The following is a 57,671-nucleotide window of genomic DNA, read 5'->3' as shown; positions in this document are numbered from 1 at the left end:
TGCTGACGGTGTACATCCTTATGCTGCTGCTGTTTCAGCCCATTCTTCACGATATTTACTCGACGAGGGCCAATGCGGTGGAGATGGTGCTCGACAGTGCGATTCAAAAAGCGTCCAATGCCGATAACGGGCGATTCACGCCCGAAATTATCGATGAGATGCGAGGGACGCTGGTGCATACGTTTCTGCTGGACGAATCGGATATCCGCTTCAGCGGGACGACGGCGCTTACGCCGAGAGGCGAATACATTGAAGGCAAGCTATCTGTGAAAAGCACGCCGAGGTGGCTGTTCCGCAGCATGTTCGGAAGCGTCGACCGCGATCCTCCGGAAATCGTGCGTTATGCCAAGCAGATGAGCGAAGCGCTGGTCAGGTGACGGCTTATGAACCGCGCGCTGCTGCTCATGTTCGTCATCTTGATGTTCTTATACACAACCGGATTTCAAGCCGACCGGTTTGTGACAAGCACGACGCATAACCGCTTAAAATTCGCCCTTAATCACGGAGCGCACGATGCCGCTTTGCAGGTAGTCAAATCCAGGCTTGCAGAAGGGCAAATCGTGTTTGAACGGGGACTTGCGAGAAAGGCGTTCGAAGCCGGCTTGAAGGCCAATCTTCAGTTGAACGAGGATGGAACTCCTTACGCCCGGACGCTGCTTCAAGCGGCGCCCGTCATCGTATTCGAGGATTACGTGGACGACGATATGCCGGAGGTCACATTTCCTTATAACTATGTCCGAACGGACCAGCGCATATCCAAAACGTTGAAGGGACCGGCCGTCATCTTCAAGGTTAAAGTCAAGCTGCCGAGAACGAACGGTTTTTCCTATGAAGGCGATGTGTACAAAACCGTTATTTATGAATATCCGCTTGATTAAAGCGGCTGCGGACGGTTCGTCCGACATTGATGGAGGTGGGAAACGGAGTGTCAGCGAAATTTCAATTAAGGGGCAAGGGCAAGCTGATCCCTTTGCTTATAGGAGGAGCTATATTATTGCAAATTCCCGACGGCACGGCATGGGCTGCGGCCTCTGTGCCTCCGGCGCCGAGCTTGATCCGTGTAGACAACCGCGTTACCGGGACCAGCGATTCGGTTACTGTGAACGGTCTGTCGCCGGGAGATATGGTCAAAGTGTACCGCGATGCGGGGGCGGCTTCGCCGCTCGGCAGCGCTACGGTCGGCAGCGGCTCGACCAGCGCGGTAGTAACGATCGGGCAGCTCGGCGTAGAAAGCGGCCATGTGTATGTGACGGTAACCCAGCCGTCTTATTCGGAGAGCAAGCGGATCGTCAAATCGTATGCGGAAGAGCCATTGTCCGCTTCGCCGGCGGCTACGTCGATTCGCGTCACGAACCGTTCGGGAACCTCGTCGGACAAGGTGACGGTAAGGGGATTAGCGGTAGGCGACGTCGTCAGAATTTATGCCGATTCCTCCAAAACGAAGCTGCTCGGCTCGAATACGGTGGCGGCGTCGACGACGGACGGAACGGTCGTCTCGGTAGGCTCTCTGGGGGCTGAGGCGGGAGTGCTCTACGTTGCGGTAACGGAACCGGGACGAAGGGAGAGCCGGGCTACGGAAAAGGCGTATGAGGCCGAACCGGTAACGGAGAAGCTGCGGCTGGAGCAAATCCGCATCGTCAACGAGCTGGGCGGCGCTAACGACCGCGTCACCGTTTCCGGCATCAAGCCCGGTGATACCGTCAAGCTGTACGCCTCCGACAAGGCGGCCGCACCTTTCGCGCAGGCGACGGCGGCATCCGGGCAGAGCGAAGTGACGATCTCCGCCTCTCTGCCGTCGTCAGGCGGGGACGACAGTATCTATGTCTCGGTGACGACGCCTCCGCTGCGGGAAAGCGTCCGCGTATCCAAGCGGTATCGAGAGGAACCCAAGACGCCGCCGATCAATCCGGGCATGATCACGGTGACGAACGAGCAGGAAGGGACTCAGGATCATATTGAATTGATCGGGCTGTCCGCCGGTGACGTCGTTAAGGTTTATTCCAGCGAAACGGCAACGACTACGATAGCCACGGCGACGGTGGGCGCGGATTCGTCCAGAGCCGTGATTAAAATCGCTCAGCTCGGCAAAGGCGCGGGATACGTCTATATTACGCTAACTTCCCCATCCAAGGGAGAGAGCAGCCGAACGGTGAAAGCTTATGCCGCGGAGCAGTCGAGCGTTCCCGCCGACAGGGCCGATATTCAAATCCGCAATATTGCCGGGCCGGACGATACGGTGACCGTGACCGGGCTTAAGCCGGGCGATATGGTGAAGGTGTATGCGGAAGAGGCGGCCGCGGAACCGATCGGCAAAGCCTCGGTCGGCAGCGGTGCCGTAACGGCTGAAGTGAAGACGACTTTGCCCGGCACCGGTTACGGGATCGTATATGTGACGGTGACGCGGGCAGACGGAGAAGAGAGCCCGCGCACGCCCAAGATTTATCCGGCCGAGCCGCTGACGCTGCCTATTGCGGCGAGCTATATACAAGTCGACAATAACACGGAGGCCGGCGGCAGAGACGAGGTGACCGTCACAGGGCTTAAAGCGGGAGACCGGGTTCGTCTCTATGATGACGCTCTGTCGAGCACGCCTATGCAGACGGCGCTGGGCCAACAGGCTGACGCTGTCGTAGCGGAAGGCTCCACCGTCGTTACGCTCGACCGTCTGGAGTTGAAGCCTGACGGAGGCAAGCTTTACGTAACCGTAACCTCCAAGGACCGGCGCGAAAGCAGCCGGACGATGAAGGCATACGAAGCGGAATGACGCTAATTCATAATAAAGAAAGAGGGGATTGTCATGTCCTTACGAAGACAACGCAATAAATTCAAGCTTATGTTCGCAGCCGCATCCATCGTCATTCTTAAGCGCACGGCGTATGTGCTGGCGCTCGTAAGCTTACCGTTCAGCCTATTCGCACCAGGGCATTCCACCGCTGTCGCCGCTGAAGACGCACCATTCCACGATTTGGAAGGGCATTGGGCGGAAGAGCCTGTGAAGGAGGCTGTGGCCGAAGGAATCGTATCGGGCTATGCCGACGGCACGTTCCGTCCCGATCAAACGGTGAGCCGCGGAGAGTTCGTCGTCATGCTGTCGCACGGATTGCATATTCCTCCTTCGGCGGACGCGGAGGATGGAAGCGAACGAGACGCTTATTTGAAGTCGCTCCTCGATGTCGGAATTGTCGGCGGCGGCGACTTTTCGGCAGATGCGCTGGACCAGGAGCTGCAGCGGTCGGAAATGATCCGGCTCGCGCTGCGCTCGCTTGATCCGGAAGGCGCTGCGGACGATGCGGACAAGCAGTGGGAGCAGGCGGTGTCGGCCGGGCTCCTCGACGGGGAGCAGGATGCCCGGAGCCTGTCGCAGCAGACGGCGACGCGCGCCGAGGCCGTAGTCGTTCTGCAGCGGCTGCAGCATGCGTTTCATTTGAAGGAGCAATAGGATCAGTGATATAAAAGCAGGTGAACGATTAACGAGCCTCGAAATCCGCGTTTGTGCGCGATTCGGGGCTTTTGGGCATCCTTGGAGTAACGGGTTGAAAGCGGAAGAAAGATGAAGTACGCTAACAGTATCTCATGGAATTCCGTACATAGTGGAAGTGGCCGGAGGCGCGTGGGGACATTTGCTCCTATGCTTGCCTTGCCGCCGTATTGGACGAGAAGAAGCCGGCATGTGAAGGGTGTAACATGTGGTTTCGTCCAGAGGCGGCTGCCGATCAGATATATAGGAGGAGACACGGATGAAGGAATATGCGAAGCGTATAGAGAGACTGCAGGAGCGGCTGCAGCAGCAAGCGCTTGACGGCTGTATGATTACGCAAAATGTCGATTTGTATTATTTTACCGGTTCGATGCAAACCGGGTATTTGTTCGTACCGAGCGGAGGGGAGGCCGTGTTTTTCGTGCGGCGCAGCGTGGTAAGGGCACAGGGCGAATCCGCGGTGGCCGTCGAGCCGCTGGGGTCGTTTCGCGCCTTCGGGCAGCGTCTCGCTGAAGTATTCGCGCCGTTGTTCGGGCAGGCTAGCTCCCGCAAGCTGAGGGTCGCAGCCGAGTTCGACGTGCTCCCGGTGCAGCAGCTGCAGCGGCTTGAAGCCGTTCTGCCGGACGTGGAGTGGGCGGACGGCTCGACGATGATCCGCGAGCTGCGGATGATCAAGTCGGCGGCGGAGCTTGCCCTCATACGGGAGTCGGCGAGAGTGATCGATTTGGCGTTCCAAGAGGCTTTCGGCACGCTGCGGGCGGGAATGACCGAGCTGGAGCTGATCAGCGGCTTCGAGCTGTTCATCCGCCGTCAAGGCCATATTGGCTTGATGCGCATGCGCGGCTACAACCAGGAGGTGATCACCGGTATGGTGGGAGCCGGGGAGGCCGCCGCGATGCCGTCGTACTTCGACGGCCCCGCGGGAGGCCAAGGGCTTAGCGCGGCAAGCCCGCAGAGCGCGAGCCGCCGGGTCATTCAGCCGGGTGAGCCGATCCTGCTTGATGTCGGCTGCTGCATCGACGGCTACGTCATCGACCAGACGCGTACGGCCGTTATCGGCTCGCTGCCTGAGGATCTGGTTCAGGCGTACGACACGTCGGAGCGCATTATTCGCAGCGTGGAGGAGATGCTGAAGCCGGGAACCGTCTGCGAGAAGCTGTACATGCATTCGCTGCTTATGGCTCATGATGCAGGCCTGAGCGACCATTATATGGGCTACGGCGCCGATCAGGTGAAGTTTCTCGGCCATGGCATCGGCCTCGAAATCGATGAGCTGCCGGTGCTGGCCAAAGGCTTCAGCTACCCGCTGCAGCCGGGCATGGTCATCGCCATCGAGCCGAAGTTTACGTTTCCGCAGCGCGGCGTCGTCGGGATCGAGAACAGCTACGCGATTACGGATACCGGCTTCGAGAAGCTGACCGTCACCCGCGAAGGGCTGGTCAAGCTGTGATACGGCAAGGTACCTATACGAGAAGCCTGCAAGCATGGTGAAAAAGCAGATGGTGCGAGCTAGATCAAGCTGGAGAAGCGCAGCGCTCGCCTTTAATCAAAAAATCCGGGGCGGGCAGCGATCGGTGGGGAAAATCCGTCTACAAAGGTGACCGCTTACGCTGTTCCAACTTTCTATCCGCTTTCCGGCTACTTTTTCACCACGCTCCTGCTAGATGTGATTAATAAACGAAAGACCTCACTCCCGTTACAAGCGGAAATGAGGTCTTTCTTGCTAAGAGGCGCTGCGTTCCACGATCCGGTCGATCAAGCCGTATTCTTTGGCTTCGGCCGGGGTCATAAAATAGTCGCGGTCCGAATCTTTCTCGACTTTATCGAACGGCTGGCCGGACGTCTCGGAGATGATGCCGTACAGCACTTTGCGCGTCTTCATAATATGCGTGGCACGAATTTGAATGTCCGACGCCTGCCCTTGCGTCCCGCCCCATGGCTGATGGATCATAATTTCCGAATTCGGCAGGGCGAACCGTTTGCCCTTGGCTCCGCCTGTCAGCAGAATAGCGCCCATCGATGCGGCGAAGCCGACGCAAATCGTCGATACGTCAGGCTGAATGAACTGCATCGTATCGTAGATCGCCAATCCGGCCGTAGTTGAGCCTCCGGGCGAGTTGATGTACAGATGAATATCTTTATGGGGATCGGCCGCCGCCAGGAAGAGCAGTTGGGCGATAATGCTGTTCGCGACCTGATCGTTAACCTCCGATCCCAAGAATACGATGCGGTCCTTCAGCAACCGCGAGTAAATATCGTAGGACCGCTCCGAACGGCCGTCCTGCTCAATAACGTAAGGAACATGATTCATCGAATTTCCCTCCTCGAATGGTGGATGATCCGGCAATGCCGAATGGAAAACTTAGACTATCCGCTTCATTAAGCGGCTAGGCATTGAACGTCGGAGCTGCGGGCAGGGCTGCGCTTCATCGAACCGAAGCCGGATGAGACCATAATGAGCTTCACGAGCGGTCCCGTGCCGCCGGGATTCAGGTTCCATTCCTGCACAAGCGCTTCTTCAACGGTTTGAGTGCTTGGCGCCGAACGGAACGTATCCAGATCGATCACGTTGCTTCGTACTTCATCGGGTAAGCTTTCCTTTACTGGACGGTTCGTCACGCTCCTTGTCACCAGAATGGGGACAGGTGTCTGCTTCTCCTGTCCCTTGCCGGAAGCTTGCTCACCGGCGCTGTTCTCACTGCGGTTGTCGTTGCCGTTCATTACCGCTCACTCTCCTTTGTCCGTTTTCGGATAAATAGCCAGCATTACCTGGTACATTGCCGCCGCCTTACCGTCCTGCTCAAGCGCGCCCGCGTACTTGCACGTCAACGCCTTCATCATCTCGACGTAATCCTCGATGAACGCCTGCCGCGCATTTTGATCTTGCAGCGGAATCAGCAGCTGCATCGTCGCGCTCGGAATGTCCTCGCCCTTCTCGGCATGCTCCATCAAATGCACGGCATCCTTCTTCATCTGCTCTGCGGTCGTAATAAGCTGAGCCAGCGAGCCGTGTTCCTTCAGCCGTTCGATCGTCTCCTCCGACAGGCTGAGCGATTCGGCCAGCACGAAGGTTTTGGCGATCGATTGGTACAGCACCTCGACCAGATTGCGCACCTGTCTTGTTCCGACCCGGCGGATCAGCCCGGTCTTCTCCAGCGCCTTCAGGTGATAATTCATCCGCTGAGGCGTCTCTTGAAGCTGCCTCGCCAGCTCGGCGGCCGAAGCCGGCTCCGCCAGACGCGAGACGATATCCGCCCGCAGCGGATTGAGCAGAGCCATTGCCTGTTCCGGCGATTGGATCAGACAGCTTTCGAGAATGTCCTGTTGCAACTGTGAACAACCTCCATACGATATTATCTTTACGTAAAAATATTTTATTACGTTATTGAGAATTTGTCAAAGGGTGAAGAAGCCTATACTGTTGGGTGACAAATATGTTTTGAAATGACAAACATATTTGATCGTCCAAGGTGAAAGGTTCTTCATGGAGGAAGTAAACCTTGACGGCTCTTCAAGGGCTTAGCAAGTTTGAACCGGATGTCTATTACGGATATGCCGTAGAATTCATTACCGTCCACCGGGAAAACGGCCAATTCGAACATTGCCGCCTGGATGCAGATGCTTCCGGCAGGCTTTCATTCCAAGGCTCATCGGCATACCAGCTGTTCGATGTACCAGGTGTTTAAAGGTTCCGGCTGCTCCATTATTAATGGAATTCGTTTCGACTGGTCTCAAGGGGACTTTTTCGTTGTACCGAACTGGGAGCCAATTTTCAAAAGGCGGCAAGGGATGGATATTTGAGGGAGCTTAAGAGCGACGATCCTTTGTTGAAAAACGTAGATCCAATTTACTTGGAACGCTTAATGCATATGGTCTTTTTTATAACACAGATATGTTCAAGGAACTCAACCTGGATAGAATGCAGGGCGGTTTTTTTCCTGAGGAAAACGAATATCCATCAACTATTAAAGGAGTCAAATAACGCTTGCCCGCCTGAAAAGTTTTCTACATCAAATGTTGATCTTTTATAAAGGAAACAAACGCATGAATGGAGGGGATTTCAAGCGATTCCTTCCTGTAGATCATCCAGGAATTTCGCAATATGGGCTCACCATGTTTAGTCCGCAGCTGAATACGAAAGAGGTCCTCATTATCCTTTAATACAATGGCGGGCATGATGGCATAGCCAAATCCGCTTAGAACCATTTCCTTACAGGTTTCCATATTATCCACTTCCATGGTTATAGTTGCGGGTTTGGAGTAAGTGTCTTTCCACCAATTTTCAACTAGATTGTCTAAAGATAAATCTGTTTTATAAATAATTCTCGGCAGAGTGGGGAGTTCTGTTAAACTTACCTCTTTCTTGGATACGATCCAGACATTTTCTGTCATGATGAGATGCTTCTCCTCTGACCAATGATAGTCGCCGCGTACAAAGCCTATGTGCACATCTTGCTTATAGACAGAGTTAGGAATATCCGAGCTGCGATTGGAAGTTACTTTAAACTCCACATCCGGATAATTAGAATGAAATTGTTTTAAAATAACGGGCAGTTTATATCGGGCCAGACTGCTAGCCGTGCATATTTTTAATACGCCTGATATTTTGTTGTCCATGCTTAATAGATGCTCTTTAGTTTGTTGCAGTTGAAGCAGCATGTCCTTGGCATATTTGGTTAAGTACTCGCCCTGAGGGGTGAATTCAATACCCCTTCTGCCTCTATGCATAATGGTAACCCCGAATTCTTTTTCAAGCTGCTGAATTCGGTAACTGAGAGATGGTTGCGAGACATAGAGAATCTCTGCCACCTTAGTGATATTCTGTTGTTCATACAATGTTTTTAATAAAATCCAATCTTTTTCTTCCATATGAACGACTCCCGTATTCTGATAGTTGTGTTATAAGACATGATATTAAAAAATAGGATTAATAACAATATGATTAGTTGGAAAATAAAAGGAGGCTGTCGGTCGACAACCTCCCGTAATTGTCAGTTTGCTTTTAAAGCTGTTACAGGTATATAGGCAAACCCTTCCATAAGTCTTCTAGCGGTTCGGCCGTTTGCTGCTCGGGCTACAAACCAACCATCATCTACTTTTTCAACGAGTGATTCAACGTAGAGGACCCCGGCAGGATGCCCAATCCTTAAGCCTGGGCCTGTAGATGCGGTTAACAAATTAGGGATGGTACCGGGGATTTGGCAAGCCGTCGCCAAGGATAATGCCCCACTGACTGCATGGGTTCGATGGAGTACTCCCATAGAGATATAACGTGACAGGATATCAATCTCATGGTCCTCTACAGATTTGCCTGTATTTGTTATATATGATTTTTTTGAAGAAACCATGCAAATTTTAGGCAATGCGTGCGAGGTAGGTGTGATTGTCTCATTTGGGCTAATAAGCCCAATCATGTTTCCAGTCGCTACCCTGATCTTTTCTAACGTTTCTAACAGCGGTAGATTTTGGTTTATATCTTCCTGAAGCTCTGTGCCCAATAGACCAAGCTCCTCGGATTGAATGAACACGACAGTATTGGTGCAGTCAACTATGGAAACGTCAAACTCACTGCCTTCCTTTAGCTTTACCCGATCGACAACATTACCTGTTGGAAGAGTTTTTCCGGTAAAGGTTCCACCTGAATTGAGAAAATTCAACATAATTCTTGCAGATTGTCCGGGCACCCCATCGATAGAAAAGTCACCGTCATATACAATTTGGCCATTCGAAACCGGAATTTCAGCAATTACGATTTTATCGATGTTTGTGTTGTAAATATGCACTTTGGTGATGGGTTCTGTTAACGGAACATAGCCTTCTTCCGCAGCATATAACCCGACAGCGGTGATCAGGTTCCCGCAGGTCACGTTATAATCGATATAACTTTTATCGAGACTCACCTGGCCGAAGGTGTAATCAATGTGGGCGCCATTCCGGGAGGGGGGGCCAACCAAGGCAAGCTTGCTAGTAAGGCTAGTTCCGCCGCCCAAGCCGTCGATTTGGCTGCTGTCAGGACTTCCGAACATCCTTAATATTAGCTGGTCTCTTAATACCGCATTCGCGGGCAGGTCATATTTTCTTAGGATAAGGCCTTTGCTTGTACCCCCCCGCATTATAACGGTTGGTATCTTAAGTACTTGACCAAAGTCATACATCATTAATCCGCTCCTTGTTCGTCTTGCAACATGTTTGATTTACATATATAACTCTAATTTATTCTCATTAATAAATGAAATATTATAATTTTATTGTATTCCATAGAAAACATTTATTTTAAAATTCGCATCCTATCCTTTAGTCGGTTGGAAATATGAGTCTAATTTAAAACATTTGCGATAATTATGACGAAACTATTGTTTTTTTTAGGATCAGTTTATTTTATTAAATAGAAATTTTTTATTATATTTAATAAAAAATACGTATTTTTTTTATGGTTTCTCAAATGATAAACTCTTAATTAAGAAAGCGCTTCAATAAAAGTTTGAATTTGAAAGGGGATTCCTTCATGAGACAAAGACGAAAATTAATGGGCGTTATGACCGGTCTTCTTGCATTATCTATTATAACCACTGCTTGTAGCGGCGGTGGGGTAGAAAATAAGGAAACCGCAAATAAACCGGCGGGGAAAACCACACTTAGCTGGATGGTTTGGAGCACGGCTGATATTCCAAAGCAACTTTCCGAGCAGGTGTTTAATGCTTTTCCTGAGATGAAAGAAAAGCTGGAGGTTCAACCATTGTTGGCTGGGCCTGGAGACGGAGACGTCATTCAAAAGTTCAGGTTAATGTTAGCTTCAAATGAAGAAATGCCGGACATTGTCATGCTTAGTTATTCCCAATTAGCCGAGTTTGCCGATGATGGTGTACTCGAAGATCTGACCAAAGTAATTACGCCATATATAGATAAAATGACAAAAGGTGCTGTAGAACTCGCAAGCTATAAAGGAAAATTTATCGATTTCCCTTATCAGATTAAACCGAAAGTATGGATTTACCGCAAGGATTTGTTTGAAGGCGCCGGCATTGATCCAAGTCAGGTAAAAACTACTGACGACTTTATTGCCGCAGGCAAGAAGCTGCATGAAAAATATCCGAATAGCTATATTTGGAACATTGGTAGACCTGTGCAAGGAAATTTGTTGGATATGATTTTAAGCGGTAATGGAGGACGGTTTACCGACGATAAAGGCAATTATATCCTTGATACGGACCCCGGTGTTCGTAAAGCGTTTGAAACGATTAAAAGGATTAAAGAGTCCGGGGTTGTTGCTAACGTTCAGGAAGGTACTCCGGATTATGAAAAATCATTTGCAAATAGTACGTTTGCTTCCTATTTGACCGGTTCGTGGATTAAGAACAGTATGGAAAAATATGCTCCCGATCAAGCAGGTAAATGGGGAGTTGCGGAGTGGCCGAATATCGCGGATTCAATCGGAGGCAGCGATACCGGCGGATCCGTATGGGTGGTGCCTGCAAAAGCCAAACATAAAGAAGAAGCTATTGAGTTTTTAACCAAGTTGGTGCTCACCAAAGAAGGCGGAATTGGCGCCTACAAAGCACGCGGCATATTCCCATCTATGAGGGAAGCAGGCGTGGAAGCACAAAAAATACCACATCCCTTCTTAGGCGCAGACCTTCCCAATACAGAGGCAAAATCGGTTGAGAACGTAAAGGTTTCTCAATTCACCAAAGCAGCTTCTTTGGAGTTTAAGATTGTGAATGCTTACCTTGATAAATATGTTTACGGGGAAATGAATCTGGATGCTGCTTTAAAGCAAGCGAAAGCGGATTTACTCAATCAAGTAGGTAATCCGAACAAAAAATAGTTCACTCAATGGGAAATTTCAAGGAGGGGCGAAATGCAAGTGGAAAGCGGCGCAAGAATCCAACCTCAGGTTAGAAGAAGAGTCTCCTCAAAATGGCGTGATCGTACCGTACCTTATATATTTATAACTCCATTCATTCTTTCTTTTTTTGTATTCTTCTTATTTCCGGCGGTTTATGCTTTGGTTTTAAGCTTCTATAAATACAAGGGATATGGAACTGCAAGTTTTGTGGGTGTCGACAATTACGTCAGCTTATTAACTTATGGCACCTTTTGGTTGTCCGTAAAAAATACGTTATTTTATTTAGTCGGACATTTGGTGCCGGTGATGGTAATTTCTTTTTTGCTGGCAGTCGCTATTCATTCCAAGCTAGTAAAATGGAAAGCTGTATTTAAGCCGCTAATCTTTTTGCCGCAAATCATGGCTAGTGTGGCAGCCGCTCTAATCTGGAAAGTAATTTTCAGTACGCACTCCGGGGTCATCAACAACTTACTTGGCACACAGTATGGATTTCTTGAAGATCCGTCATTGATGAAATGGTCGGTAGTCGTATTGATAATTTGGCGTGCAGTAGGATGGTTCATGGTTATTTTCTTGGCGGGTCTTACTACGGTTGGCGAGGAAGTTCAAGAAGCGGCAACGATCGACGGAGCAAACGGATGGCAGCGTATGGTATATATTACCGTTCCATTAATGAAGCCTATCTTTCTATTTGCTTTCCTCATGAACACGATACATTCCTTAAAGATATATAACGAGCCCAATCTGTTGGTCGGTGGCGGATTGACATCCGTGCCCGCTGTTGCGCCAATTATGAACATACTAACTGACAATATACGCAGCGGGAACTTTGGAATGGCATCCGCCGTGGGTTGGATTCTTTTCGTCATGATTTATATTGTATCCATTATTCAATATAAACTGCTGGGGGGGAACAAGACAGAATGATGGCAAGAAGATTCCAGAGCCTCATCCTTCATATTTTTTTAATCATCGCAGCCATTATCTCCATTTACCCTTTTTTCATTATGATTTTTGGCTCTTTAAAAAGTGCTGCTGAGCTGTCCGCTAACCCTGCAGGGTGGCCCATCCACCTAACGTTTGATAATTATATCCGCCTGCTCGGTTACAGCGGCGGTGTTATAATCCGTTCGTTCCTTAATGGGATCTATGTTTCCGCGGTTCATACCGTATTGACGGTGTTCATCTCCGCAATGGCGGCTTACGCTTTCGCAAAATATGAATTTAAAGGGCGTAATTGGATGTTTATTATTCTCCTATCCACGATTATGGTACCGGGAGAGTTGAAAATCCCCGCTTTATACGTATTTTTTAGTAAAATTGGTTGGCTGAACAGCTACTCTGTCCAAATTGTCCCCGGGATTGCCAGTGTATTTGCGATGTTCATGACTCGTCAATTCATGCTCAGTATTTCAAATTCATTAATTGAGGCAGTAAAGATGGATGGTGCCGGCCATTGGCGAACATTTCTCAGCTTAATAATGCCCATATGTTCGCCAGTTCTCGGTGCATTATCCATCCTGGTTTTCCTAGGAAAATGGAACGATTATTTATGGCCCTCTATTATGATAAGCAAGCAGCAGTTTTTGCCAATTATTGTTTTACTTCCAACGATTAATGCCAACGAAGATGCGACGGTTCCCTGGGAGCTAATTTTGACCGGTTGCGTACTCGTGACGATTCCGCTGATCCTTGTCTTTTTACGTTATCAAGAAAAGTTCATGTCAAGTATGACTATCGGCGCGGTAAAAGGGTAAGGGAAGAAAATGAAAATGATAGAGAAGGCGGGATTAACTATGAAACGATTGATCTGTTTGTCTGCAGCTAGCGCGTTGGTTATTACATCCGTGGGATGTGCGTCCAGCACGGATGGTTCTAATGGAAAAACGAATGACAGCAAAAGTGACGCAGTTAAACTGGAGTTTTTATTCAATAGGCCCAGCGACGTTGACGTTATGAAGAAAGTTGCGGAAAAGTTCCAAACTGAGAACCCGAATATAACGGTTGAGTTAAATGCTCCGCCTGATATGCATCATGTAGTAGACCTGCGATTAGCTAACAACCAACCACCGGAGATGTTTCAGATTTACCCTACAGGTACTACATATCTGAATGTTGTTGAAGCGGGGTATGTGCAAGATCTTACAAGTGACAATTCCTTATTCGAAAATATAAATTCAGGGTCCATTCCGATCAATTTAATTAAAGATAAGCATTATGACGTCCCGTATGGTTTAGAGGGCTGGGGAGTTATTTACAACGTAGATATCTTTAAAAAGTTTAACCTAGAGGTTCCGAAAACCTATGCAGAGCTGATCCAAATTGCTGCTAAATTGCAGGCCGAAGGGCTGACCCCATTTGTGTTTTCCGATAAGGATTTTACAAACATAAGAATGACGTCCACAACAGTCATGGCTGTGGATGACCCAGACATTCAAAATTTCTTTCTAGATGTGCAGGCCGGAAAAAAACATGTCACAGATGGCCAACAAGTTCGAAAAGTAGCGGAAAAATTTCTTGAGTTAAGGAAATACGGACAAAAGGACGCTTTCGGTACAGACGGTGTTGCTGCTGATCGAGAATTTGCTGCAGGCAAAGCTGCAATGTATTTTCAAAACCTAGCCAACCTTAAAACGATTAAAGCCGCTGCTCCAGATGTAAATGTTTCGATGTTTCCATTTCCGGCAGAAAATGCCAACGATACGAAGATGCCTCTTCAAGTTGCGATGGCGATTTCAATACCAACGAATTCCAAGACAGCAGCCGAAGCGAAAAAATTTATGACTTTCTTTCAAAAAACTGAAATCTCTCAAATGTATATCGAAGGCTCCTGGTTAGTTCCAACCATAAAAGGCGTAGCTAACCCTCACAAGGAGCTTAAATTGATTACAGATTATGCGAATGAAGGCAAAGTTAATCGTAAAGCGGATGCAACTTGGCTTACGAAGGACATGCAGGACGATTTCGGAAAAGCTCTCCAAACGTTTCTGTCCGATAAAAATATGGATGGATTCTTGAAGAAAGCAGACGGTATTCTATATGGAAAAGCCAAGCAAAAATAAATATCCAAATGGTGACTGTTGGGTCATTCCTGCAATTGCCGCCCATTTCACTGATAGGAGTTAATAAGATGGAATTGGCAACCGGTTCTGTACGAAGTCGAACGAAAAAAGAACGTTCGTTATCAAGAAAGAGCATGGTAATTTACTTTTTATTGACGTTACCGGCATTACTGCTTTTTTTATGGTTTTTTTGCTACCCTGTATTCATGGGCGTATTATACAGCTTCACGAACTGGGACGGCATTTCTAAAGCATACAAATTTATTGGGTTTTCGAACTATACCGATATCTTTCGTGAAAGCAGATTCATAGGCGCCTCCCTATTTACTGTCAAATACACGATTATAGCTGTTTTTTTAAAGACATCGATATCCACTATTGTTTCACTTCTTCTATTCAATGTCACAAGGTTTCGCGGTTTCCTAAGGTCAGTCTATTTTCTTCCCGGAGTGCTTAGCTTATTAACCATTAGTTTAGTCTTTAACGAAATTTTTCGGGAAATCGTTCCTCACTTTGGTCAATTTTTTGGAATCGAGCTATTGTCGAGAAACATTTTGGGGTATGCGGAAACTGCCCTATTTGGTATCGTCATTGTCAATGTGTGGCACGGAATTGCTGTCCCCATTGTTATTTTATTAGCTGGGTTGACCAGTGTGCCTAAGGATTTGCTTGAGGCAGCTAAAATAGACGGGGCAAATCGAGTGCAAAGCTTCTTTGCAATAACGCTGCCTTTTCTAATTCCCATGTTGACCGTTGTCATTGTTCTCGCTTTTAAATCAGGGTTTTCCGTGTTTGATTCCATAATGGCGTTAACCGGCGGTGGTCCCGGAACCTCTACCGAATCAATTGCCTTTTTGATTTATAAGCACGGCTTAAATGAATACAAATTCGGGAGGGCTTCAGCAGAATCTTTGGTTTTATTTCTAATTATTGCGGCAGTCTCATTTATACAAATTAAATGGTTAAACCGGAAGGAGGTTGGGCAACAGTGAGGGCAACATCCCTTAGACAATCCCTTCTGCAATATATCTTGCTATTACCGGGAATTACAGTGATTATATTCCCCATGTACATTACGATAACCTTGGCTCTAAAAACGCCTGCTGAATCTGCGAGAAGTTTTTTCGCACTTCCCTCGAGTCTATATTTGGGCAACTTTGCCAAGGTTTTGGAGGGGGAATTTTGGGTCTATGCAACTAATTCTCTGATCATCACAGGAGTATCTGTGTTCTTGGTGGTGATGATTGTCCCAGCGGTCTCTTTTGCAGTATCCCGCAATTTCAATAAACGGTACTTTAAATACTTATATTACTTAATGTTAACCGGTATCTTTATCCCATTCCAAGTAATCATGCTGCCTGTTCTTAAACATTTATCAAGTATGCACTTACAGAATAAAGTCGGAATCATCATTATGTATATTGTCTTGTCATTTAGTCAGGGTTTATTCCTGTGTGTAGGCTTTCTGAAAAATGTTCCCATGGAGTTGGATGAAGCGTCAAGAATCGACGGATGCGGCATTCTTCGAACGTTCATCCGAGTGATTTATCCGTTAATGACGCCGATTATTGTAACCCTAGTTACGTTGCAGAGTCTGTGGATCTGGAATGACTTTGCTCTTCCCTTAGTTTTATTGAACTCCAGTCCCAATTATTGGACGCTGCCGATGTTTATTTATAATTTTAGCAACGAATACAGTTTCGATTATAATCTTGCATTTGCGGCTTTCTTGTTGTCTATGCTGCCGATACTTGCGGTCTACGGGTTTCTGCAGAAACGAATCATTGCAGGCTTAACGGAAGGGGCAATTAAATAGCTATAATAAACCAAAATTTTGCGGAATGTCACATGGTACAGTAAATATGAGGATCATTACGTTAAATTCGCTGCACTATGGGAGGAAGGGAGTATATATGTCCTACAACAGTTTAGTTATTAGATTGGAAATCAATCATACCAAGCATAGCTCTGGGGATCTAGACAGGAGCAGCACGAAGAACACCACCTGATTTTTCGGTTTGTATATTCCATAAATTTTTTTTATGGTATCCGATAAATATGATGTATTTTTTATAGAGATTCTGATTAGTCTTGGGGGGCGTACATGATAAACATGAGAGTCAGCTCATCGGATATTTCATTGCCGACGAACGGTGCAGTGATAAAATCAGTGGACGTGATTCAAGCAACTGCACCGGGAAACGTTCATGGAGAGTACTGTAAGGTGCTTGGCACAATTATGCCTGCAGACCCTGACGCACCGGAAATTTGCTTCCAAATAAATTTGCCCGCTTATTGGAACGGGAAAGCATTACAAATCGGAGGAGGAGGGTATAACGGCACGATTCCCGATACTTTGGCAGCGCCGGTTCTCGGTTTAAGGACAGTGGCAACGCCTCTTGCCCAAGGTTATATTACGTTTGCGAGCGATTCGGGTCATCAGGCAAAGGGGGGCCATGATGCTTCATTTGCACTAAACGACGAGGCTTTGGCTAACTATGGATACATGCATATTAAAAAAACTAGAGATGTGGCCTTTGAAATCGCGAAGAAATATTACGGCGGATTGCCCCGAAGACTGTATTTCTCTGGCGGCTCTACCGGGGGAAGGGAAGGGTTGACCGCCGTGATGCGATGGCCCGAATCCTACGACGGTATTCTAACTAATTATCCCACTGCTCATTTCATAGGTTTAAGATTGTGGGGCGCCAGACTTGCGCGAGCTCTATATGATGATACATCCAAAGGGTGGATTTCTCCGGATATTGTAGAACGAATTCATCAAACAGCACTTGATCGATTTGATGATTTGGATGGAATAAGGGATGGGGTCGTGTGCAATATTTATGCAGCGCGAGCCCAATCAAACCAAGTCATTGAAGAGCTTGTAAAGGAATTTAGACTGAATGGTTCTCAAATAAGTACGCTTAATTTGTATCATGACGGGTGTGTGCTTCCTTATTCTTTAGCCAACGGAGTCACGGCTATTCCTGGTTATAATAGCCTTGAAGGCATATTAATGCAGCTCGGTTCTCATCCGGAGCCTTCTAACCCTATGAAATCCGGACCGAATGCACATCATGCGGAGCGTGCAGATCAGTTTTTTAAATATTTTGTTACTAGAGATCCTCAATTTAATCTTCTTTCGCTAGATGTGAACAATCCCGGCAAATATGAGGAGCGTATTGTAGAGCTTTCCAATATGATTGATGCAACTAATCCGGATTTGACTCCTTTTCAGATGCGCGGCGGAAAGATATTGTGGGTACAAGGCTGGCATGATCCAAGCGTGAGTCCATTTGCAAATATCAATCTATATAAGTCGATGCTCGAAAAAATGGGGGAATCGGCCGTGGCGAGCTTTATTCGCTTATACCTGGTTCCTGGATTAGCGCATGGCGGAGGCAAATTCTCCGTCACATGGGACAACTTGAATATTCTCGATAATTGGGTTGAAAATAGTGTGCCTCCACCTATCGCGCCTGGGATGGATATTAACTTGGGAGCTTTTGGACGAACGATTCCTATGTGTGAATATCCAACGTGGCCCAAATATTCGGGAACGGGCGATGCGAACGATTGGAAAAGTTACGACATTGTAAAAGCATAAACAAATAACAATGTTTGGAGGAAATAATTAATGAGTGTGCCAGGAAAAGAATGGTGTTTTTACAAATCGCCCGAGGAAGGGCATTACAACTCTAATGTTTTTAAACAAATCACGGATAAGCTTGAGGTAATGCCAACAACCTCAATGATGGTTGTTGTGGACGGAAAAGTCATTTATTCCTATGGGGATATTTCGCAGGTGAGCTATTTAGCCTCCGCACGAAAAAGCATTCTCTCATTGCTTTACGGGCGATATGTCAAGAGTGGGAAGATAAATCTCGACAGTACCCTCGATGAGCTTGGGATTGATGATATTGAGAGTTTATTGCCAATAGAGAAAACGGCTAGAGTTAGAGATTTGCTCATGTCGAGCTCGGGCGTGTATCATCCTCAAGGAAGCCCCGGAGGGGAACTGATGGTGCCCGAGCGCGGGTCGAAGGAACCCGGGAAGTTCTTTTTATATAATAATTGGGATTTTAACGTTGCCGGTGCAATTCTCGAAAAAGCTACCCGGCAAAGTATTTTCGATACCCTCGGGAACGATCTCGCAATTCCACTACAGTTTCAAGATTACGACCCAAAACGTCAGCGAATGTTGGGTTTTGAATCGGTGTCCCGGTATAAGGCCTACCATATGTTCCTCTCGGCCCGCGATATGGCACGCCTTGGGGTGCTTGTACTCAACCGGGGACGTTGGAACGAGCAAGAAATTGTACCAAAAGAGTGGATCGATGAAAGCCTTAAGGTTCATGTTCATCGCTCTAATGGCAATGGACCTAATAATAGCTACGGGTATTTTTGGTGGCTCCCTGAAGAGAAATCGCCGGAGTGGAAGGGAGCATTTTTGGCCAGTGGGAATTATGGTCAATTTATTCTTGGCCTGCCTGCGCTCAATATGGTTATTGTGCACCGGAGGGCTGTTTCCGACGAATTTGCCATTAATCGAAATCTTGGAATTGATTCTTCTACCCCGGAAGGGGTTTCTGTCGAACAACTGTTTGAAATTACCGATCTGATTATCGCTGCCCGTTTAAATACTGGAGTAATGGGGGAATAGGCTATGTGTGCGATGTCTTTGCCAAGGAGTACACCGGAGAAGCAAGGGATTTCGTCTGGCTCAATTTTACGTTTTTTGAAGGATGTGCAGGGAACTAATTTGGGCCTGCACAGCATCATGGTTCTAAGGCACGGTCATGTTGTGGCGGAGGGCTGGTGGCACCCTTATGATAAGGACCAACCACACATGTTGTTTTCCATGACTAAAAGCTTTACAGCCATTGCGACCGGATTTGCAGTTTCGGAAGGACTTCTGTCTGTTGAAGATCAGGTAGCTTCATTTTTTTCGGAGCTTTTTCATGAAGAGTTTAGTGAAGCGCTTGCTGCTCTACGTATAAAGCATTTGCTTACCATGAGCGTAGGTCACGCGAAGGCAACCATGGGGCAGGAATTGCGTCAGCTTACGGGCAGCTGGGTGGAACACTTTTTTAGCATTCCTATAGATCACGCCCCAGGAAGCAGATTCGTCTATAACACCCTAGCTACCCATATAATATCGGCTGTAATTCAAAAGGTGACCGGCATGAAGATGAGCGACTATTTACAGCCGCGCCTCTTTGATCCGTTGGGCATCCCCAAACCCGAGTGGCAAATATCACCGGACGGAAACAATACCGGGGGAGGAGGACTTAAACTAAGAACGGAGGAGATAGCGAAATTCGGTCAATTTCTGCTGCAAAAAGGAGTTTGGGAAGGTGAACGTTTGCTGCCAGAGGAATGGATTGAAAAAGTGTCCTCCTTTCAAATCAAGAATGGGGAAAATAACCAAAATGATAGCGAACAAGGATACGGATATCAATTTTGGAGATGCCGTCACGGTGCATTTCGTGCGGATGGCGCTTTCGGTCAGCTCTGTATTGTGATGCCAGATCAAGATGCGGTTGTCGCTATTACGAGTGGTGTCGACCTCTCGACCGGTTCAAAGCAGATTTTAAGTTTAATCTGGACGCATTTGTTGCCATCCATGAAAAGTCAGCCAATAGCGGAAGAGGAAGAATTGGTAACACGATTGCAAGAGAAGCTGTCCGGACTTAGTGTTTTATTTCCTTCCCCGACTATTGATACGTCGCCGATTATTTCGAAGATCTCAGGAAAATGGTATGCCATGGATAAGAATGAGGATCACGTTAAAGAAATAGCGATCTTGTTTGAACAAGATTGCTGCTTATTTATCATGCGTGACCATGAGGGTGAACACCAAATTTCATGCGGTTTTCGCGAGTGGATTCATGGGAGTACGACAATGACTGGCAAGGCGCTTCATTTTCAATATCAACCGCCTGTGATGAGTGTTTGTGGCAGAGCTGCTTGGAAAGATCAACATACGCTGGTACTGACCTGGTGCTTTGTTGAAATGCCCTTTACGGATACGGTTATCTGCCGTTTCACAGAAGACCAAGTACGACTGGAGCGTTCGGCCAATGTGTCCGGTATTGACCGGGAGCGTCCAGCTATCGTAGGAGCCTTAGCTTAGACTGTCAATTTTTTGTAAGCGGTAACTTGGCGTGATTAGCCCCCACTCTGATATCAGCATACTGATCAATCGCATCAATGCCGAGAGTCTGCGGACGAAACCTATCAAAATCAATGAATGATATATGCTCCCCGATGCTCTTTCGTTTAACTTATATAGTTTTGTTATTTCGTAACTATTGTTAAACAAAATAGTTCACTGTATTATTTGAATATGTCGATTTAAGGCAGCGAAGTTGCGAAACGAGGAGATAATCATGCTTCGGCTTTTGAAAGGGAGACTAATGTTTGGTTCGTTTCAACAAAAGTTAATGCTCTCTTATTTTCTGATTTCACTAACATTGGCGATATCAGCGTTATTAGTTTTGGGGTTGAATTCGTATAAACAAAATAAAATCTTCTATGAAAATTTCATCAACCAGCAGAGTAAACGTACTGATGTTCTTATACAAGATTATATTTCAAATATTTCTAGAAATTCGTATTTCTATTTAACCGACAATACTTCGTTAGCGATCCTGGAAAGACAAAATGTAGAAGAATTGGAATACTTAAATTTCAATAATTACATGCAAAGAGCGATGGATCAAATTGTAATGCTTAATGGACATATAGCGGGATTATCAATTACAGACGTAAATGGGCACATTTACAAAAGCGTCGGCGCCAAGTCGGATAATCTGAATCAAATTAAGAGCATGTTTTCGCAGGAAGAACTGCGTAAAGGAAAGGTAATGGTTACACCCCCCTATAATGGAGGCCTTCCCAATAATGAAAATATATTTTCAATTATAAGGTACTTATCGGATGTAAATGTACGAAAAACTGCAAGTGGATATGTAAAAATGGATGTCCATTTTAAAGCTATTAGCAATATTCTCGGGGGGATTTCGGAACAGGGCAATAATCTTGGTACTATACTTATGGCAGGAGGAAAACCGGTTTATAATTCTTATGGTCTAAACCTAGACGATATTTCCATCCAATCGATCTTAGCACACGTTGCGGTTGGAGATGGTCAGGATCACATTAAATTGTTTGAATTCAAAATAAGCAATAAAAATTACTTATTTATTGCAAGAAAAAATGTCATTACCGATTGGACAATCATTCAGTTTATTCCCTCAAGTTTAATTACCGATAAATTCGTAAATAATCTTACAAATTACTCAGTAATAAGTCTGATCTCTTTAATCGTTGCTTTTCTGATGTCTATCTTATTTGTAAGATATTTTTTCAAACCTATTAAGAAGTTGACGTTAGCAATGAAATTGGTGGATACGGGAAAGTTGGATGTGGTTCAATCTGATATTGGTAGGGCGGATGAAATAGGCCAGCTAGTTCAAAGCTATAACGCCATGATTATCAGGTTAAGGGAAAGCCGTGAAAAGGAGATTATCTCCAACCACCTTCAGAAAAGAGCAGAACTTAATATGATGCAGGCTCAAATTAATCCCCACTTCTTGTATAATACGCTGAATACGATTCACTCTATTGCAAGGCTTGAAAGAAATGAGTCGATTTCTAAAATTGCGAAAAGCTTGTCGTCATTATACCGTTATAACGTTAAGAGCCAGAATCTTGTTGCTATCGGTGAAGAGCTGGAACAAATAAAAAACTATATTAATATACAACAAATTCGGTTTCCGGATAAATACGAGGTTATATTCGATATCGAAAAATCGTTGTATTCTTATAAAATATTGAAATTTCTAATTCAACCCATCATCGAAAATTCATTCCATCATGGCCTTGAACCGAAATTGAGCAAGGGCACTCTCCTACTGTCAATATGTAAGCGCCCCAATTTGTTGATTGTTACCATAAAAGACGATGGAGTAGGAATACCGGCGATTGAAATAGATAGATTGAATTCTTTGTTGGAGTCGATATCCCTAGGTCAGGGATATGATCCTAAAGAACATGTGGGTATGATGAACGTATTCGCGAGGATCAAGTATTTTTATGGTGAAGCTTACACCATGAACATTGTTAGCGTAGTCAATAAAGGAACTACTGTAGAATTAGTGATCCCCGCCAATGAGGAGGACAAGTAAGTGAACATTTTAGTCGCAGATGATGAAGTTTATGCCCGCAAATCCCTGATTCAGATGATTAAAGAATGGAATGCGGAAGCTGGGATTTATGAGGCGGAGAATGGACTTGTTTCCTTGGAGATCATTGCAGATAATCGGATTGATTTGGTCCTGACTGACATTCGCATGCCCGGTTTGAATGGCTTGCAATTGGCAAAAGAGATTCATGAGCGTTATAGTGCATGCACCGTTGTGATATTTAGCGGTTATGATGATTTCAAGTATGCGCAAAAAGCCATTCAATATAAAGTAGAATACTTTTTACTTAAACCATTAGAGGAAGAAGAGCTTGTTTCTATATTGCAAGACAGATATTCCAAATGGCAGTACGCATTACGACAAGAAGCCGTTATAGCATTATCCAACCATTGCCTAGAAGTCGGGAATGTAGCGACTGATTATTTATCTCTGCTTGGGTTGAAATCCTACAATGTAGCTGTTATGCAGTTGGAACATTCAGTGACTGAGATAGACCTCGAAATCCTAAACCATGGGCTAGCGAAGGTTTGCGGCTTTACGTTGCTATATCGAGATTCTAAATTTAATCGTGCTGTTATCGTCTTGCAGGAAGAGACAGCGTCAAAAAAACATTGTCTGCAACAATTTATCGAAGAGTACATTCAGAAAACAGGGGAGCGGATATCTATTGGTTTAAGCCGAAATTACCGGACACAAGACGAATTTGTTCAAGCGTACAGAGAAGCAAAAAAAGCTCTCATGTTAAGATACTTTCAGGGTTGCAACCGAATTATCGAGTACAAGAAGAGTGAAAAAAAACGATATAAGTTAGATTTGTTTGATGAGCTCATGATGCCATTTTATAACCGCATGATTAACAATCAGGTAGAGGAAGCGCAAGATATTATTCAAAGGCTTCTACGGATCATTGTGGAGTTAAACTTCTCATTGTATACACTTCGTGATACATGCTCTAAAATAGCTGCAGTCATAAATTCCGTAACGGAGCATGTCAACAATAATAGCTCTGAACCGATATCTTTTATGGATCAACCGGATCTTGACAATTATCAAGAATTAAAAGATATCATCGAATGCTTCGCCAGCCAAATATCGTATATTGCCAAGAATTTAAGTGAAAACAGCGCAAAAACGGACATTATCGAACAGTTAAGAAATTACGTGGAACGAAATTATCGCCAGGATATTAGACTAGAGGAGTTGGCCGAAAGTTATTACACCGACGTATCCTATTTAAGCAGACAATTTAAAAAGAAATGCGGTGTTGGTTTTTCGAAGTTCCTGACGATCGTAAGATTAGATAATGCAAGAAAAATGCTTAAGACAAATCCGGATCTCACGGTTTCTGAAGTAGCGGGAAGTGTAGGGTTTAATGATTATTCTTACTTTATTCAGCTTTACAGGAAGTTTTATGGAGAAACACCAGGGCAAAGTAAAAAGAGTGTAGTGGATAAGTCAGTATGATATTTTTAATATCCATGAGGTCAAATTTCTCATATTAACTTTTTAATATAAGCGATAATATGAATTCATAGTCACGTGACCAATATTTCGGAAAGGGAGATTGACAATGAGATTAACTAGAAAATTAACTTCTGCAGCATTGCTGCTTTCGCTTGGAACACTTGGTACCGTAGCAGGGTGTGCAAGCGACGCAAACAATGACACCGCTTCCGGAAGCTCGAAAGGCGTTAACGAAGATGAAAAAAAAGCGATTAAGATTGAACTTTTTTTTCAAAAACCGGAGCAGGTAGAAACTGTAAACAAGATTATCCAAAAGTTTCGTGAAAAGAATCCGGAAATTAATGTAGAACAAACCAACGTTCCGAATTCGACCAAAGTGTTTGCCATGCGTTTATCTACCAATGATGCCCCAACTATATTCTCCCATTTCCCGCAAGGAGCAAACTTTCAAAAGATCGCAAGGGATGGGTATGCCAAAGAGCTCAAGCCTGACGATCCATTGTTTAAAAACGTAGAATCAATCTATATCGAACAGACCAAAGTGGATGGCAAAAACTATATGGTGCCTATTTCGCTAAATACATACGGGGTATTTTATAATACGGATATATTTAAGGAGCTTAATTTAGATATCCCAAAAACATTTGACGAGCTTATTCTGGTTGCGGATCAATTAAAAGCGGCGGGGAAGACGCCTTTTGTATTCGCGGATAAGGATGTAGGGCGGCTTCGACAAACTTCAGCTCCGATTATCGGACTCGATGTGGCCGATCCGCAAAAATTTTATAAAGACATTCTGAATGGCAAGGCGCATATCCAAGATACTCCGTACATGAAAAATTTTGCAGAAAAGCTATTGTTACTAAGAAAGTATGGGCAGAAGGATACGCTGGGTACATCAATTGACGATGCCGTAAGGGAATTTGCAAACGGTAAAGCGGTTATGCTGTTTGATGGAATCTTTTCCAATGCCCCGATCAAGAAAGCTAACCCTAATCTGCATTACGACATCTTCCCGTTTCCCGCTGAGAAGGCTGAAGATCTTAAGGTACAGGTACAAGTCGATACGGCCCTTGGGATGCCCGCAGAAGGGAAGAACGAGGCAGAAGCCAGAAAATTTATTGATTTTTTTGCAACGCCTGAAATCACCCAACTCTACGTCGATGAGGGCAAATACCCAGCAACAATTAAAGGGGTCAAGAACAATACCCCTGAACTAAATAACTTGCAATCGCTGATTAGTGCCGGCAAAGTATACCCTCCATCGGACATGTCATGGACTCCGAGTATGTATGAAGATTTTGGAAACATTGTTCAGTATCTATTATCTACCAAGGATGTAGACGGTTTTGTTTCTTCAGTAGATAAAATGTTGTTTAATGCATACAATAAATAATCCTGTCCGGAATTGGAGGAGCTATGAAGGCCTTTATCGTATCACAGGATAAACCTGATGTAACAAAAAGATTTCTTCACATTAAGAATATGAAATGGAGTTACTTTTTATTTTTACTGCCTGCATTGCTGTTTTATCTAGTTTTTTTCTTCTACCCGGTCCTGTTGGGCTTTTTCTATAGCTTTACCAACTGGGATGGGATTGCCAAAAGCTATAAGGTGATCGGGCTTAAAAACTACGCTTCTATACTTCAGGATATGCGATTTTTGCAGGCGATTAAGTTTACTTTTACCTATGCATTGATGTACGTCATACTTAAACTTACGCTTGCCCTAATAATAGCCCTATTATTGAATGGGAATATGAAGCTCCGTGGATTTTTTCGTTCCGTCTATTTCTTTCCGGCTGTGCTAAGTTTAATTACCGTAAGTTTGGTGTTTAACCAGCTCTTTTATGCTGTAATTCCCAGGATAGGGGAAGGCCTCGGGTTGGAATGGCTATCACAAAACTTGTTATCCCAAAAAGAAACGGCAGTTTTTGGTATTATTATAGCTAATTTGTGGCATGGATTTTCAGTGCCTATGGTTATTTTCCTGGCTGGGCTCGCTAGTGTTCCTAAAGATTTGCATGAGGCTGCAACCATTGACGGGGCAAGTCCGTTTCAAAGATTTATTTCTATCACGGTTCCCTTCCTTATACCTATGTTAAATGTAAATTTAGTTATTTCGATCAAAGGAGCGCTAACCGTATTCGAGTCGATTATGGCCATGACGGGCGGGGGACCCGCCTCTGCTACGGAATCGGTCGGATATTTAATTTATCAACATGGAATTAATGATTTCAAATTCGCGTATGCGACAGCGGAATCGATTTGTATTTTTGTTATCGTTGCTGTTATTTCTGTAATTCAGATAAAGGTTCTGAATCGGAAGGAGGCAGGACAGCAATGAGGGCAAACCCGGCACTGCAGATTCTTAAGTTCTTTTTCCTAGTATTTGGAGCGTTGTTAATTGTTTTTCCTATGTATGTAACTGTCTCGCTAGCATTAAAAACAACGGAGGAAAGTACAAAAAGCTTACTAGGGTTTCCATCACATGTGTATTTGGGGAATTTTAAGAAAGTTTTATCAACAGGCAAGTTTACCATTTTTCTAAGCAATTCCGTCTTAATTACGGTAGTGTCTCTAATCGTAATGATGATTATAATTCCAATGGCTTCGTTTGCCATCTCCCGAAACCAGAAAAGTAAGATGTTTTCTTTTTTCTTCTACTTCATATTATTCGGCATATTTGTCCCTTTTCAGGTAATCATGCTCCCAGTTCTTAAACATATGTCCAACCTGAATTTAATGAATCAGTTGGGATTAATCATCATGTATATTGCTTTATCGATTACGCAGGGAGTATTTTTGAGCGTTGGATTTCTTAAAAATGTTCCAATGGAACTGGATGAGGCTTCAAGGATAGATGGGTGCAATATTTGGGATACCTTTACCAGGATTATTTATCCATTAATGCTGCCTATTATTGTAACGATCCTGATTTTAAACAGTCTATGGATATGGAACGATTTTAATCTGCCGCTTATACTTTTGAACAAGCACTCGAATTATTGGACGTTGCCGCTCTTTATCTACAATTTCAAATCCGAGTATAGCTTTGATTACAATTTGGCATTTGCCGGGTTCTTCTTAACGATGATTCCCATCATTATTCTATATAGCTTCATGCAGCGATATATTATTAGCGGTTTGACGGAAGGTGCGCTTAAATAAAAAATTCAGAGGTGATTACGATTGGCATTAATTGAATGTAACTATTTCTCCGAAGTCTTAAGATTGAGCACATCCATGACGGTGATATTACCGCAGCAAACCAAAGGCCAGATCGGAATGGAAAATATAAGGCTCATGGGTAAGCATCCGACACTATATCTTTTACATGGAATGTCAGATGATCACACCATTTGGATTAGACGAACCTCAATCGAGAGATACGTAGCACCGCTTGGAATTGCCGTTGTGATGCCTCAGGTTCATCGAAGCTCCTATGCTGATATGGTATATGGCAATAACTATTGGACCTTCCTCAGTGAGGAATTGCCTGAACTTGCACAGTCTTTCTTTCCTTTGTCGAAAGCTCGAGAAGATAATTTTGTCGCAGGTTTATCGATGGGGGGGTATGGGGCTTTGAAGTGGGCATTACGCAGGCCAGATCGCTTTGTTGCCGTAGCCAGTCTATCCGGAGGTGTAAACCGCAATCGTTTTCGTGATGATCCTTTAAGGTCAACGGATTATAGGTTAGCATTCGGAGATCAATCCATCCGAGGAACGGAGAATGACTTGTTTACGCTACTGCGACAATGTGATGAAAGTGGCGTTCCTAAGCCTAAGATTTATCATTGCTGTGGCACAGAAGACAGTAATTATGAGGACAACCTGTTGTTTCGAGAAGCTTGCGAGCAAAACGGTTTTGAGACAACGTTTAAGGAAGGGCCGGGGGGGCATACGTGGGATTATTGGGACAGACAAATCCAGGATGTGTTGGCTTGGTTGCCTATTCGGAATGGTTAGGATAACAAACACGGCAAGCGGATCGCCAGCTTGCCGTGTTTTTATGATACAACTCACATGAACTCACATTCGCTATTCTCGTTGACTTGAACATGATGTCATAAATGACAAGAACCTTATCCCCGTCGGTAGAGATTTGGGGTTCTTTTACGGAACGTTCGTTCTTATACGGTGCTCCATAATCAGTAAGAGCCAAACTCTTCCCCACAATAACTAGTCAAGGATTGGCTGACTGTAACGCTCTCTTCCGTATGAAGCGAAAGGGCTGAAAAGTCTGCTTTGCTTCCAAATGAATCCGCCGCGGTGTTACGGGTATATATAAATTGAAATGTTGTCGGACCTCCACTTAAAGGTGAGGTTTTTTTTGATATAGTACGCACAGTGAATGGTGTGCTTTCTGGCGGTTGTGCGAACCCCCAAAATTTGCAGCTTCGACTCGGCATTGCAGGAAAGGAATTCCACTTCCCTCATGGAAATATATTTGATAGAGATCTTTGGATCTAAGGAAGGAGGGACTCTAACCATTGGTAAGTCGATGGATCCGAAAAGTAAAAATACACAACCGGCTTGTGGCAGCTTTCGCTATTTTGTCGCTGGTTCCTTTATTGATAACGGGATTTTTTGCGTATGATCGATCCAGCGAAGCGATCAAACGAAAAATCAGCGCTTCTACCATCCAGGTCATGAATCAAGTCAGCGAAAATATTCAAAATGAGCTGACCAAACTCGAGAATGACAGTGTGGACATTGCCTTTTCCGATCTGGTTCAGAATACGTTGATTTCCTATCCGGCAATGAATGAATTGGACAAAATCAACGCGGAAGTCAAGATGCAAAACATGTTGGCGAAAAAATTCTCCTTTTTCCATAGCGTATCCGATGTTCTTTTATATACCGATCGCAAAGAGAAAATCATGGCTTACGGAGACGCCACTTTTAAGTTCCGGTTAACACAAGACTACCTGGATTCCATATTGGAGGAAGCCGCTGCGAAAAACGGGGTCCCCATATGGAAGATCGCGGGTCAAGAGGATGAAGAGTCGGTGAATGCGCGCTATCGAATCAATAATTACGGCGAGGCCGGCATTTTGTTGTCGAGAAGCTTCAAATCTTTGCAAGGCAAGATGATCGGAACCATCATCATCCGCATTGATGAGAAGTACATTTTGGCCAAATTCAAAGATGTTCAGCTTGGTGAAGGCTCGGATATATTGATCTTAAACAGCCGAGGAACCGTTGTGTCCAGCAGGATCTCCAGCATTAAACCCGCCCATGTGTATCCAGACGCTTCCCTTGTCGAAGAACTGGCGGAGAACAGGGAAAAAGGGAACTTTTCATTCCATACCGTGCTTTCCGGGAAGCGTTATCTGGTTGCTTATACATACATACCGAGCGCCGACTGGTACCTGGTAAGTACGATCCCGTTTTCCTACCTCAACGATGAACCCGTTAAGATCGGCGTATTTATCGCCGTATTGGGAATCATCTGTTTCTTGCTGTCGCTGGTTCTGTCTTTCATCGTATCCCAAAGCATCTCAAATCCTTTGTATAAACTGGTGAAAATGATGAAAAGCGTGAAAAGCGGGAATTTTGCCGTACGGAGCCATGACAACAGCAATGATGAGCTGGGCGTGGCGATAACCCATTTCAACCATATGGTGAGCGAACTGCAATTCCTGATCGATGAAGTCAAAAACAAAGAAGTTTCCAAAAGGCTGGCTGAATTGAAAGCGCTTCAAGCGCAAATCAATCCGCATTTTCTGTCTAATACATTGAATACCGTCAGGTCGCTTGCCAATCTGCAGAAGGCGGAAAATATCGCAAGTATCATCACGTCGCTCATCCAGCTGCTGCACGTCTCGATGGGAAAGGGCGGTGAACGCGTCACACTGCGGAAAGAGATCGAATACGTCCGAGCTTACTTAAACATTATGGCTTACCGGTATTATGACAAGTTCGAGGTTCATATCGAGATGGAGGAAGGCATACTTGATTGTGATGTCTTGAAGTTCATACTGCAGCCGATTGTGGAAAATGCGCTGCTGCATGGGCTTGAGCCCATGGAAGGGAAAGGCTTGATTGTCATCAAAGGCTACAGGGTCGGCGACGAATTGAAGATCACTGTAACCGATAACGGTGTAGGAATGAATGAACTTACGTTGAACCGACTGGTGAGCGAGAAGCCGAAAAAAGCAAAGGCCGGGTGGAGCGGGATCGGCGTTTGGAACGTCGATCAAAGAATAAAGCTGTATTTTGGGGAAAAGTACGGCATCTCCATCCAAAGTGTCCCTAACCTGTACACGACCGTTGAAATTACAATTCCTGCCGTAGCGGAGGAGGTCGCCTAATATGTTGAAGGTACTGATAGTCGATGACAGCGCTTATTCGCGTACCGATTTGAAGACGATGATTGATTGGGAGAGTCGCGGTTTCTATATTTCCGGAGAAGCGAGCAATGGGATGAACGCCATTCAATCAATGGAAAAGGACATGCCTGATATAGTCATCACCGATATGAATATGCCCGCCATGAACGGCGTTGATCTGATTGACTATATTGAAAGAAATTGCCCCCAGGTCCGGGTCATTGCCCTGAGCGCCTATGATGATTTCGATTATGTCCGGGAAAGCATGAAGAAGGGAGCCATCGATTATGTGCTGAAGCATCATCTGAACGCGTCCGTGTTGTTGGACATTCTGGAGTCCGCCGCAAACTCAATAGCCAAGTATAGAAATGAACGCGAACGGCAAAACGAGATTACCGAGGAGCTTTCCTTGAGCAAGGCCGCTCTGGGACGGGAGTTCATGAGGAAGGTTTTGGAGGGGAGCCTGACGGATCCGAATGAGATTCAAAGGCAATTCAGCTCCCTGGATATCGGCCTCGACATGGAAAACCTGATGGTAACGGTTGCGGAGATCGATGATTTTCGGTTTATTGAAGAAAAATTCACGCCTCAGGAAGTGGATGTATTCCTCCGAATGTTTCTGGATATATCCGCGGAAATTCTCCATGACTGGAAAAAGTCCGTTATTTATCATTGGGCCCACGGAAAATTTGTCATGATTTTTTCTTTGGGCCAAACCAATAGCAAGATGTATGTCTACAACAGACAATATGGCATTCTGAATCGAATCCGCTCGCAAATCAAAAAGTATTTGAATATTACGGCGAGCTTCGGTGTAAGCCAAGCCTGCAGAGATGCCTTTGAGCTGCACCGGGCGTATCGCGAGGCAGAGTCCATGCTGAGAGATAAGTTTTTCAACGGCAAGGACGGAATCTTCATTGAAAACACAATCAATAAGCCGGTGGAGTCTTTTTTCAGCCTGGATATTCAAATGGAAAAGGAGATTTACACCGCATTAAGAAATCAGGATGAGGAGCGTGTAAAACAACGGATTAATGAAATTTTTGATAAAATCAAAGCTTCGCGGCTGGGCAGCAAATCGACGCAGATGATCTGCGCCGAATTGATCCATATCGTGGGCAACGTTTGCAAAGATATCGGGATGGAAATATCCACCCTATATACAAGCGAAGACATCCCCTACAATATGATCCAGAAGTACGAGACTTTGATGGATATCAAAGAGTGGGTGCTGGGTCTTTACCTGAAGCTGATCGCCATGCTCAAATTGATGAAAATCGACGGTACATTAAGCAAAGTAACCCGTAAGGCCGTTGAGTTTATTCACCGCAATTACCAGCATAACATTTCATTAACCGATGTCGCGGATTTCGTCGGCGTAAGCGGCCCGCATATCAGCAGGCTGTTCAAAGAAGAGTGCAGGATCGGATTTGCGGAATACACGAATCATGTCCGGGTGGAATATGCCAAGCTGCATATCGAGAACGGAGAGCTCAAGCTGAAGGAAATCGTAAGCCGTGTAGGCTTTAACAATTACAATTACTTTTTCCGGGTGTTCAAGGAGATTGTAGGGATGACACCGTTGGAATATGAACAGAGATCAAAAAGTTATAGTAGATGATAAAAAATTGCAGTTCGAAGTGAACTGAATTTTCTTACAATGAAAATAGGTAACCGAAGAGGGAAACCAATTTGTGATTCAAAGGGGAGATGACAACGCATGAAAAGGACGTCCATTATGGCTTTAAGCATGTCCGTGCTGCTGACGTCCGTTCTGTCAGGGTGTACCGGCGACGAGGGATCGCAATCGGCCCAGGGCGAAACGGCGAATGACGGTCAGAAGCCAGGCAAGCCGGTTGCGCTGAATTTATGGACATCGAACGAATTGCACCAGAAATACTATCAAAAGACGGCAGAATTGTGGAAAAAGGATCATCCCGAGCAGCCGATCGAACTAACGGTGGACAATTATCCTAATGCGGAAATGCACAATAAGCTTTTAATCGCTTTGCAATCGGGAGTAGGAGCGCCGGATATTGTCGATATTAATGTCAATTTCTTCTCCAATTTCATGAAAGGCGACATTCAATTGGTGGAGCTGAACAAGCTCGTCGAACCGGTGAAGGACAAATACGTTCAATCCCGGCTCGATATTTACACAAAAAACGGCAAGCTTTACGGCTTGCCTTTCCACGTAGGCGCAACGGTCGTTTATTACAATAAAGAGCTTTTGGACAAAGCGGGCGTAAACGCGGATAACATCAAGACTTGGAATGATTTTACCGAAGCGGGGAAGAAGGTAGTCGCCGCAACCGGCAAGCCGATGACCGCTTTCGAGGTAACGAACCAGCGGCCGTTCTGGCCGATGATCGTCCAGAGAGGCTCCGACTATCTCGATAAGGATGGAAACGTGATTTTGGATAACGAAATCAACATCAAGACCTTGAACGCCATGAAGGACATGATGTACAAGGATAAAATCGCGGTAGCTATGCCGGGTGGAGATACGACCAAGGAAGAATTTTTCAGCTTTATGAATAAAGGCGAAATGGCTGCTCTGGTCATGCCTATGTGGTATATGAGCCGGTTTTTAGCCTATATGCCCGACTTGAAGGGGAAAATTCAGGTTCGCCCACTGCCCGTGTTTGAGCAAGGAAACTCCAGATCCGCCGGAATGGGCGGCACGGCCACATCGGTGACGAAGCAGAGTAAGAATCAGGAAGTTGCGATGCAATTTCTTGCCTATGCCAAGATGACGAAGGAGGCTAATATCAGGATCTGGCAGGAGCTTAATTTCGATCCTCCGAGATGGGATGTATGGGACTCACCGGAGCTGCAGAAGCCTGACGAGTACTTCGCAAACGAAAACGTGTTTAATGTGCTGCTTCAGATGAAGGACGAAATTAAATCGCCCAACATGACTGAACTTAGCACCGCCGCACAGGATCTCGTGAATTCCAGTGTCATGTTCAAGTCGTTGAAGGATCAGAGCCAGACCCCGGAACAGGCGCTGAAGGCAGCGGCCGATGAGCTGCGCAAGCAGAAAAAGTAATGCTCGGACGGATGGCAGCTGATATCCGGCGCGGTTTCGGCTGCCGTCCACCATCCGGATTGGAGGTGGTTTTTTGGCCAAAAGCGCAGTCAATACGCGTTACGGACAAACCGGGATGCCCAATAAATTCAGCTTGAGGAAGTTATTTTACTCCGAAAAGCTGGCTCCTTACATTTTTGCATCCCCTTTTATATTGACGTTTCTGATCTTCTTTCTATATCCGACTTTCTCGACGGTGATGATGAGCTTTCAAGAAATTACGGGATTTAATGACGCCAAGTTTATCGGACTGGATAACTATAAGCGATTATTCGATGTCCATTTCTACAATGCCTTGAAAACGAATACTCTCTACACGATATTTACTGTTTTGCTGTTGATCCCTATTCCTATTGTTTTTGCGGTTATTTTGAATGCCAAAGTGGTCAAGGGCAGAAATTTATTTAAGGCTTCCATCTTTATTCCGGCATTGACCTCCGTTATCGTTGCGGGCGTTTCGTTTCGGCTGATGTTCGGCGAACTGGACACCGCATTGATGAACTCGCTGCTGATTAAAATGGGTCTTCCTCCGCAAAAATGGGCGTTGAACTACTGGACGGGGATGATGCTCATGATAATTTTGAATCTATGGAGACATGCAGGCATCAATATGGTGTATTACCTTGCCGGTCTGCAAGCCATTCCGGAAGAATTGTACGAGTCTGCAGAAATCGATGGAGCCGGTACCGTTAAAAGGTTTTTTGCCATCACCCTGCCGCTTTTGAAGCCCATCATTATTTATACGATGACAATCGCGATCTTCGAGGGCTACCGGATGTTCGGGGAAAGCTACGTGTTCTGGAACGAAGGCATGCCCGCCGATATCGGTCTGACGATCGTCAGGTACATCTACCAGCAGGCTTTCCAACGCAATGACATGGGATTTGGCTCAGCCATCGGCATTACCCTGCTGCTCATCGTGCTGGTCATTAACCTGGTGCAGCTGAAAATGTTCGGACTCTTCAAAAAGGACAGTGATTAAGTATGGGCATAAAATCCAAAAAAACAGTAGGGGCTGTCTTAATCATTGTTTTTTTCGCCATCGTCAGCGTTGCGATGCTGTTTCCGCTCTACTACATGTTCTTGGCTTCATTCAAGAGCTCGAAGGAACTGTTCAGGAGCGGCATGGATTTACGGATCGTTCCCGCGCTGATGAGTTTTGACAACTACAAGCTCCTATTTACAAGCAAGAGCATATATTTGTCCTGGTATAAAAACAGCCTTTTGATTGTCATTTTGTATACGGTTTGTTCTCTCTTCTTTTCGTCTATGGTCGGTTACGCGCTTGGAGCCTACCGGTTCAAAGGCCGGAATATGATCTTCGTCATGGTCTTGTTCGTCATGATGGTGCCGCTAGAAATTTTAATGCTGCCGCTGTACAAACTGACGGTCAAGATGGGGATCATCAATACGTATGCCGGCGTCATCCTGCCGTTTGTGGTCTCGCCCATGGCGATCTTCTTTTTCCGGCAATTTGTGACGGGACTGTCCAAAGATTTCATAGATGCGGGAAGGATCGACGGCTGCACGGAGTACGGCATCTTCTTCCGGATCATGGCTCCGTTAATGAAGCCGGCCTTCGGGGCAATGGGCATTCTGCTCGCCATGCAGAACTGGAACAGTCTGGTCTGGCCGCTGATCGTGCTGCGTACCAACAGCATGTTTACTTTGCCGATCGGGTTATCGTCGCTGCTCACCCCTTACGGCAACAATTACGACGTGCTCATATCCGGTGCCGTACTCGCCACGATTCCGATCATCATCCTGTTTCTGCTAAATCAGCGATCGTTCATTTCCGGCCTGACTACCGGCGGGGTCAAAGGCTGATTCATGTTCAAGGCTGATTCATGTCAATAACATAAAAACTCAGGAAAAAATGGAGGAACAAAACATGAAAAACGTCGTCAAAATTGATACGAAAGCTGGAACGCACAAAATCGACAAAAATATTTACGGACATTTTGCCGAGCATTTGGGCCGCTGTATCTACGAGGGTATTTGGGTCGGAGAGGACTCGCCGATTCCAAACACACGCGGAATAAGAGATGATGTCGTTCAGGCATTAAAAGATTTGAAGGTTCCGATCCTGCGCTGGCCGGGAGGGTGCTTTGCCGATGAATACCACTGGAGGGACGGCATTGGACCGAAGGAAGAAAGAGCCCGCATGATCAACACGCATTGGGGCGGAGTAGTTGAAAATAATCACTTCGGCACCCATGAATTTTTCGATTTTTGTGAGATGATTGAAACCGAGCCATATATTTGCGGGAATGTCGGAAGCGGCACCGTTTACGAAATGCAGCAATGGGTGGAATATATGACCTTCGATGGCGAATCCCCTATGGCGAATTTGCGAAAAGCTAATGGAAGAGAACATCCTTGGAAGCTGACGTATTTCGGTGTAGGCAACGAAAACTGGGGCTGCGGCGGCAGAATGCGGGCCGAGTATTATGCCGATCTTTACCGGCAGTACAGCACTTATGTAAGGGATTATGGGGAAAATTCCATTTATAAAATCGCTGCCGGTCCCCGAGGGGACAATTATCACTGGACGGAAGTCCTGATGAGGGAAGCGGGACATTTTATGGATGGGCTGGCGCTTCACTATTACACGAGGGTAATGGATCACAGCATCGTCCTAACAAATCCTGACGGGAACAAGATCTATTTGAAAAATCCGGATGCTGTAAGAGGGCAGGCCGTAGATTTTGACGAGAGCGAATGGTTTGGCATCATGAAAGCCGCCTATTTTACGGAAGAGCTTGTAGAAAAGCACTCGGCAATCATGGATAAATACGACCCTGAGAAGAAAGTGGCGCTGATCATCGACGAATGGGGCACCTGGTTTGATGTGGAGCCCGGCACGAACCCCGGGTTCCTGTATCAGCAAAACACCATGAGAGACGCTGTCTCCGCGGCGATCAGCTTGAATATTTTCAACAACCACTGCGATCGCGTGAGAATGGCTAACATCGCCCAGACGATCAATGTCCTGCAGGCCGTGATTTTAACGGAAGGGGACAAGATGATTCTGACGCCGACCTATCACGTATTCGAGATGTTCAACGTACATCAAGACGCCATTTTGCAGCCGATTGAGCTTCTTACAGGCAAATACAATTATAAAGGGGAGGAAGTTCCTCAGCTAAGCGTATCCGCATCCAAGGATGCCGCAGGCAAGCTGCATATCACCCTTTGCAATACAGACCCGAGAAATCCGGCGCAGGTCGATTGCGGCATCGGCGATTTCATCGCCAAAGAAGTATCCGGGAGAATTTTAACCTCGTCCTCGATGAACAGCCATAATACGTTTGAACATCCCGATCAGGTTAAACCAGAGCCATTCACCGGCGTACAGCTGAATAAGGAAAGCTTCCATGCGGATATTCCGCCTATGTCCGTTGTTGTCCTGACATTAAATTAAACGGGAGGCGCCGGATGGCAAAACAAGGCCCGTGCAGGGATTGCTCGGAAACCATTGAAGTGACGCCGGAAAAGCTCGAGGGAATGCTGCAGATGCTGATCAAGTCGGGAAATATCGAGCTGGCCGACGAAGAAACCAGCAATAGGAGACTATCTCTATGTATGAGCTGCGAGGCTTATACGCACGGAGGCACATGTAAATATTGCGGTTGTCTTGTACAGATCCGAACTAAAATTAAGGGGCGCCACTGCCCCTCTCCTTTAAACCCGAAATGGTAAGCGGGAGTTAGAAGCATGGCGAAAGTTGACTAAGATGGCTGCTGTTAAAGGCAGCCATTTTCATTTTTTATGCTAAAACAACCGTCGCTTTAAACGACTGCGGTAAGAAAAAATGAAGTGAACGCAGTCCGGCAAAGGAATAGAAAATATCATTTTTTTCCTCGACAAGTGTCAAATTTGCGTTGATTAAAATGGTATACAAAGCTTAGAGTTATCTTGGTAGACGACGAACCCTGGGCTCTGACAGGCAATAAAATATCGAGTTGAAAGACAAAAATATTGCCGAATACCGGACCAACTGAAGCCAATAGATGGTTACTTGTCACTTATCGGAACACATATAGGTATTTGCCATAAGTTATAAAGGTGTTATTCAATTCATGACGAAGGAGTACTCAACACATGAATAGATTTGTATACTATGGTAATCCGCAACCCTATGCCTCATACCCGGTTCCGCAATATTCTAGGAACGAAGTTCTACAACGCAAGGAAACCTTAGTATTGCCGAAAAATATTGTGTACACGACTGCTGTGGAACCCAAATTTACTGAGCATTTGATCCGGCACAAAGGTTTAAAGGTCGTCATTACGACAACTGTCGGCAAGCTGGTAGGTACTCTAGATGATGTTTTCATTGACCACGTAGCTCTTACAGTTAATCAAAAAATGCACCATATTCGACTAGGTGAAATTGTTTACTTTGAAAAAGCAGACGAAAAATAACCCACCAACGATAAAATGATCGTAGCAGAAATCGCAATATATTCGGCTAATATATTCGTTGCCTAGAGCTTCCATAGACCGATAATCGCATGCCGGCAGTTCCCGTCATCGGCGGCAGGGCTCGATTGCTCTTCAGCTATTACGGCAAGAGGCTTTCTTCAACCTTCGAGCAGACTGCGGATGGCGGGCTCCAGCGATTCCGCCATTCGGTGAAAGCCGAGATCGGTCGGATGAACGCCGTCAACGGTGCACTCCTCATAAAGCGAATCGCCGAGCAGCGTCCCTCCGTCGAGAAAATGCACGTTGGCGTCGCCGGCGGCCTGCAGCCGCTCGACTGTCGACCGCTGTACGTTCAGCCGATCGAGCCGGAGCTTCGTTCGCCCTTCGCAAAGTCATTTTCTCATTTTTTTCACAAAGGTTTATCTGATATGGTAAAATAACCAGATAATACTGCATATCATGGGGTGGCTCGGATGCTCTTGCGTGGTAAGTCCAGCAACAACAATGTGTTCAAACGCTTTATGATCTCCTTCTTATCCATGCTGATCATCCCGATCGTGCTGTCGAGCTTTACCTATTACGAAGCGGTTCAAATCGTGGAGACTCAGTCCCGCGAAGCCAAGCTGTACATTTTGGAACAAGCGCGGGATATGCTCGACAAGCAATGGACGGATATGGACGAAGCGGCGATTAAGCTATCCTACGATTCACGCTTAATGGGACTGTATCATTTACGCAAGCCTCTCGGCAACTCTCCGGAGCTCTTCGATATATGGAATTATTATAAAGACTTTCATTCTTCGGCTTTAACTGGAAGCGCATTCACGAATACGTTTTTCGTTGTGCTAAAAAACAGCGACCTCGTGTTCTCCAAAGTCCAAATGACCGACTCGTCAAGCACATTTTATCAAGACGAGTTTCAATATGAGGGCATGCCGTACGAGGAGTGGCATGCGTTCCTGTTCGATAAGCCGCATTTGCGCGATATGCTCCCTTCCCGGAATGTACGGGTGGAAGGGAAAGAGACGTCGGGCATCACATACATGACATCACTGCCGCTTGGCATGAACCAAGAGATACAAGCCGTGGTCGTATTCGCGATGGAGGACAAGGATATTATGAAGCTTGTCGGAATCGACGGAACAGAGGAAACAGACGGTCAGACGTTCACCATCCTGAATGACAAGGGCGAAGTCGTCACCGCAAGCGCGGACGTTCCCATCCCGGCGAAAATTCGCAGCGCGACCGAGCAGCACGGCTATATGCATGCTGAAATAGGGGGAGAAGACCATCTTTTCGTCTACACCCGTTCGGCTTACAACAACTTGACATACGTGGTGTCCTTGCCGATTGAACAAGTGATGGGCAAGGTCAATTACATTCGCACGATTGCACTGTCCGTCGCCGCAGGGACGCTCGTCGTCGGCACGATCATTTCCTTGTGGATGTCCTACAGGCACTCTAAGCCGTGGAAAGATATCGTCACGGTCCTCAAAGCGTTCTGGGGCAACGACCCGCTCGGCAGCAAGCCGGAGCAGTCCGAGAGGCCGAATGAAGTCGATTATTTACAGACGAGCATTGCCCGGCTGATCGATAACAATCAATCGCTGCAGCAAATGCTGCAGCGACAGGCAGATACGCTCAAAAACGTGTTCATCGAACGGCTGTTCAAGGGCGAGTTCGAGGACCGCGCACAAATGCATGCGATGCTGGTTCATGCAGGTCTCGAGATGCACGGGAATGGCTTTGCCATTGCTGTGCTCCGTATTTATAAACATAACGAAGTGCTCAATGCAGAGAGCTTGGAAGAATTGAACATCCTCCGGGCATTGATAGAGGGGATCATTCGTGATCACCTTCAAGAAAGAGGATATGTTCACACGATGCATGAGAATGAACTCGCGATCTTGATTCGATCCGACGTTATGGAAAAGAGGACCTTTGCCGGTGACTTGGACGACCTTTTCCTCCGAATTAACCGGGACATCAAGGAGCGGTATGTCATCGTACCGATGATTGGCATCGGCAGCATCTATGAGGACCTGCTCGATGTGCACTATTCGTACCAGGAAGCGAAGCTGGCCGTCACCGACAGCCATGTGGCAGACAGCGACAAGTCGGCCATCGTGTGGTATGCCCGGATGGCCAAAGAGCAGACCGGCTATTATTATCCGACGGAAGTGGAGATCCGCCTCATGAATGTCATTAAGGCGGGGAACTCCACGGAGCTTGCCCACATTTTGCAGCATCTGCACAACGAGAACTTCTTGACCCGGACGTTGTCCGCCGGTATGAAGCAGCATCTGTTCAGCGAGCTGCAGGCGACGGAGCTTAAGCTGAAGGATGAGCTCGGACATCACTTTATCGCGGAGGAGAACGACCCCGGTTTCGTGCCGGACTTCTCCGGCACCGAGCCGATCCTGCGAGAGATCTTCCTTCAATTCCATCACCTTTGCCGCTCGAACGAGAGAAACAAGAAAAGCCGGAATACGCATCTCCTGGACAAAATAGTGGCTTATATCAACGATCATTTTCAGGACCCGAATATTAGCTTATACGCGATCGCTTCTCATTTTAATTTGTCGGAATCGTACTTGTCGCAGTTTTTCAAAGAGCAATCCGGGGAAACGTTCAGCTCCTATTTGGAAAAGCTGCGCATCTCGCTTGCATGCCGATTGATTATGCAAGGCTCGGCGTCCATCGACAGTATCGCGGTGCAGGCAGGCTACAATAGCACACATTCGTTCCGCCGCGCCTTTAAAAGGACGATGGGAGTGTCGCCGTCATCCTACAAGGGAATACAGGGCTAACTATTATTCGCTTTGGCGTAAGCGTCCGTCCGCAGCTTCACGACTTCCGGCAGACCGGCTTTATTCGCAGCGTCCATGAACTTTTTCCAATCCGCATCATTGGACGGATCGAGCGCACCCATAATGAATTTCAGCCAGTACTCGTCGCGCACGCCGTTCAGCGTCGTTTCAAGCCCGACCAATTTCTTGCGGTCGGCGTCGCTTAATTGGAGGATCGGCTCGATCGGCCCGTAGTAGCCTGGTTTGGACGGGATGACCTTGCTCATTTCCAGCTTCGTTTTGTTGAAGGTTTCGTCAAACGACTTGTAAGGAGTAATGAAGCCGCCTAATCCGATGACCCCGATATTGATGCCGAAGTTCGCCAGCTTGTCGCCCTGTGCCTGGGTTGGCGTGCTCATCGTCGGTAAGAAAGTAGGGACGCCGTCCTTCTGCTCGTACGTAACCCCTTCCTTGCCATACGTGTACCAGAGCTGGCCTTCATCCGAGACGGCCCAGTTCAAGTAATCAAGCAGACGGTCGACCTTCTCTTGGCTTGTGCCTTTCTTGATTGCCGGTCCCCAGAAGGAATAATACGATTCTTTCTTGTAAATCGTCTTTTTCGGATCGCTGCTCGGATGGTCGAAATTGTCGACCCACGCCCATTTGACGTCCGGAGCGGCAGCCTTTTGCTGTCCGTCCATATAGGAAGGGTCGTTGATCGTCTGCGCGATGACGTGATTGCCTTGGGCAATCAGTTTGTTGGTCTGGTCGGCGGTGGCGGTGGCGAAATCTTTCATGAGCAATCCGTTCTTGTACATTTTGTTCAGAAAAATAAGGATGTCGCGGCTTTGGTCGGAAGCAAGCGGATACGCATAAAACTGTTTGGTGACCGGGTCCACGTAGGAGTTCCAGGTGAGCAGCAGGTCAGGAAAGCCGAACATTTGGAAGAACGTGCTGACAGCCCACAGCGGAGACGACGAGTTTCCTGGCACCACGAACGGAATGAGACCGGTTTTATCCTTGATCGTCTTGAGCGTGTCGATCATTTCATCCGGCGTTTTCGGGAACTTCAGACCATATTTGTCAAATAGATCTTTGCGATATTGCCATGCCGTCTGTACCGGTATCGTCCGCTTATTAGGCAAGAAGTACAGCTTGCCGTCGGAGAAGCGCGTCGACTTGAGGACGGTATCCCATTCCTCGTCGGTCCAAATTTTCAGGTAGTTAGGCAGCTTCTGCTTGATCTCGTCAAGTTCAAACGGGCGCAGGTAGCCCGACGACATCCATTCGACCGATTTCCATTGATCGCGGGAGTAGGGGATGAACTCGGGGCCGTCTCCGGTAGAGAACATCAGCGTCATCTTGGTCGCCCAATCGTTGCGGCTGTAGTCCTCCGCCTTGAACACAAGATTGAATTTCTCTTTCAGCATCTTCGCTTCCAAATCATCCTTAACCGTCGAGGCATCCAATATCGCTCTGGACACGGTAATCGTCAGTTCCTTATCGTATTTACCGTTGGATGGGGAAGATACTGCGTCTGTTGATGGTGACGGCGTGTCGCTGCTCTCGGAACAACCGATGACGAGTGTGAGAGGCAAGATGATGGATACCCCGAGCGTAAGCGATTTTTTAAACATGTTTAATTCCCCCTTGGTTTCGTAATCTTTCGTAAGCTCAACCTTTTAACGAACCGATCATGACGCCCTTGACGAAATATTTCTGAATGAACGGATACAGAATCATCATTGGGCCGATGGACACGAACAACGTCGCGTATTTAATCGACGTTACGTCCGTAGAGGCCATCTCGCTGGCTGACGCCTCGCCGGCCTTGATCGATTGCATAAGCAGCTCCGAGCGGATGATGATCTGCCGCAAAACCATCTGCAGCGGGTATTTATCCGAATCTTTCAAGTAAAGCAGCGAGGAGAACCAGGCGTTCCAATAGTTCACTGCGTAGAAGAGACCGATCGTAACGAGCGCCGCCATCGATAAAGGCAGTGTAATGCGTATGAAAATGACAAGATCGTTGGCTCCGTCCAAGTAAGCGGATTCATTTAATTCTTCAGGAACCGCTTGGAAGTAAGAGCGCATGATGATCAAGTAATACGTGGATACTGCCGTCGGCAAGACGATGGCCCAGATTGTGTTGTACAGCCCCAAGTTTTTCACGAGTAAGAAGTTGGTAATCATTCCGCCGTTGAAATACATCGTGATCAATACGAACACCATGTAGAATCGTCGCAGCGTCAGTTTTTTCCGCGAAATGGCGTAAGCGAGCGAGGTCGTGAGCAGCATGCTTATCGCTGTTCCGAGAGTCGTATAGATAACCGAATTTAGGAAAGAGCGAGGGACGGTTTTGGCTTCCCAGATGAGACGGTATGCTTTTATTGTAACATCAACCGGGAAAATGGATACCTTGCCCAAGTTGTAAGCGGTCGGACTGCTGAGAGATGCGGATAATACGTAAAGAACCGGGTATATCGTCGCGATTAGGACCACAATGATGACCGCATGCACCACAATATCCAACAGTTTTGACGATAGCGATTGATCGCGGATCATAGAGTCGCCTCCTTTGGTTTAGAACAAGCTGTTGTCGGTCGTCTTCTTAACGAACCAGTTGGCGGTCAGCAGCAGAAAAATATTAATCAGCGAGTTAAAAAATCCAACCGCCGTAGCGAAGCTGTATTCGCCGAACTCAAAACCGCGGCGGTACACGAACGTGCTGATCACATCCGATACTTCGTACGTAACGGGAGATTGCATAAGTAACACCTTGTCTGCGCCGAGCGACATCATTTTGCCGATCTGGAGCAGCAGCATGATCATGATAGTCGGCTGGATCGCGGGCAAGGTAATGTGCCAGATCATCTTCACGCGACTTGCCCCGTCAAGCGAGGCGGACTCGTACATATCGGGGTTCACGTTCGTCAAGGCGGCCAGGTAGATGATCGCGCCCCACCCGAGCGTCGTCCAAATATCGGAAGCAATGTACAACGGCCGGAACCATTCCGACAAACCCATGAAGTTGATCGGTTCCATATGGAATACTTTCACGAGCAGCATATTGAACGGGCCGTCCTGGGGCGAGAGGAACATGAACAGCATCCCGACGATCGCCGGCAACGAGATGAAATGCGGCAAATAGCTCACCGTCTGCACGAATCGCTTATAGAAATGGCTTCGTATCTCGTTCAGGAAGATGGCGAACAAGATCTGCAAAGGAAAAACGAACAATAATTCGAGAAAGCTGAGCAGCAATGTATTGCGGATGACCCGCCAAAAGTACATATGCTGAAAAAACGCCTTGAATTGATCGAAACCGACCCAAGTACTGCCCCATACCCCTTTCAAAGGCTGAAAATCTTGAAACGCGATCAGGATGCCATACATCGGAACATAATTGAAAATCAGATAATACAGAACCCCCGGCAATGCCAATAAATGAAGATACTTCGAGTGTGCCCACCCTTTCTTGAACGCAGATGCCCAGCTGTTCCGTCTTTTCACCGGATCACTGACAAGGGGCGCAACATGATTCACTTGCTTCATCTCCTTTCACATGATGATGCGCTTATTGCACTGGAGGCCGCCATGCCGTTTCGATCTGTGGCAGCGCTTCCGGCAACGCTTACAGTCATATTACAAAGCCCTCTTCCAGCGCACAAGGTACATCTCATAAGAGGGGTACTATTCATTAGATTACGGAAGGGAAAACGCCTTTTTCTAAAAAATTGTACGGTGCCCGTAGCAGATGGAAGTGGTTTGTATGGGCGTACGAGAGTTATGATCGATAGTAATGGGAGCGAATAGAAGCTCATCACGAAAAGAAAGCGATTACAAGTCGGCTCCTAATGGTACAAAGGAGGTCGTTGGATGGAAGTGAATGAGTTGAGCTAGTTTCAGGATGGTATAAAACTTAAAGGAGGAACAAGATGAAGAAGAAAATGATTTCTTTACTAATTATACTCCTGCTTGCGATGCAGCTGTTGCCCGCAATACCGGCAATGGCTTCGTCGATCGGCATCAGCAATCTTACGCTGAACGACCTGTGGTACGATCCGGTTACCTATGCCGTGTATGACGATTTGCAAACCGGCAAGCAAATGTACGTCAACGATCCGTCTACGACTTTTTCCAACATAGGCCCTTATGCCGGCATGTCGTTTATCCAAACCGGCGGCGGAAGTGAGCATAAGAACGAACCGACCAATCCCTTCCTTACGTTCAAGATTGACAAGGATGCCACTATTTATGTCGCAATGCACTCCAGCAACGCTTCAACGGACCCATTCAACTCCGATTATTGGCTGGCCCCGCAATACGGTTGGACGTTTACGGGGAATACGATCGAAACCGAAGTCAAGGATGCGGATGGCAACGTCGCGGAAACGAACGTCTATCGCGTCTACTCGCGCACATACAAGGCGGGGACCGTCTCCCTGGGCGGGAACCAAGCCACGGGGCATATCGGATTCGGCTGGATGTATTCGGTGCTGATCGGTCCTGCGGTCGGCACGCCTCTGGACCCGCCTCCGCTGCCGCCGAGTGTAGTGCCCGGCACGATTCCCGCTTTCCCCGGAGCTGAAGGGGGCGGTAAATTCGCAACAGGCGGGCGCGGCAAGGACGTGTATTACGTTACGAATTTGAACGATTCCGGCCCCGGCTCGTTCCGCGACGCGGTCAGTCAGAGCAACAGGACGATCCTGTTCAAGGTGTCCGGGACTATCGAGCTGCAATCGATGCTGTACGTAACGTCCTCCAATTTGACCATTGCCGGGCAAAGCGCGCCTGGGGACGGCATTACATTCAAGAAGCATACCGTTGTGTTCCAAGGCGATAATCTGATTGTCCGATATCTTCGCTTCCGTACGGGAGACGAAGCGGGCGTCGATATGGACGGCACCACGGGGCGGCATCGCTCGCAGCTCATTTTCGACCATATCTCGGCGAGTTGGGGGAGCGACGAGTCGTTTTCCTTTTATCAGAATGTGGACTTCACGCTGCAATATAGCACGATTGGCCCGACGATCGTGAAATCGAACGTGCCCGGCAAAGGGTTTCACGGTTACGGCGGAATCTGGGGCGGCGACAATGCCTCATTCTACTACAATTTGCTCGCCCACAACGATAGCCGCAATCCGCGGTTTTCCGGCAAATCGATGGACGTGCGCAACAATGTGATTTATGACTGGGGCTATAAGAGCATGTACGGCCAGAACGATCGGGGCAACATGGTCAACAATTACTACAAGGCCGGAATCAGCACCCAGGTTGAAGACCGGATGGCAGAGACGGATGTGGTTGATGCGAACCCGCCGCATAGTTCCAATATCGCGCTCACCGGCAACAAGAGTGTTCGCCGGGACGGCAGCTTGTCCTCCAGCAGCCACCCGAACAACTTCAGCGGCATCTACAAAAAACCGCAGATGTTCGTCAGCACTCCGTTCGCGATGCCGAATCCGTCGCCGCAGGACAGTCCTGACGTCGCTTACGGGAAGGTGCTGAATTACGCCGGCGCCAGCCTCAAGCGGGATGAAGTCGACCGTACCCTCGTGAACGACGTGATCAACGGGACGGGGAGCGTCATCTATACGGCGAACAACGTAACGGCCGAGGATCAAGCCACCTTGGACGGGAAGCATGCGACGAAAGTAACGCTGCAATGGCCGGAACTGCAAACGACCGAAGTGCCTGCGGATACGGATGGCGACGGGATGCCGGATGTATGGGAGCTGGAGCACGGATTGAATCCGAATAACGCTCTCGACGGGAAAGCCGATTTTAGCGGCGACGGGTATACCAATTTGGAGAAATACTTGAACGAGCTTACGATAGGCACCTTCCCGGAAGGGACCGTTCCCGCAGTGCCGAAGGTTGCCGTGAACGGAGCTCCCAGCGGTTTGCGGGCGCAGGCGCTGGACCGGGATTCGATCCGGCTGGACTGGACGCCCGTGGCTGGAGCGACCGGGTATAACGTCTACCGGGCGGCCAGCGCAAACGGCGCGTATACGAAGCTGACGGCATCGGCGCTGACGGCCCCGGTATTCATCAACGACGGATTGACCGCCGGGACCGAATATGCGTACAAAGTATCAGCCGTTACATCTTACGGAGAATCCGATTTGTCGCTGCATGCCGCCGCCACGACGAAAGCGCCGCTTCAGCCGATTTCCGTCGATTTCAACGACGGAACGAACGGAGAGCCTTATTTCGCGCCGGCCGAATGGCCTGCTGCCTGGCTTGTATCGCCTACGCCGAGCTCGGCCGACAAGAGCCTCAGCGTCGCGCCGAATGCGATCGGGACGTTCACGTACGACTTCACGTCTGCAGGAACGACCTCGCATCTCCGGTTCGATTACATGCGGGAGAAAAACTCGGATCTGGATAAACTCTTGTTCTATACGGGTTCGAACTTCCTTGAGACGGTGTCTGATTCCGTCTACGGCTTGCGCTATCGGCTAGGGACGACGACCGAGTACCGTAATCTTATTCCAGGATTCCAGTTGAACAACTGGTATACGGTGGCGATCGATCTCGATTTCGCCGCCAATACGGTGACGTTCCGCGCGGGGCCCAAGGGCGGGCCGCTGACGGTGCAAGCACAGGAATCGTATACGGGATCAAGCCCCAAAATCAGCGCCTTCCGCATCTACAACCAGCGCACGAGCGGCAACGTGTACTTCGACAACATGACATCCTGGAACGGGCCGGCAGAACCGTCTGACGTCACCGCCACCGCCAGAAGGAACGAAGTCGCGCTCAGCTGGAATCCGGCAAGCGGAGCCGATTCTTACGCCATCTACCGGGCGGAGAGCCTGGACGGACCGTACCGGAAGCTGGAGGTCGGGGCCATCACGGACACCTCCTACCGGAATAAGGGTCTGCTGTCGGATACGACGTATTATTACAAGATCAGCGCCATTAACGCGGAGGGCGAATCGCCGCTGTCGGCTCCCGTGCAAGTGACGGTCGGCGGCCCGTCCTCGGATTTGCTGGTCGATTTCAATGATGGCATAGTAGGACAGCCGTATTCCGCCTATCCTACCGCATGGCCGTCGCCATGGCTGGTTGCGGCGGTGCCAAGCGGAGCGAACCGCAGCCTGAGCGTTCCAAACGGTGCGACGGGCAACTTCGTATACGACTTCATGGCCGAGGGGCCGACCGCGCATTTCAGCTTCGACTACATGCGGGAAGCGAATTTCAATGGAGACAAGATTCTGCTCTATACCGGCTCGAACTTCCTGGAGATTCAGACGGATACGGCGAACGGTCTGAAATACCGGCTAGGCACGAGCAGCACTTATCGCAATCTTGTGCCCGGTTTCCAATTGAACACTTGGTATACGGTGAAGATCGATTTCGATTTCGCCACGGATACCGTAACGTTCCGTACGGGACCGCAGAACGGCACGCTGACGCAAACGGCCCAGGAATCTTATACGGCCGCGAGTCCCAAGATTAGCGCCTTCCGCGTCTACAGCCAGCGGTCGGCGGGCAATGTGTATTTCGATAATTTCAATGTGACCAGAAATTAAACGGGTTTAAATCCGCACCGCATTCGCCGGTGCGGACCCTTTATACGGCGCGTATACGGCGCGCACGCGAGGCGAGCTTGGAAGGATTTTCGTGGCGGCGGGTTTGCCGGAAAATTTTTAGATGACAATGGAAGGAAGAATATGTTACTCTTTTTATAGAAATCGATTTCTATCGCATTTCAACAGAAAGGATTGAGGCATGAAAAGCTATGCAATCGTAGGAACCGGTGGCTAGGCGCTTGTAACCATGGCGCATCAGTGATTTTTTTCTACGACATCAAGATGAATGGAAACGATGAAACCGATTTATTTGCTTGCTATGTTCAAAAAAGAAATCGATATCTATGAAATCGAACCGGTTGTCCTCCGGGATTTACCACGGGAAAACTAAGGGAGGCTATTACAAGATGGAAGTAAAAGTGCTTAACACCTCGGATGAATTGGGAAAAACTGCGGCTATCCATGCGGCGGAAGTGCTGCGCGCTGCGATCAAGGAGCGCGGCAGAGCCCGGCTTACGCTTTCCACGGGAGCGTCGCAGCTCGATTTTTTTAAGCATTTTGTTGAAGCGGATTTGGATTGGAGCAAGGTCGAGATGTTTCATTTGGATGAATACGTCGATTTGCCGGAGACGCATCCGGCCAGCTTCCGCAAGTATTTGAAGGAGCGGTTCCTGGCCCATGTCGCTGTCGAGCGCTATGCATTAGTGAACGGCGAGGGCGATATTCGCCGCAATATTGAAGAATTGAACGCGCGATTGACCGAAGCGCCGATCGACCTCGCCTTGATCGGCATCGGGGAAAACGCGCATGTGGCATTTAACGATCCGCCGGCCGATTTCGATACCGAGGAGCCGTATCTGGTCGTCAATCTTGCCGAGTCCTGCAAGCAGCAGCAGGTAGGCGAAGGATGGTTCCCTTCGAACGAAGACGTTCCGAAGCAGGCCATTACGATGAGCATCCGGCAAATCTTGAAAAGCGCCGTAATCATATCGTGCGTACCGTATCGGGTGAAAGCGAACGCGATCAAGCTTACGCTGGAAAATGAGCTGACGAATCACATTCCTTCCACGATTTTAAAAACTCATCCGCAGTGGACGCTTTATCTCGACCGTGAATCCGCTTCGGCGGTGGATGCCGGACTGTTAGAAGCGTGATGAACAAGCGGCCGAAGCGTCGATAGAAAGTTCTCAAGTATAAAATCTGTAACCACGGGAACGCGACAGAGAAGAAAGCGGTGAACCAAATGACATATAGGGTAGCGGTTGTAGGAGCCGGGCATAATGCCGAAGGCCATTTGAAGGCGCTAAGCGAGCTGCGGGAGCGATTGAAGCCTGTCGCGGTAGCGGATATCCGGATCGATCGGGCGGAGCTGCTGTCCAAAGCGTCCGGCATTACCGCGTATACGGATTACCGCGAAATGGTGCTGAGGGAGAAGCCGAATATCGCCGTCATTACGCTGCCGCATCATTTGCATAAGGAAGCGGCGGTCTTTTGCGCGGAGGCGGGCTGCCACGTGCTTCTGGAGAAGCCGATGGCGCTGAATGCGCAGCAATGCAACGATATCATCGATGCCGTACGGCGCAGCAGCGTTCGACTGATGGTCGGCCATACACAGCATTTTCTTGCGGAAAATTTGCTGGCGAAAAAGCTCATTGAAGACGAAGCGCAGCGATGGGGACCTCTCGTCATGATGAATGACACGCGCCACACCGCCTACTACACAACGGAACGGCCGGCGTGGTTTCTCGATAAGCAGCGTTCGGGAGGCGGCATCCTGTTTAATTTGGGCTCCCATTCCGTCGATCGGATCATGTGGCTCGGAAATGCGAAAATCGTCAAGGTCCGTGCCTCGCTCAGCCATTACGGAACGGCAGGGGACGTAGAGGGCAGCGGGGTGATCTTCCTTGAGAATGAGCGGGGCATGCCTTCCACCATTGTGCAATCGGGGTACGACGGCGTGCCGAGGAACGAGCTTGAGCTTGTTTTCACGAAAGCGATGGTGAAGGTCATTCCTGGCCAAGGTGTGTGGATCAGCCGCAATGGTGCGTACGAACAAATCCTGGTGCCTCGCGCAGCGGCCCCCTTCGTCCTTCAGTTCCGTGAGCTGCTTGCAAGCATCGAAGAGGAGCGCGAACCGGAATGCTCGATGATATATTCCAGAGATGTCATTGCAGTTCTGGAGGGCATATACCGCTCGCATGAGCTGAAATCGGAGGTTGCCATGGCCTTTGAGGGAGAGTAGTGAACATGCGCCGAGGCTGAGCTGCTTTCAACGATCCGGTTTTTTTGTTATAGTAAAGCCAATGAAAATGCAATCGATTACTATAATTAAAGGATCGTGTGATCTTCCATGAAAAAGCGCGTAACCATTCACGATATCGCCCGGCTCGCCGGCGTTTCTCCAGCTACCGTATCAAGAGTGTTAAGCAAAAGCAGCTATCCGGTAAGCAGTAATATGCGGAAAAAAATTGAGCAGCTTGCCGAAGAGCATGATTATATTCCGAACATGGTCGGAAAGCAGCTAAAAACACATAAGAACATGACGATTGGGGTCATCGTTCCGACGATCAGCAACCCGTTTTATTCTTCGGTCGTCCTAGGTATCGAAGAAATGGCGCGCAGAAATAATTATCATGTTTTCTTATGCAATTCCTTGCAAAATCCGAAGCAGGAAGACGAGTATCTGGAAAAATTGTTTGAAAATCAGGTGAAAGGCGTCGTCCTTTCGTCGATCTCGTTCAACCGCGCGTTACTGGCCAGACTTATAAAGCTGGGACTTAAGGTGATCGCTATCGATCAGCCGATCGATTTACAGGACGTTTTCCAAATCAAGTTCGATTACCGAAAAGGCGGATACATGGCGACCAAGTATTTGGTGGACAAAGGCCATCGTCGTATCGCTTTTATTACCGCGCCTTTGGACCGTCCGAGCAGACAAAGCATTTTTAACGGATACCGCGACGCGCTGCAGGAGGCGGGCATTGCCGTGGAGGAACGGCTGGTGAAAGTGTCGGAGCCCGCGGAGGGAGATGAGACGAGAGGCGAATTCGAAAATGGGAAGCTGCTTACGCGGCGGCTGTTCGATCTTGACGAGCTGCCAACGGCCGTATTCGCTTGCAACGACATGACAGCTTTAGGGGTTATCAATGAACTGGCTGCCCATGGCGTGAAAATACCTGAGCAAATTTCCGTCGTCGGTTTCGACAATATTGATTTCAGCCAAATGATTGCACCGCCTTTGACGACCATTCATCAGCCGAGCTACGAGATGGGGAAGCTGGCGTACAACATGCTGATGGAGCTGATGGGAGGGGGGCAAGCGGAGATTGACATTGTGCTGCAGCCCAAGCTGATCGAGCGCAGCACCGTGGCAGTCAAAAAATAAGCCGCAACAAGCTTATCTGATATGCTGAACCCCCAATGGCCCGCTTGCAAAGCGGGTTTGTTTTTTCACTTCTCGTAATGGATTGAAATCGAATCTGATCGCCGTTGTCGCGGTATGCACTAACGAACCGAGGAGAGATAAACTGTGAACAAACATCTGTTTTCTGTTATCGGATGCCAGCATGCTCATATCGCTACGTTTATTCAAGAAATGCTGGAGCTTGGTCACGAATGCGCCGGTATTTATGAACCGGATCAGGACAGCATCGCACGATCGATTGCCGATAAGTTCGGCATTCCGCTCGCGAACAGCATGGACGACATGCTTGCCGCTGAAATCGATATCGTCGGCTGCGCTGCGATTAACAGTGAAAAAATAGACATCGTGGAAATATGCGAACGAACGGGCAAACATATCATGCTCGACAAGCCCGTTGTCATAAGCAGAGACGGTTACCGCCGTCTGGAAGCGGTGAGCAGAAGAGGAATTATTCAGATCGGAATGCTGCTGACGGAACGCTTCAACCCGCCGATCTATTCGTTGAAAAAACAAATCGATCGCGGGACGTTAGGAAGGATAGTCAGCATCGGGATGCGCAAGCCGCACCGCCTCATGGCGGATAAAAGGCCACGGTGGTTTTTTTCAAAGGAGCAGTCAGGCGGCATCTTGATTGATCTCCTCATTCACGACTTTGATCTCCTGCGCTGGCTGACGGGAAGAGAGATCATCGGATCGGAAGGCTATATGAGCAAAAACATGCTGCCGGAATATCCGGCTTTTTACGACGCCGTTGGTTTGCAGGTACTGTTAGAGGGCGGGATATTTGCGCAGCTTTATGCAGATTGGCATACCCCGCTTAAGAGCTGGACATGGGGCGATTGCCGAATTTTCGTTGTAGGTACGGAAGGGTGCGCCGAGCTTCGTTTGGCAGGAGATCCTTTAGTTTCCGAACAACCGATCTATATGTACGTGACAGACGGGGAACCGCCGACCCGAGTGGAGGCGGATATGCCCCCCTTGAAGATTACCGAGGACTTTTTAAATCGGGTATACGGCAAAGAAGCTATTCTGCGTGCCGATGATATTTTAGCCGCCATGCGGGCAACGCTTGATGCGGACGAACGGGTGAAAACTATCGATTTTTCTACTCCAGCTCAGTTTAAATAAATTACGATGCAAGGATTTATCTTAGGGGAAGGTGCATACACGTTGAAATGGAGAGGAAGACTCGCGGGGACGGGAAAGTATGTTGAAATTACAGCGGACAAGAGCGTTATTCGGTCTGTGACCGAGATCGGCGAACAGGAGAATGCTCCGTGGATATCCCCCGGCTGGATAGATTTGCAAGTGAACGGCTTCGCCGGGTTTGATTTCAATGGGGAAGTGACAACGGCCGAGGATGTTATCGGTGTAACTAACGCTATGCTTGCAAGGGGAGTGACGACCTACCTGCCAACCGTAATAACCGGCAGCTTCGAGCGCATCCGTCAGGCATTAACCGCCATAGCGGAAGCATGCGAATCATCGGAGATGGCCGGAGCCTGCGTACCCTGCATACATCTCGAAGGCCCTTATTTGTCCGAAGAAGACGGTCCGCGCGGAGCCCATGACAAGAAGCATATCCGCAATCCGGATTGGGCGGAATTCGCTGAATGGCAGGCGGCATCGGGCAACCGGATTCGTCTCGTTACAATCGCACCCGAACGGGACGGCGCGATTCCATTTATCGGCAAATTGGCCGAGTCGGGCATTGTTGTCAGCTTGGGGCATACGAAGGCGACGACGGAACAGATTGAAGCGGCTGTTCAAGCGGGCGCGGTTCTCTCCACTCATTTGGGGAACGGTTCTCATCCAATGCTGCCGCGTCATCCGAACTATATTTGGGATCAACTTGCCAACGACGGATTGTGGGCAACCTTCATACCGGACGGTCATCATCTTGCTCCTAACGTATTGAAGGCAATGATTCGGGCTAAACGCGATAAAGCGATCTTCGTCAGCGACTGCGTGAAATTCGGCGGCATGCCTGCAGGATGCTACAAGAGCAGCATAGGCTCGGAAGTAGAACTGCATCCCAGCGGCAGGCTGACTACGGCGGCAAATCCCGATATTTTAGCCGGTTCGGCACAAGCTCTTGATTGGGGAATTGCGGCAGCGGTTCAGCTAACAGGTATTAGCCTCGGAGAGGCAATCGAAGCGTCAACCATCCGCCCCGCGACCGTTATGGGCTTTGACAGGCTGGGCAGGATTGCCGAAGGAATGACCGCTAACCTGACATTGTTCGATGATCCGGATTCCGGCGGAAAGCTGAGTATTCGAGAGACGGTGCTGAACGCAAAGACGGTTTATAAAAGACTGGAAGCTTGACATGTAAGCAACGGGCGGTTTTAAAGCTGTAGTTGTCAATTATGCAATCGCAAAGTGAAACCAGCAAACCCTAGAATTTGCTGGTTTCTTGCAATTCCAAACTTTTAAAATATACTATCCGGGACGAAATAAATTTGCTGCGTATCTTTCTTGTTCGTCGGGTCGGTGATGATATTGAAGTACACGTTGCCGTTTTTCGTCTGCACGCCCTCGATTTCGTGGGTTCCCACGTTCGTAATGTTGACAAGGGTTTTATAGGCTCCGGTATTGGACATCATGGCAATCTGCGGAGTATCGCCTTCCGCGCCGCCGGACGTATAGATTTCCGTTTTATCAAGCATATCGACCCCCTGGAACGATCCGTTCGGCCGGACAATATCGCTGCCCGATTGCGTGAAGCTGGTGATGCAGGCGCTGACCGCGGCCGCGCTGTCCATGCGCACCTGCTCGTTGCTGTCGAGAAGCTGATTTAACGCTACGGTGTCATAGATGGACCAGGTGACGCCGCCGTCAGCCGTTTGCACGCGGAACACCGTATAGGTGCTGTTGCCGCCGGCATCGACGCGGTACGTGTCGCCCAATCTTGCGCCGGTTTTATCGGCGTAATTCATATAGGTGAACCGATGAAGATCGGTGTAATTATAGGTCGCGCCCGCTTTATATTCCAGCCTGGCTACCTGAAGCGACCAGTAATACGATGTGGCCGGGTCGGCTTTGGAGCTGAAGTACAAATAGTTTATGCCATTGTACGTATACATATCCAATGTTTGCCCGTGGCCGGCATTGGTGATGGTCATTTCATCCACATACGTAGCGTTGTTTCCGTTCATCAGCAGTCGGGACAGATAGACCGTTCCCCCGGAACGCTGAGTAACGTAGAGATACGTCGAAGCGATATAAGCTTTTTGCACGGCCAGATTATGCTTAAGTCCCTTCAGATTATAGGCGAGCGTGGCCGAGGCGTTTACGGTTTTCGCCGGGGTTGCCGCAAAGGCGGGCAGGACGGCGATACCGGACATAAGCATGGCGAGCATGACGGATAGAAGCAGTTTGAACGGCCGTTTCATCAATCTCGACGTTGTACTTGGGAACATTAGAATACCTCCTCCAAATGGATAAGTTCATGATCGCTTGACTGCCCCGAACGCTTAACGTCGGTTATGCGGCATGCGAAGGTTCCGTTAATCCGTTAAGCAGACGGAATTCGTTTCTAGCTTTCGCTTCATGGGGCAACAAAGAACATAGGGAAAATGGTTTACGCTGTCGCTGCGGCCTCCTTTCTGCCGGTAACGGACCCGCTAAAAATAAAAAACCGGACGTTATCATTCCCGCAAGGAGAGAATGTAACATCCGGGTTTTCTCATGGACTCTACCCGTTACACAACTGAGTAATCGCTTACAGGGTATATTTTCCACGAATTCCACGAAACCGTCAAGATAAAATTTTGTAAAGGGATTTGACAAAATCGGAGCGGAAGTCTATGCTAAGATTACTTAAACGTTTACGCAACTGAAACGACGTTAGTAAAGAAGGTAATTTACGTTATGAATCCTCCGACAATAAAAGATGTGGCCAAGGCTGCGGACGTTTCCGTCGCCACGGTTTCCCGAGTGCTTCATAACCTCGCGGGCTATTCCGACAAGACCAGGCAGAAGGTGATGCAGGCGGTCGAAGAGCTCGGGTATCAGCCCAATGCGATTGCCAGAGGGCTTGTGAACAAGAGAACCCAGACGATCGGCGTCCTGTTTCCCGACGTATCGAGCAGCTTCTCATCGGATATTCTTCGCGGTATCGAGGAAATCGCCCAAGAGAAGGGGTTCAGCGTCATTGTATGCAACACCGCGGAAGAAGGCAAGCGGACGATGAAGTACTTGCAGGTGCTTCGGGAGAAGCAGGTCGACGGCATCGTGTTCACGAGCGAAGTGCTTAAGGACGAATATTTTCAAGTCATTAAGGAAATGCGGGTTCCCGTCATTCTTGTCAACACCATGTCTCAGAAATATACGATTCCTTATGTTAAGGTCGACGACCGGCAAGCGGCTTATCACGCAACGGACTATCTCATTCAGAAGGGGCACCGGGAGATCGCGATGCTCAGCGGTTCGCTGAAGGATCAGATAGCCGGCTACCCGCGCTTTGAAGGGTACCGTCAGGCATTGGCCGACAATGGAATCGAGTACGACGAATCGCTGGTGGCGATCGGCGAATTCGAGCTGGAGGCGAGCCGGCTGGCGATGCGGCGGCTGCTTGCGGAAGCGCCTTCTTTTACGGCTTTGTTCGCGGCAAGCGACGAGATGGCCATTGGCGCGATGCGTGCCGCTTTCGAGCAGGGGCTGCGCATTCCGGACGATCTCTCGATCATAGGCTACGACGATTTGAAATTCGCCAGAATGGTCTATCCGCCGCTCACGACCATCCATCAGCCTTTGACCATGATGGGCAGAATGGCGTCGGAGAAATTAATCGCACTCATCGAAGAAGGTTCGACGCAAGTGGCGAGCAGCATTGTCAGTCATCATTTGGTAGAACGGCAAACCGTAAAATCCAAGCCTTGAAAAGGGCTTCTTTTTCTCCAAATATAGTAAACGTTTAACTCATGATGGTCATTTTTAACGTAATATAGCAGTTGATCTATGAGAAATCCCCCAGTTTACTTCATAAAGGCGGTGATGCGGAGCAAGATATAGCGGCTTATTCCATTATTTTCTTTGATTAAACGTTTACTAATCTCGAATATTGCGATTTTATTTATAAAAAATGGAGGTCTCCTCAAATGAAAAAAACAGCGACGACTATTGTTTCCAGCGTACTTGCCCTTTCGGTCATTGCAGGCTGCGGAGGCGCAAAGACCAACAACGAAGCTTCTTCCAGTCAGGCCGACGCGGGTAAAGGGGAAAAAGTGAAGCTGGAGTTTTTCCAGAACAAGACGGAAGCGAAGGCATCCTTCGATGAATTGATCAAAAAGTTTAACGATGCGAATCCGAACATTACCGTTACGCAGGTCAATCCGCCGGATGCGGAAACGGTGCTCAAGACGCGCGTAGCCAAAAAGGACGTGCCCGATATTATCGGTCTCGGAGCTACGGATACGTTCGCGCAGCTGTCCAAAAGCGGCTTGTTCGCCGATTTTTCGAACGACGCTCTCGTCTCGAACATTCAGCCTTCCTATGTTAACATGCTGAAAAAGCTGACGGGCACCGACCAGCTGTACGGTATTCCGTTTACGGCCAACGCGAGCGGCGTCATTTACAACAAGACGATGTTTAAAGAACTGGGTCTCACCATTCCGAAAACATGGGATGAATTGATCGCAACCGCGCAAAAGGTTAAGGATGCCGGCAAAACGCCGTTTTATTTGACAATTAAAGATTCCTGGACCGTGATGGTGCCGTTTAACTCCTTGTCGACGGACATCCTGGGCATCGATTTTTATGAGAAACGCGCTCAAGGCGCCGTCAAGTTCGACAGCGCGGAATTCCGCGAAGTGGCCGACAAGCAGCTCAAGCTGCTGGATTTCGGACAGAAAGATATGATGGGTAAAGGCTATAACGACGGCAACACCGCATTCGCCAAAGGCGAATCCGCCATGTATTTGCAGGGCGTATGGGCGATTCCGGAAATTAAGAAAGCGAATCCGAACATCGATCTGGGCGTATTCACGTTACCGGCTAC

The 57,671-nt window shown here is 47.8% G+C and carries 47 protein-coding genes and 1 pseudogene (2 of these 48 cut by a window edge); 38 read left to right on the top strand and 10 right to left on the bottom strand.

All coding sequences use genetic code 11. The annotated features are described in order from the left end of the window. The 5 genes from N0M98_RS14945 to N0M98_RS14925 all read left to right on the top strand — a co-directional run. On the top strand, window positions 1–377 hold the 3' portion of the coding sequence (locus tag N0M98_RS14945; RefSeq protein ID WP_259618389.1) for a hypothetical protein. It extends 7 nt beyond the left edge of the window; only the last 377 of its 384 coding nucleotides appear in the window; the start codon falls outside the window, past its left edge; it ends in the stop codon at window positions 375–377. A gap of 6 nt (window positions 378–383) precedes the next feature. Beyond that, the gene (locus N0M98_RS14940; protein WP_249865707.1) at window positions 384–878 is read left to right on the top strand and encodes a hypothetical protein; all 495 of its coding nucleotides are present in this window, start codon (window positions 384–386) and stop codon (window positions 876–878) included. A gap of 47 nt (window positions 879–925) precedes the next feature. After that, complete coding sequence (locus N0M98_RS14935; protein ID WP_259618388.1) at window positions 926–2,764, top strand: hypothetical protein; 1,839 nt, start codon at window positions 926–928, stop codon at window positions 2,762–2,764. A 33-nt stretch (window positions 2,765–2,797) separates the two neighbouring features. After that, window positions 2,798–3,439 carry an S-layer homology domain-containing protein gene (locus N0M98_RS14930; RefSeq protein WP_259618387.1) on the top strand — a complete coding sequence of 214 codons (642 nt, stop codon included), beginning with the start codon at window positions 2,798–2,800 and terminating at the stop codon, window positions 3,437–3,439. 298 nt (window positions 3,440–3,737) lie between these two features. After that, on the top strand, window positions 3,738–4,928 hold the full coding sequence (locus tag N0M98_RS14925; RefSeq protein WP_259618386.1) for a M24 family metallopeptidase: 1,191 nt from the start codon (window positions 3,738–3,740) through the stop codon (window positions 4,926–4,928). 273 nt (window positions 4,929–5,201) lie between these two features. Here N0M98_RS14925 and clpP read toward each other — a convergent pair whose 3' ends face one another. The 3 genes from clpP to N0M98_RS14910 form a co-directional block, all read right to left on the bottom strand. Then, window positions 5,202–5,789: an ATP-dependent Clp endopeptidase proteolytic subunit ClpP gene (clpP, locus tag N0M98_RS14920; RefSeq protein WP_259618385.1), complete on the bottom strand. Its 588-nt coding sequence runs from the start codon at window positions 5,787–5,789 to the stop codon at window positions 5,202–5,204. 68 nt (window positions 5,790–5,857) lie between these two features. Continuing rightward, window positions 5,858–6,199 carry a hypothetical protein gene (locus N0M98_RS14915; protein WP_259618384.1) on the bottom strand — a complete coding sequence of 114 codons (342 nt, stop codon included), beginning with the start codon at window positions 6,197–6,199 and terminating at the stop codon, window positions 5,858–5,860. Window positions 6,200–6,205: 6 nt separating this feature from the next. Continuing rightward, window positions 6,206–6,808 carry a winged helix-turn-helix domain-containing protein gene (locus N0M98_RS14910; protein WP_259618383.1) on the bottom strand — a complete coding sequence of 201 codons (603 nt, stop codon included), beginning with the start codon at window positions 6,806–6,808 and terminating at the stop codon, window positions 6,206–6,208. A 167-nt stretch (window positions 6,809–6,975) separates the two neighbouring features. Here N0M98_RS14910 and N0M98_RS14905 point away from each other — a divergent pair. Continuing rightward, window positions 6,976–7,240: pseudogene (locus N0M98_RS14905) on the top strand (cupin domain-containing protein); the annotation flags it as partial. Between the two features lie 243 nt (window positions 7,241–7,483). Here the strand turns inward: N0M98_RS14905 and N0M98_RS14900 are convergent. Together N0M98_RS14900 and N0M98_RS14895 are read right to left on the bottom strand one after the other, a co-directional pair. Beyond that, the gene (locus tag N0M98_RS14900; protein ID WP_259618382.1) at window positions 7,484–8,347 is read right to left on the bottom strand and encodes a LysR family transcriptional regulator; all 864 of its coding nucleotides are present in this window, start codon (window positions 8,345–8,347) and stop codon (window positions 7,484–7,486) included. A 122-nt stretch (window positions 8,348–8,469) separates the two neighbouring features. Next, window positions 8,470–9,636: a 2-methylaconitate cis-trans isomerase PrpF family protein gene (locus N0M98_RS14895; protein ID WP_259618381.1), complete on the bottom strand. Its 1,167-nt coding sequence runs from the start codon at window positions 9,634–9,636 to the stop codon at window positions 8,470–8,472. 347 nt (window positions 9,637–9,983) lie between these two features. On the opposite strand from N0M98_RS14895, the gene N0M98_RS14890 reads away from it, so the two are divergent. From N0M98_RS14890 to N0M98_RS14780, 23 genes are all read left to right on the top strand, one after another. Next, a complete protein-coding gene (locus tag N0M98_RS14890; protein WP_259618380.1) occupies window positions 9,984–11,303 on the top strand; it encodes an ABC transporter substrate-binding protein in 1,320 nt (439 codons plus the stop codon). 33 nt (window positions 11,304–11,336) lie between these two features. After that, window positions 11,337–12,251: a carbohydrate ABC transporter permease gene (locus N0M98_RS14885; RefSeq protein WP_259618379.1), complete on the top strand. Its 915-nt coding sequence runs from the start codon at window positions 11,337–11,339 to the stop codon at window positions 12,249–12,251. Next, window positions 12,248–13,081, top strand: a complete 834-nt coding sequence (locus N0M98_RS14880; protein ID WP_259618378.1) for a carbohydrate ABC transporter permease — start codon at window positions 12,248–12,250, stop codon at window positions 13,079–13,081. Before N0M98_RS14885 ends, N0M98_RS14880 begins: the two co-directional genes overlap by 4 nt. 39 nt (window positions 13,082–13,120) lie before the next feature. After that, on the top strand, window positions 13,121–14,386 hold the full coding sequence (locus tag N0M98_RS14875) for an ABC transporter substrate-binding protein (RefSeq protein WP_259618377.1): 1,266 nt from the start codon (window positions 13,121–13,123) through the stop codon (window positions 14,384–14,386). 68 nt (window positions 14,387–14,454) lie between these two features. Further along, the gene (locus tag N0M98_RS14870; protein ID WP_259618376.1) at window positions 14,455–15,378 is read left to right on the top strand and encodes a carbohydrate ABC transporter permease; all 924 of its coding nucleotides are present in this window, start codon (window positions 14,455–14,457) and stop codon (window positions 15,376–15,378) included. After that, window positions 15,375–16,202, top strand: coding sequence for a carbohydrate ABC transporter permease (locus tag N0M98_RS14865; RefSeq protein WP_259618375.1), 828 nt, complete (start codon window positions 15,375–15,377; stop codon window positions 16,200–16,202). The genes N0M98_RS14870 and N0M98_RS14865 overlap by 4 nt, the downstream gene beginning before the upstream one ends. Window positions 16,203–16,490: 288 nt before the next feature. Next, window positions 16,491–17,996, top strand: a complete 1,506-nt coding sequence (locus N0M98_RS14860) for a tannase/feruloyl esterase family alpha/beta hydrolase (RefSeq protein ID WP_259618374.1) — start codon at window positions 16,491–16,493, stop codon at window positions 17,994–17,996. Window positions 17,997–18,026: 30 nt separating this feature from the next. Next, window positions 18,027–19,052, top strand: coding sequence for a serine hydrolase domain-containing protein (locus N0M98_RS14855; RefSeq protein ID WP_259618373.1), 1,026 nt, complete (start codon window positions 18,027–18,029; stop codon window positions 19,050–19,052). A 3-nt stretch (window positions 19,053–19,055) separates the two neighbouring features. Beyond that, entirely contained in the window at window positions 19,056–20,525 is a 1,470-nt protein-coding gene (locus tag N0M98_RS14850) for a serine hydrolase domain-containing protein (RefSeq protein ID WP_259618372.1), read from the top strand. Window positions 20,526–20,781: 256 nt separating this feature from the next. Then, window positions 20,782–22,581, top strand: coding sequence for a sensor histidine kinase (locus tag N0M98_RS14845; RefSeq protein ID WP_259618371.1), 1,800 nt, complete (start codon window positions 20,782–20,784; stop codon window positions 22,579–22,581). Beyond that, on the top strand, window positions 22,582–24,063 hold the full coding sequence (locus tag N0M98_RS14840) for a response regulator (RefSeq protein WP_259618370.1): 1,482 nt from the start codon (window positions 22,582–22,584) through the stop codon (window positions 24,061–24,063). It abuts the gene before it with no gap. A 106-nt stretch (window positions 24,064–24,169) separates the two neighbouring features. Next, window positions 24,170–25,459, top strand: a complete 1,290-nt coding sequence (locus tag N0M98_RS14835; protein ID WP_259618369.1) for an ABC transporter substrate-binding protein — start codon at window positions 24,170–24,172, stop codon at window positions 25,457–25,459. A gap of 23 nt (window positions 25,460–25,482) precedes the next feature. Then, window positions 25,483–26,409, top strand: a complete 927-nt coding sequence (locus tag N0M98_RS14830) for a carbohydrate ABC transporter permease (protein ID WP_259618368.1) — start codon at window positions 25,483–25,485, stop codon at window positions 26,407–26,409. Continuing rightward, the gene (locus tag N0M98_RS14825; protein ID WP_259618367.1) at window positions 26,406–27,233 is read left to right on the top strand and encodes a carbohydrate ABC transporter permease; all 828 of its coding nucleotides are present in this window, start codon (window positions 26,406–26,408) and stop codon (window positions 27,231–27,233) included. The genes N0M98_RS14830 and N0M98_RS14825 overlap by 4 nt, the downstream gene beginning before the upstream one ends. A gap of 21 nt (window positions 27,234–27,254) precedes the next feature. Beyond that, window positions 27,255–28,031 (top strand): alpha/beta hydrolase, encoded by a 777-nt coding sequence (locus N0M98_RS14820; RefSeq protein ID WP_259618366.1) that lies wholly within the window; start codon window positions 27,255–27,257, stop codon window positions 28,029–28,031. 524 nt (window positions 28,032–28,555) lie between these two features. After that, window positions 28,556–30,379 (top strand): cache domain-containing sensor histidine kinase, encoded by a 1,824-nt coding sequence (locus N0M98_RS14815; RefSeq protein ID WP_259618365.1) that lies wholly within the window; start codon window positions 28,556–28,558, stop codon window positions 30,377–30,379. Window position 30,380: 1 nt separating this feature from the next. Further along, the gene (locus tag N0M98_RS14810; RefSeq protein WP_259618364.1) at window positions 30,381–32,018 is read left to right on the top strand and encodes a response regulator; all 1,638 of its coding nucleotides are present in this window, start codon (window positions 30,381–30,383) and stop codon (window positions 32,016–32,018) included. A 99-nt stretch (window positions 32,019–32,117) separates the two neighbouring features. Then, window positions 32,118–33,449 (top strand): ABC transporter substrate-binding protein, encoded by a 1,332-nt coding sequence (locus N0M98_RS14805; RefSeq protein WP_259618363.1) that lies wholly within the window; start codon window positions 32,118–32,120, stop codon window positions 33,447–33,449. A gap of 115 nt (window positions 33,450–33,564) precedes the next feature. Further along, window positions 33,565–34,470 (top strand): carbohydrate ABC transporter permease, encoded by a 906-nt coding sequence (locus N0M98_RS14800; RefSeq protein WP_375295488.1) that lies wholly within the window; start codon window positions 33,565–33,567, stop codon window positions 34,468–34,470. A 2-nt stretch (window positions 34,471–34,472) separates the two neighbouring features. Beyond that, entirely contained in the window at window positions 34,473–35,315 is an 843-nt protein-coding gene (locus N0M98_RS14795) for a carbohydrate ABC transporter permease (protein WP_259618361.1), read from the top strand. 64 nt (window positions 35,316–35,379) lie between these two features. Continuing rightward, entirely contained in the window at window positions 35,380–36,912 is a 1,533-nt protein-coding gene (locus tag N0M98_RS14790) for an alpha-N-arabinofuranosidase (protein ID WP_310943748.1), read from the top strand. A 14-nt stretch (window positions 36,913–36,926) separates the two neighbouring features. Next, window positions 36,927–37,190, top strand: a complete 264-nt coding sequence (locus N0M98_RS14785) for a DUF6171 family protein (protein WP_259618359.1) — start codon at window positions 36,927–36,929, stop codon at window positions 37,188–37,190. Between the two features lie 402 nt (window positions 37,191–37,592). After that, entirely contained in the window at window positions 37,593–37,916 is a 324-nt protein-coding gene (locus N0M98_RS14780) for a DUF2642 domain-containing protein (protein WP_259618358.1), read from the top strand. A gap of 158 nt (window positions 37,917–38,074) precedes the next feature. On the opposite strand, the gene N0M98_RS14775 is transcribed toward N0M98_RS14780, so the two are convergent. Further along, window positions 38,075–38,272 (bottom strand): SGNH/GDSL hydrolase family protein, encoded by a 198-nt coding sequence (locus tag N0M98_RS14775; RefSeq protein WP_259618397.1) that lies wholly within the window; start codon window positions 38,270–38,272, stop codon window positions 38,075–38,077. Window positions 38,273–38,395: 123 nt separating this feature from the next. On the opposite strand from N0M98_RS14775, the gene N0M98_RS14770 reads away from it, so the two are divergent. Beyond that, window positions 38,396–40,726 carry a helix-turn-helix domain-containing protein gene (locus N0M98_RS14770; RefSeq protein WP_259618357.1) on the top strand — a complete coding sequence of 777 codons (2,331 nt, stop codon included), beginning with the start codon at window positions 38,396–38,398 and terminating at the stop codon, window positions 40,724–40,726. Here N0M98_RS14770 and N0M98_RS14765 read toward each other — a convergent pair. The 3 genes from N0M98_RS14765 to N0M98_RS14755 are packed head-to-tail and all read right to left on the bottom strand — an operon-like array spanning window position 40,723 to window position 44,251. Further along, the gene (locus tag N0M98_RS14765; RefSeq protein WP_259618356.1) at window positions 40,723–42,342 is read right to left on the bottom strand and encodes an extracellular solute-binding protein; all 1,620 of its coding nucleotides are present in this window, start codon (window positions 42,340–42,342) and stop codon (window positions 40,723–40,725) included. The genes N0M98_RS14770 and N0M98_RS14765 overlap by 4 nt on opposite strands. A gap of 37 nt (window positions 42,343–42,379) precedes the next feature. After that, window positions 42,380–43,270 (bottom strand): carbohydrate ABC transporter permease, encoded by an 891-nt coding sequence (locus N0M98_RS14760; RefSeq protein WP_249865696.1) that lies wholly within the window; start codon window positions 43,268–43,270, stop codon window positions 42,380–42,382. An 18-nt stretch (window positions 43,271–43,288) separates the two neighbouring features. After that, window positions 43,289–44,251, bottom strand: coding sequence for an ABC transporter permease (locus N0M98_RS14755; protein ID WP_259618355.1), 963 nt, complete (start codon window positions 44,249–44,251; stop codon window positions 43,289–43,291). A gap of 392 nt (window positions 44,252–44,643) precedes the next feature. Here N0M98_RS14755 and N0M98_RS14750 point away from each other — a divergent pair, with 392 nt between their 5' ends. The 6 genes from N0M98_RS14750 (at window position 44,644) to N0M98_RS14725 (ending at window position 53,998) form a co-directional block, all read left to right on the top strand. After that, window positions 44,644–48,246: a fibronectin type III domain-containing protein gene (locus tag N0M98_RS14750; protein ID WP_259618354.1), complete on the top strand. Its 3,603-nt coding sequence runs from the start codon at window positions 44,644–44,646 to the stop codon at window positions 48,244–48,246. A 407-nt stretch (window positions 48,247–48,653) separates the two neighbouring features. Continuing rightward, window positions 48,654–49,400 (top strand): glucosamine-6-phosphate deaminase, encoded by a 747-nt coding sequence (locus N0M98_RS14745; protein WP_259618353.1) that lies wholly within the window; start codon window positions 48,654–48,656, stop codon window positions 49,398–49,400. 89 nt (window positions 49,401–49,489) lie between these two features. After that, window positions 49,490–50,488, top strand: coding sequence for a Gfo/Idh/MocA family protein (locus tag N0M98_RS14740; RefSeq protein WP_259618352.1), 999 nt, complete (start codon window positions 49,490–49,492; stop codon window positions 50,486–50,488). A 108-nt stretch (window positions 50,489–50,596) separates the two neighbouring features. After that, entirely contained in the window at window positions 50,597–51,631 is a 1,035-nt protein-coding gene (locus N0M98_RS14735) for a LacI family DNA-binding transcriptional regulator (RefSeq protein ID WP_259618351.1), read from the top strand. 144 nt (window positions 51,632–51,775) lie between these two features. Beyond that, window positions 51,776–52,798 carry a Gfo/Idh/MocA family protein gene (locus N0M98_RS14730; RefSeq protein ID WP_249865690.1) on the top strand — a complete coding sequence of 341 codons (1,023 nt, stop codon included), beginning with the start codon at window positions 51,776–51,778 and terminating at the stop codon, window positions 52,796–52,798. 42 nt (window positions 52,799–52,840) lie between these two features. After that, window positions 52,841–53,998, top strand: coding sequence for an N-acetylglucosamine-6-phosphate deacetylase (locus N0M98_RS14725; protein ID WP_259618350.1), 1,158 nt, complete (start codon window positions 52,841–52,843; stop codon window positions 53,996–53,998). Window positions 53,999–54,102: 104 nt separating this feature from the next. On the opposite strand, the gene N0M98_RS14720 is transcribed toward N0M98_RS14725, so the two are convergent. Continuing rightward, window positions 54,103–55,032 (bottom strand): helveticin J family class III bacteriocin, encoded by a 930-nt coding sequence (locus N0M98_RS14720; RefSeq protein WP_375295487.1) that lies wholly within the window; start codon window positions 55,030–55,032, stop codon window positions 54,103–54,105. Between the two features lie 511 nt (window positions 55,033–55,543). Between N0M98_RS14720 and N0M98_RS14715 the strand changes: the two genes are divergently transcribed. Both N0M98_RS14715 and N0M98_RS14710 read left to right on the top strand, forming a co-directional pair. After that, entirely contained in the window at window positions 55,544–56,554 is a 1,011-nt protein-coding gene (locus tag N0M98_RS14715; RefSeq protein ID WP_249865687.1) for a LacI family DNA-binding transcriptional regulator, read from the top strand. 218 nt (window positions 56,555–56,772) lie between these two features. After that, window positions 56,773–57,671 carry the 5' portion of an ABC transporter substrate-binding protein gene (locus tag N0M98_RS14710; protein WP_249865686.1) on the top strand. The gene runs 367 nt beyond the window's last position, so 899 of the gene's 1,266 nt are visible here — the first part of the coding sequence; the start codon lies at window positions 56,773–56,775; the stop codon falls past the right edge of the window.

The sequence above is a fragment of the Paenibacillus doosanensis genome, from assembly GCF_025060755.1.
In the GTDB taxonomy this organism is placed as follows: Bacteria; Bacillota; Bacilli; order Paenibacillales; family NBRC-103111; genus Paenibacillus_S; species Paenibacillus_S doosanensis.
The sequence above is the reverse complement of the archived record's forward strand: the minus strand, read 5'-3'. Positions and strand labels throughout refer to the sequence as shown.

Coding starts and splice junctions, on each gene's coding strand:
- N0M98_RS14720 (WP_375295487.1), bottom strand. CDS start 55,032: ATGCTCGCCATGCTTATGTCCGGTATCGCCGTCCTGCCCGCCTTTGCG.
- N0M98_RS14745 (WP_259618353.1), top strand. CDS start 48,654: ATGGAAGTAAAAGTGCTTAACACCTCGGATGAATTGGGAAAAACTGCG.
- N0M98_RS14740 (WP_259618352.1), top strand. CDS start 49,490: ATGACATATAGGGTAGCGGTTGTAGGAGCCGGGCATAATGCCGAAGGC.
- N0M98_RS14795 (WP_259618361.1), top strand. CDS start 34,473: ATGGGCATAAAATCCAAAAAAACAGTAGGGGCTGTCTTAATCATTGTT.
- N0M98_RS14875 (WP_259618377.1), top strand. CDS start 13,121: ATGAAACGATTGATCTGTTTGTCTGCAGCTAGCGCGTTGGTTATTACA.
- N0M98_RS14850 (WP_259618372.1), top strand. CDS start 19,056: ATGTGTGCGATGTCTTTGCCAAGGAGTACACCGGAGAAGCAAGGGATT.
- N0M98_RS14785 (WP_259618359.1), top strand. CDS start 36,927: ATGGCAAAACAAGGCCCGTGCAGGGATTGCTCGGAAACCATTGAAGTG.
- N0M98_RS14895 (WP_259618381.1), bottom strand. CDS start 9,636: ATGATGTATGACTTTGGTCAAGTACTTAAGATACCAACCGTTATAATG.
- N0M98_RS14805 (WP_259618363.1), top strand. CDS start 32,118: ATGAAAAGGACGTCCATTATGGCTTTAAGCATGTCCGTGCTGCTGACG.
- N0M98_RS14825 (WP_259618367.1), top strand. CDS start 26,406: ATGAGGGCAAACCCGGCACTGCAGATTCTTAAGTTCTTTTTCCTAGTA.
- N0M98_RS14780 (WP_259618358.1), top strand. CDS start 37,593: ATGAATAGATTTGTATACTATGGTAATCCGCAACCCTATGCCTCATAC.
- N0M98_RS14765 (WP_259618356.1), bottom strand. CDS start 42,342: ATGTTTAAAAAATCGCTTACGCTCGGGGTATCCATCATCTTGCCTCTC.
- N0M98_RS14750 (WP_259618354.1), top strand. CDS start 44,644: ATGAAGAAGAAAATGATTTCTTTACTAATTATACTCCTGCTTGCGATG.
- N0M98_RS14940 (WP_249865707.1), top strand. CDS start 384: ATGAACCGCGCGCTGCTGCTCATGTTCGTCATCTTGATGTTCTTATAC.
- N0M98_RS14810 (WP_259618364.1), top strand. CDS start 30,381: ATGTTGAAGGTACTGATAGTCGATGACAGCGCTTATTCGCGTACCGAT.
- N0M98_RS14830 (WP_259618368.1), top strand. CDS start 25,483: ATGAAGGCCTTTATCGTATCACAGGATAAACCTGATGTAACAAAAAGA.
- N0M98_RS14860 (WP_259618374.1), top strand. CDS start 16,491: ATGATAAACATGAGAGTCAGCTCATCGGATATTTCATTGCCGACGAAC.
- N0M98_RS14845 (WP_259618371.1), top strand. CDS start 20,782: ATGCTTCGGCTTTTGAAAGGGAGACTAATGTTTGGTTCGTTTCAACAA.
- N0M98_RS14900 (WP_259618382.1), bottom strand. CDS start 8,347: ATGGAAGAAAAAGATTGGATTTTATTAAAAACATTGTATGAACAACAG.
- N0M98_RS14760 (WP_249865696.1), bottom strand. CDS start 43,270: ATGATCCGCGATCAATCGCTATCGTCAAAACTGTTGGATATTGTGGTG.
- N0M98_RS14870 (WP_259618376.1), top strand. CDS start 14,455: ATGGAATTGGCAACCGGTTCTGTACGAAGTCGAACGAAAAAAGAACGT.
- N0M98_RS14880 (WP_259618378.1), top strand. CDS start 12,248: ATGATGGCAAGAAGATTCCAGAGCCTCATCCTTCATATTTTTTTAATC.
- N0M98_RS14790 (WP_310943748.1), top strand. CDS start 35,380: ATGAAAAACGTCGTCAAAATTGATACGAAAGCTGGAACGCACAAAATC.
- clpP (WP_259618385.1), bottom strand. CDS start 5,789: ATGAATCATGTTCCTTACGTTATTGAGCAGGACGGCCGTTCGGAGCGG.
- N0M98_RS14735 (WP_259618351.1), top strand. CDS start 50,597: ATGAAAAAGCGCGTAACCATTCACGATATCGCCCGGCTCGCCGGCGTT.
- N0M98_RS14855 (WP_259618373.1), top strand. CDS start 18,027: ATGAGTGTGCCAGGAAAAGAATGGTGTTTTTACAAATCGCCCGAGGAA.
- N0M98_RS14835 (WP_259618369.1), top strand. CDS start 24,170: ATGAGATTAACTAGAAAATTAACTTCTGCAGCATTGCTGCTTTCGCTT.
- N0M98_RS14715 (WP_249865687.1), top strand. CDS start 55,544: ATGAATCCTCCGACAATAAAAGATGTGGCCAAGGCTGCGGACGTTTCC.
- N0M98_RS14885 (WP_259618379.1), top strand. CDS start 11,337: ATGCAAGTGGAAAGCGGCGCAAGAATCCAACCTCAGGTTAGAAGAAGA.
- N0M98_RS14930 (WP_259618387.1), top strand. CDS start 2,798: ATGTCCTTACGAAGACAACGCAATAAATTCAAGCTTATGTTCGCAGCC.
- N0M98_RS14890 (WP_259618380.1), top strand. CDS start 9,984: ATGAGACAAAGACGAAAATTAATGGGCGTTATGACCGGTCTTCTTGCA.
- N0M98_RS14925 (WP_259618386.1), top strand. CDS start 3,738: ATGAAGGAATATGCGAAGCGTATAGAGAGACTGCAGGAGCGGCTGCAG.
- N0M98_RS14800 (WP_375295488.1), top strand. CDS start 33,565: ATGCCCAATAAATTCAGCTTGAGGAAGTTATTTTACTCCGAAAAGCTG.
- N0M98_RS14915 (WP_259618384.1), bottom strand. CDS start 6,199: ATGAACGGCAACGACAACCGCAGTGAGAACAGCGCCGGTGAGCAAGCT.